Origin of the sequence: Candidatus Kapaibacterium thiocyanatum, from assembly GCA_001899175.1 — a bacterium.
GTDB classification, from domain to species: domain Bacteria; phylum Bacteroidota; class Ignavibacteria; order Kapaibacteriales; family Kapaibacteriaceae; genus Kapaibacterium; species Kapaibacterium thiocyanatum.
The window spans coordinates 57351-115021 of the sequence record MKVH01000021.1 but is presented as its reverse complement, the minus strand read 5'-3'; the positions used below and the strand labels follow the sequence as shown (position 1 = coordinate 115021).

Annotated in this window: 48 protein-coding genes and 1 tRNA gene (2 of these 49 cut by a window edge); 21 read left to right on the top strand and 28 right to left on the bottom strand. The window is 58.4% G+C overall.

Features of this window, described 5'->3' with window-relative positions:
- The 11 genes from BGO89_06815 to BGO89_06765 all read left to right on the top strand — a co-directional run.
- On the top strand, positions 1 to 460 hold the 3' portion of the coding sequence (locus tag BGO89_06815) for a hypothetical protein (protein OJX57677.1). Its footprint begins 2 nt before the window's first position; only the last 460 of its 462 coding nucleotides appear in the window; the start codon is cut by the window's left edge — 1 of its three bases falls inside, at position 1; it ends in the stop codon at positions 458 to 460.
- A gap of 9 nt (positions 461 to 469) precedes the next feature.
- A complete protein-coding gene (locus BGO89_06810; protein OJX57676.1) occupies positions 470 to 988 on the top strand; it encodes a hypothetical protein in 519 nt (172 codons plus the stop codon).
- Positions 985 to 1491, top strand: a complete 507-nt coding sequence (locus BGO89_06805) for a hypothetical protein (protein OJX57675.1) — start codon at positions 985 to 987, stop codon at positions 1489 to 1491. Before BGO89_06810 ends, BGO89_06805 begins: the two co-directional genes overlap by 4 nt.
- Complete coding sequence (locus BGO89_06800; protein ID OJX57674.1) at positions 1488 to 1730, top strand: hypothetical protein; 243 nt, start codon at positions 1488 to 1490, stop codon at positions 1728 to 1730. Before BGO89_06805 ends, BGO89_06800 begins: the two co-directional genes overlap by 4 nt.
- A 65-nt stretch (positions 1731 to 1795) precedes the next feature.
- Positions 1796 to 2686 (top strand): hypothetical protein, encoded by an 891-nt coding sequence (locus tag BGO89_06795; GenBank protein OJX57673.1) that lies wholly within the window; start codon positions 1796 to 1798, stop codon positions 2684 to 2686.
- A 203-nt stretch (positions 2687 to 2889) separates the two neighbouring features.
- Entirely contained in the window at positions 2890 to 3303 is a 414-nt protein-coding gene (locus BGO89_06790; GenBank protein OJX57672.1) for a hypothetical protein, read from the top strand.
- Positions 3304 to 3558: 255 nt separating this feature from the next.
- Positions 3559 to 3867 carry a hypothetical protein gene (locus tag BGO89_06785; GenBank protein OJX57671.1) on the top strand — a complete coding sequence of 103 codons (309 nt, stop codon included), beginning with the start codon at positions 3559 to 3561 and terminating at the stop codon, positions 3865 to 3867.
- A gap of 458 nt (positions 3868 to 4325) precedes the next feature.
- Positions 4326 to 5024, top strand: a complete 699-nt coding sequence (locus tag BGO89_06780) for a hypothetical protein (GenBank protein ID OJX57670.1) — start codon at positions 4326 to 4328, stop codon at positions 5022 to 5024.
- A 36-nt stretch (positions 5025 to 5060) separates the two neighbouring features.
- Positions 5061 to 11273, top strand: coding sequence for a hypothetical protein (locus BGO89_06775; protein OJX57669.1), 6213 nt, complete (start codon positions 5061 to 5063; stop codon positions 11271 to 11273).
- Between the two features lie 17 nt (positions 11274 to 11290).
- A complete protein-coding gene (locus tag BGO89_06770; GenBank protein OJX57668.1) occupies positions 11291 to 12094 on the top strand; it encodes a hypothetical protein in 804 nt (267 codons plus the stop codon).
- Positions 12095 to 12096: 2 nt separating this feature from the next.
- Positions 12097 to 12429, top strand: a complete 333-nt coding sequence (locus BGO89_06765; protein ID OJX57667.1) for a hypothetical protein — start codon at positions 12097 to 12099, stop codon at positions 12427 to 12429.
- Positions 12430 to 12725: 296 nt separating this feature from the next.
- On the opposite strand, the gene BGO89_06760 is transcribed toward BGO89_06765, so the two are convergent.
- The 5 genes from BGO89_06760 to BGO89_06740 all read right to left on the bottom strand — a co-directional run bounded on the left by BGO89_06760 (position 12726) and on the right by BGO89_06740 (position 24065).
- A complete protein-coding gene (locus tag BGO89_06760; GenBank protein ID OJX57666.1) occupies positions 12726 to 13319 on the bottom strand; it encodes a hypothetical protein in 594 nt (197 codons plus the stop codon).
- Between the two features lie 249 nt (positions 13320 to 13568).
- Positions 13569 to 14030: a hypothetical protein gene (locus tag BGO89_06755; protein OJX57665.1), complete on the bottom strand. Its 462-nt coding sequence runs from the start codon at positions 14028 to 14030 to the stop codon at positions 13569 to 13571.
- 433 nt (positions 14031 to 14463) lie between these two features.
- Positions 14464 to 19635 (bottom strand): hypothetical protein, encoded by a 5172-nt coding sequence (locus BGO89_06750; GenBank protein ID OJX57664.1) that lies wholly within the window; start codon positions 19633 to 19635, stop codon positions 14464 to 14466.
- 547 nt (positions 19636 to 20182) lie between these two features.
- Positions 20183 to 22402: a hypothetical protein gene (locus BGO89_06745; GenBank protein ID OJX57663.1), complete on the bottom strand. Its 2220-nt coding sequence runs from the start codon at positions 22400 to 22402 to the stop codon at positions 20183 to 20185.
- A gap of 244 nt (positions 22403 to 22646) precedes the next feature.
- A complete protein-coding gene (locus tag BGO89_06740; protein ID OJX57662.1) occupies positions 22647 to 24065 on the bottom strand; it encodes a hypothetical protein in 1419 nt (472 codons plus the stop codon).
- Positions 24066 to 24515: 450 nt separating this feature from the next.
- Here BGO89_06740 and BGO89_06735 point away from each other — a divergent pair, with 450 nt between their 5' ends.
- On the top strand, positions 24516 to 24722 hold the full coding sequence (locus BGO89_06735; GenBank protein ID OJX57661.1) for a hypothetical protein: 207 nt from the start codon (positions 24516 to 24518) through the stop codon (positions 24720 to 24722).
- Positions 24723 to 24984: 262 nt separating this feature from the next.
- Positions 24985 to 25266, top strand: a complete 282-nt coding sequence (locus tag BGO89_06730) for a hypothetical protein (GenBank protein ID OJX57660.1) — start codon at positions 24985 to 24987, stop codon at positions 25264 to 25266.
- Positions 25267 to 25305: 39 nt separating this feature from the next.
- On the opposite strand, the gene BGO89_06725 is transcribed toward BGO89_06730, so the two are convergent.
- From BGO89_06725 to BGO89_06685, 9 genes are all read right to left on the bottom strand, one after another.
- The gene (locus BGO89_06725) at positions 25306 to 25770 is read right to left on the bottom strand and encodes a hypothetical protein (protein ID OJX57659.1); all 465 of its coding nucleotides are present in this window, start codon (positions 25768 to 25770) and stop codon (positions 25306 to 25308) included.
- Positions 25742 to 26734 carry a hypothetical protein gene (locus BGO89_06720; protein OJX57857.1) on the bottom strand — a complete coding sequence of 331 codons (993 nt, stop codon included), beginning with the start codon at positions 26732 to 26734 and terminating at the stop codon, positions 25742 to 25744. Before BGO89_06720 ends, BGO89_06725 begins: the two co-directional genes overlap by 29 nt.
- A 376-nt stretch (positions 26735 to 27110) precedes the next feature.
- Positions 27111 to 27542, bottom strand: a complete 432-nt coding sequence (locus tag BGO89_06715) for a hypothetical protein (protein OJX57658.1) — start codon at positions 27540 to 27542, stop codon at positions 27111 to 27113.
- A gap of 45 nt (positions 27543 to 27587) precedes the next feature.
- Positions 27588 to 28013 (bottom strand): hypothetical protein, encoded by a 426-nt coding sequence (locus tag BGO89_06710; GenBank protein ID OJX57657.1) that lies wholly within the window; start codon positions 28011 to 28013, stop codon positions 27588 to 27590.
- A 28-nt stretch (positions 28014 to 28041) separates the two neighbouring features.
- Positions 28042 to 29445, bottom strand: coding sequence for a hypothetical protein (locus tag BGO89_06705; protein ID OJX57656.1), 1404 nt, complete (start codon positions 29443 to 29445; stop codon positions 28042 to 28044).
- Positions 29446 to 29615: 170 nt separating this feature from the next.
- Positions 29616 to 29921: a hypothetical protein gene (locus tag BGO89_06700; protein ID OJX57655.1), complete on the bottom strand. Its 306-nt coding sequence runs from the start codon at positions 29919 to 29921 to the stop codon at positions 29616 to 29618.
- A gap of 316 nt (positions 29922 to 30237) precedes the next feature.
- Complete coding sequence (locus BGO89_06695) at positions 30238 to 30813, bottom strand: hypothetical protein (GenBank protein OJX57654.1); 576 nt, start codon at positions 30811 to 30813, stop codon at positions 30238 to 30240.
- A gap of 6 nt (positions 30814 to 30819) precedes the next feature.
- Entirely contained in the window at positions 30820 to 31167 is a 348-nt protein-coding gene (locus BGO89_06690; GenBank protein OJX57653.1) for a hypothetical protein, read from the bottom strand.
- Between the two features lie 22 nt (positions 31168 to 31189).
- Complete coding sequence (locus BGO89_06685) at positions 31190 to 31540, bottom strand: hypothetical protein (GenBank protein ID OJX57652.1); 351 nt, start codon at positions 31538 to 31540, stop codon at positions 31190 to 31192.
- Positions 31541 to 31755: 215 nt separating this feature from the next.
- Between BGO89_06685 and BGO89_06680 the strand changes: the two genes are divergently transcribed.
- A complete protein-coding gene (locus BGO89_06680) occupies positions 31756 to 32160 on the top strand; it encodes a hypothetical protein (protein OJX57651.1) in 405 nt (134 codons plus the stop codon).
- A 437-nt stretch (positions 32161 to 32597) separates the two neighbouring features.
- Positions 32598 to 33986: a hypothetical protein gene (locus BGO89_06675; protein ID OJX57650.1), complete on the top strand. Its 1389-nt coding sequence runs from the start codon at positions 32598 to 32600 to the stop codon at positions 33984 to 33986.
- Positions 33987 to 34345: 359 nt separating this feature from the next.
- Here BGO89_06675 and BGO89_06670 read toward each other — a convergent pair.
- The 7 genes from BGO89_06670 to BGO89_06640 all read right to left on the bottom strand — a co-directional run bounded on the left by BGO89_06670 (position 34346) and on the right by BGO89_06640 (position 40177).
- Positions 34346 to 34421: transfer RNA gene (locus BGO89_06670), tRNA-Thr, on the bottom strand.
- A gap of 39 nt (positions 34422 to 34460) precedes the next feature.
- Complete coding sequence (locus BGO89_06665) at positions 34461 to 35060, bottom strand: phosphoheptose isomerase (GenBank protein ID OJX57649.1); 600 nt, start codon at positions 35058 to 35060, stop codon at positions 34461 to 34463.
- A 23-nt stretch (positions 35061 to 35083) separates the two neighbouring features.
- On the bottom strand, positions 35084 to 35938 hold the full coding sequence (locus BGO89_06660) for a hypothetical protein (GenBank protein OJX57648.1): 855 nt from the start codon (positions 35936 to 35938) through the stop codon (positions 35084 to 35086).
- Positions 35935 to 36816 (bottom strand): hypothetical protein, encoded by an 882-nt coding sequence (locus tag BGO89_06655; GenBank protein OJX57647.1) that lies wholly within the window; start codon positions 36814 to 36816, stop codon positions 35935 to 35937. Before BGO89_06655 ends, BGO89_06660 begins: the two co-directional genes overlap by 4 nt.
- Complete coding sequence (locus BGO89_06650; GenBank protein ID OJX57646.1) at positions 36813 to 38189, bottom strand: deoxyribodipyrimidine photolyase; 1377 nt, start codon at positions 38187 to 38189, stop codon at positions 36813 to 36815. Before BGO89_06650 ends, BGO89_06655 begins: the two co-directional genes overlap by 4 nt.
- Positions 38186 to 38941 carry a hypothetical protein gene (locus BGO89_06645; protein OJX57645.1) on the bottom strand — a complete coding sequence of 252 codons (756 nt, stop codon included), beginning with the start codon at positions 38939 to 38941 and terminating at the stop codon, positions 38186 to 38188. The genes BGO89_06650 and BGO89_06645 overlap by 4 nt, the downstream gene beginning before the upstream one ends.
- A gap of 36 nt (positions 38942 to 38977) precedes the next feature.
- Positions 38978 to 40177: a transcriptional regulator gene (locus tag BGO89_06640; protein ID OJX57644.1), complete on the bottom strand. Its 1200-nt coding sequence runs from the start codon at positions 40175 to 40177 to the stop codon at positions 38978 to 38980.
- Positions 40178 to 40238: 61 nt separating this feature from the next.
- Between BGO89_06640 and BGO89_06635 the strand changes: the two genes are divergently transcribed.
- From BGO89_06635 to BGO89_06625, 3 genes are all read left to right on the top strand, one after another.
- On the top strand, positions 40239 to 40646 hold the full coding sequence (locus BGO89_06635; protein ID OJX57643.1) for a hypothetical protein: 408 nt from the start codon (positions 40239 to 40241) through the stop codon (positions 40644 to 40646).
- Complete coding sequence (locus BGO89_06630; protein OJX57642.1) at positions 40643 to 41569, top strand: hypothetical protein; 927 nt, start codon at positions 40643 to 40645, stop codon at positions 41567 to 41569. Before BGO89_06635 ends, BGO89_06630 begins: the two co-directional genes overlap by 4 nt.
- An 84-nt stretch (positions 41570 to 41653) precedes the next feature.
- Positions 41654 to 42760: an alanine dehydrogenase gene (locus BGO89_06625; GenBank protein ID OJX57641.1), complete on the top strand. Its 1107-nt coding sequence runs from the start codon at positions 41654 to 41656 to the stop codon at positions 42758 to 42760.
- A gap of 63 nt (positions 42761 to 42823) precedes the next feature.
- Here BGO89_06625 and BGO89_06620 read toward each other — a convergent pair whose 3' ends face one another.
- From BGO89_06620 to BGO89_06610, 3 genes are all read right to left on the bottom strand, one after another.
- The gene (locus tag BGO89_06620) at positions 42824 to 43786 is read right to left on the bottom strand and encodes a hypothetical protein (protein ID OJX57640.1); all 963 of its coding nucleotides are present in this window, start codon (positions 43784 to 43786) and stop codon (positions 42824 to 42826) included.
- 10 nt (positions 43787 to 43796) lie between these two features.
- Positions 43797 to 44132, bottom strand: a complete 336-nt coding sequence (locus BGO89_06615) for a hypothetical protein (protein OJX57639.1) — start codon at positions 44130 to 44132, stop codon at positions 43797 to 43799.
- A gap of 81 nt (positions 44133 to 44213) precedes the next feature.
- Positions 44214 to 44630, bottom strand: a complete 417-nt coding sequence (locus tag BGO89_06610; protein ID OJX57638.1) for a hypothetical protein — start codon at positions 44628 to 44630, stop codon at positions 44214 to 44216.
- A 403-nt stretch (positions 44631 to 45033) separates the two neighbouring features.
- On the opposite strand from BGO89_06610, the gene BGO89_06605 reads away from it, so the two are divergent.
- Positions 45034 to 46707 carry a phenylacetic acid degradation protein PaaN gene (locus tag BGO89_06605; GenBank protein ID OJX57637.1) on the top strand — a complete coding sequence of 558 codons (1674 nt, stop codon included), beginning with the start codon at positions 45034 to 45036 and terminating at the stop codon, positions 46705 to 46707.
- Between the two features lie 105 nt (positions 46708 to 46812).
- On the opposite strand, the gene BGO89_06600 is transcribed toward BGO89_06605, so the two are convergent.
- From BGO89_06600 to BGO89_06585, 4 genes are all read right to left on the bottom strand, one after another.
- On the bottom strand, positions 46813 to 47946 hold the full coding sequence (locus BGO89_06600) for a cystathionine gamma-synthase (protein ID OJX57636.1): 1134 nt from the start codon (positions 47944 to 47946) through the stop codon (positions 46813 to 46815).
- Positions 47947 to 48028: 82 nt separating this feature from the next.
- Positions 48029 to 48616 carry a hypothetical protein gene (locus tag BGO89_06595; protein OJX57635.1) on the bottom strand — a complete coding sequence of 196 codons (588 nt, stop codon included), beginning with the start codon at positions 48614 to 48616 and terminating at the stop codon, positions 48029 to 48031.
- 127 nt (positions 48617 to 48743) lie between these two features.
- Entirely contained in the window at positions 48744 to 53147 is a 4404-nt protein-coding gene (locus tag BGO89_06590) for a hypothetical protein (protein ID OJX57634.1), read from the bottom strand.
- A gap of 476 nt (positions 53148 to 53623) precedes the next feature.
- Positions 53624 to 56380 carry a hypothetical protein gene (locus tag BGO89_06585; protein ID OJX57633.1) on the bottom strand — a complete coding sequence of 919 codons (2757 nt, stop codon included), beginning with the start codon at positions 56378 to 56380 and terminating at the stop codon, positions 53624 to 53626.
- Between the two features lie 338 nt (positions 56381 to 56718).
- Between BGO89_06585 and BGO89_06580 the strand changes: the two genes are divergently transcribed.
- Together BGO89_06580 and BGO89_06575 are read left to right on the top strand one after the other, a co-directional pair.
- Entirely contained in the window at positions 56719 to 57501 is a 783-nt protein-coding gene (locus BGO89_06580) for a hypothetical protein (GenBank protein ID OJX57856.1), read from the top strand.
- 63 nt (positions 57502 to 57564) lie between these two features.
- Positions 57565 to 57671: the 5' portion of a transketolase gene (locus tag BGO89_06575; protein OJX57632.1), read on the top strand. The gene runs 880 nt beyond the window's last position; the window shows 107 of its 987 coding nt (coding positions 1-107); the start codon lies at positions 57565 to 57567; its stop codon lies beyond the right edge, outside the window.

Here is a 57671-nt window from a genome sequence, read left to right as displayed (position 1 = left end):
GGCACGCTCGGCACACACCCTCGCAGAACTCACGGCGATCCGTGATGCGCTCACAACGCTCGGTAACATGGTCCTGCCGATCGGCTATCTGATCGCCAAGAATCTGCGCATCGTTCGCACCATCGTTGACGAGGCACATGCGATCGGACGTGAGTTCACGGAACGCCTCATCGAGGGGCGTACGCCCCGGCTGGTCGTCATCTCCGAAGCGACGAAGGAGGTCTTGCGCCCGTATGCCGACGGCGACGTGGTCGCGAGCGGTGAACGCGTCGCCTACAACCTGACGGACGACGACCGTCGTCGTCTCGCTGCCTTCGAGCAGGAAATGAACAGCACGGACCACGACGTCGAGTGGCACGGCATCGCCGAATCGCTCGTGGAGGCGCTCACGCTGCCCGGTAATGCGGTGGAGTGCCTTCTCGGCAACATCATCACGGGAAGCGAGCGGCGCAAGGAATGAGGCCAGAGCATGTATGACTTCGCGACCTACGACGCAAAAGGTCCCGCGCCCGGCACGCTTGCGCTATGGGAACGTGTACGACGCGAATGGCCGGGTGCCAGGTCCCTTGGCATCTACGTTGCAAGAACCATACGCGGCGCGGACCGCCTCTCCCTGCACGCCGAAGGCCGGGCCGTCGATGTCGTACCGCCCCAGGGCGCGCGGGACAGGATGGCCGAGTGGGCGCGAAGTAATGCGGAGGTATTGGGCATTCAGGAAATCATCGTCTACGAAACCAAACGCATCTGGACGTCGCTGCGCCCGCGGGAGGGTTGGCGGGAATACCGTGGACCGTCGGCGGGACTGCATCATGTACATATCGGGCAGCACCGTAAGGGGGCTGGCATCGCCCCCGGCGGGGTCGACGCGGCCGTCCTCACGGCCACGGCCCGCAACATCGCCGAGGAACAAGGATTCGTTTGGTGGCATGTCGGACTCGCCGCCGCACTTGCCGCAGGACTCTACTGGCATGAAAGGAAGCTGACATGAAACGCATCGACGCAGCAGGAATCGCCATGATCACCAAGCATGAGGGCGTGCGCCTGCGCGCCTACCAGGATTCCGGCGGGGTATGGACCATCGGCTATGGCCATACAGGCGGTGTCACCAAGGGCATGAAGATCACGCAGCAACAGGCAATTCGGTTTCTGGAGCAGGACGTCGAACGCTTCGAGACATGCGTAACGAACAACGTACGGTCAGAGTTGACACAGGGCCAGTACAACGCCGTCGTCTCGTATGCGTTCAACCGTGGCTGCGGCGGATTGCAGCGAAGTGACCTGCTCGGCCTCATCAATGCCAGGCGGTTCAATGAGGCAGCGAAAGCGTGGCTCGTGAGCGCCATTACCGCCAAAGGAAAGAAGCTCCGGGGCCTCGTCCGACGACGACGGGCGGAGGTAGCCATGTTCGAGGGCAAGACCGAAAGCAGCAATAAGGCCCTTGCCTCATGGCTCGTCTTCGGCGCGCTCAAGGCCCTATCGGGACGGGTATGACGGGACGGATGTTAGAGGCCAGGACGAATGTGACACACGTGCGAATGGAATGCTATGCGATCGCCGAAGGAATGGCTGCACGCCGCATGACGGATACGGACGCATCGCATGAGCGTCTTGTCATCTGTATGGCATGTCCGGACCTGAATGCTCTCAGCGCACGGTGCCGGAGATGCGGGTGTCCCGTGCGTCTGAAGACGCGCGACCCACAGGAACGATGTCCCGAAGGACATTGGTAGGATGGTGCCCTTTCCGGCGCTTCGTGGGCGTAGGAATACCGTGAACAACGTAAGGATGACTTGTCATGAATCGGTTGCAACAGACGCCACTGGAGACACTCATGGCTATGCGTGCATCGGCGCGTACTGCGCCGGGACAGAGATTTTCTCCGGCGGCCGTGAGAGCGCGGACGCTCAGCGATGATGCGCCCAGGGACTATGCCGCCGACGTCGGCAGGATGATCGAGTCGGCACGCAGCCCCGTCGCCATTGCCAGTGGCATCCTGGGCGGCGCAGGTGCGGCCTACGGCATCACTAGGCTGCGCCGCCAGCGGCCACGCTCCGCACTCGCTCGGTATCTCGTTCCTGCGCTTGGCGGCCTTTTCGCCGGAACGATCACGCATGGTGCGGCATCGTGGTTCCTCTACCAACGTTCACAGAATCCGATTGCCGATACGTCGGGTGCGGCCCAGCCGCCGAATCCCGCAACCGACCGGGAAACGGCCCTCATGACGCGCGCCCTGTATCATCCGCTTTCCATCGGCGTCGGAATCGGTACCACTGCCGCGTCGGGCTATGGTCTGTGGAAGTGGCGTAATCCGCCTGGACAGAAAAAGACCCGTTGGGGCATTCCCGTCTTCGGCGCACTCATCACGGGCGGGATGGCGCAGTCGCTGACGGCATCGATCGTTCGCCAGGCTCAGAACGATGGAGAGATGCAGCAGAGTAGCGGCCCCACACAGCTTGCAGGCATTACCGACTTTTCGTCCGTCGGTTCGACGATCATGACGGCGGCCGTGATCGTTGGCGTCTTCGGCGGCGCGAAGTATCTCATTGACACATGGCCTGCTTCCTGGCGCATGAGACGAAGAAGCGAACGAAGGAGCGCAGGCCGCACGCCGCGCCGCCTCTCGGATCATACAGGATACTCCAGGCAGATACGTACCCATGCACCTCTTCCCGTGGTGACACCATGACGACTACCCAGTCCCAGGACAATGACTCGGCGGCACCTCACCCTGTCTTCGGCATCGTAACCCTCGCATGTCTTCTGCTTGTTGCGGCAGGTACCATCTACGTCGTGCAGGGCGCAGCAACCGCAGGCGATCCGAAATAAGCATGGCGGCACCTAACGCCCTACACGCATTCATCCTTCTCTGACTACGAAAGGTACTCTCTCATGACGACGACATCTCTTGTTCCGACGATGCCCATGTCGCACCCCGACGCCCTGCCCCCGGCAGCGATGGCATCGGCATCACTGGCCGATTGTGCCGATTGCCGCAAGACGAGCTACGATCACCTTATGGACGACGCGTCCCCGTCATTCTGGCAGCGGCACGAGATCGATGGCAAGCCGCCGTATTCCCGCATGGAGAAAATTCTTGCGGGAGGAAGTGTCGCGGCTCTTCTGGTCGCCGCCGTTCTGCTCTCCCGAACGAAGAAGTCCAAAGGTTTGAGCGATGGCCGGTACGCCAAATCCCTGGGTGATGGCAGGTATGCCAGGTCTCTGGACGACGGTAGCTATTCCCAGGCACTGGATGACGGTCCAACAAAGACGCGGCGGTCTGGATCGCGGCGGCGCGCGCGATGAAGACGGCGCGAAGCGCGCGTGGCCGTGACGGACGGATCGACATTTCCACGGCAGCAGCCGTCGTGTCGATGATCGTTGGCCTGGGGAGTCTTGCCCTCTCCTGGTATCAGATGACCATCATCCGGCGGCAGACCATTTCCACGGGCAGCGAGGCTACCAGGAACAAGGCATAGCATGGGCATCGAAGACGTCGGATGAAGGGAACGCCGCAAGAGGACATCAAGCACGTTCCCATCACGACCCGGAGCCGACGACATGGCAACGAAACGCATAAGTGCGAAAGGCCGCACGAAACGCGCACCATCGCGTGCGACAACGCGCACGACGAAGCGTAGCACCACTTCCACAGCAGGGAAGGCGAAGAAGACCACGGCGCAGAAGAGGACAACGAAACGGGGTAAGGCGACGACCTCTGCCAAGCGCACCATAACGAAGAAAGCGTCGAAGCGGGCACGCCATGCCGCCAGGAAGAGGAAGGCGCCCAAGCGCGCACGCCGTGCCGCCAGGAAGAGGAAACCGTCCAAGCGCACGACGAAGCGTGTGCGCGTGTGCATGACTGCCTGATGAACGTTCACCAGGCAGGTCCATACTACCCGTTCCATACGCCGCAGCATTCACGCCGCAGCAAGCATGTTCCTTCCTTTCATATCTGTCACGAGTACACAATGCGTTCTCTTCATACCTCCGGCAGTCGCTATGCCGACGAACACGTCACGATCGGCGTGACATGTCTGGAACCACGATCCTCCGGCTCCTCGGTGCGGCACGCGCGTCGCCACACTACGCCGCCGAAATACACCACACGAACGCGGCGAACGGAGCCAGCAGAAGAGCGTCCACGGCGCAGTAGCGTGACCAGACACAGTAGTGGAACAAGGAAGACCAGGGCTACGCCGCCGCGAGTGCCATGTGAGGAACCACGCACCCCACGCCGCGAGCGGCGTCAGAGCCAAGGGCGTCAGAGCCAGGAGCGTCAGAGCCGCAGTCTCTTCCGCATCTTTCGGTCGCCGTGGCGCGAGCAGTTGGCGCGGCGGCAAGCATTCTCGAAAACGACGGCGAGAGGAAGCGGCCTCGGCGACACATCCCTCGATGGGCTCGAACCCACGCCAGAGCAAATCGCCTTCGTCAAGGCTCTCAACGACAAGTTCCGCCGCCTCATGTCTCCCCTGGGAGCAACGTTCCGCGCCTACTGCGGGGGCAAGGCGGGATACATGGTCCGCCGCTTCGCTCCCGGCTGCGATGAGGACGACATCCTCTCGCAGAACAAACCGATCGGCATGGGACCGAAAGGTCTTGAGACCTACTTCCAGAAGCACTACGGTTTCTCGTGGCCGGACTTTCTCGCGCTGCCGTCCAGTGAACTGACGGTGATGCTCGAAAAGGTCACGGAGAAACAGGCCCCAGGAGTACCGCGACCGACAGCCACGAAACGGCCTGCCGCCGCGCGGCCCAAGACGTCCAGGGCAAAAGCATCCAACGACGCATCCGGCGCATCGTCCGCCGCTGCATCAAAGCAGCGCGCGCCAAGGACGCCCAGGCGCGCGCAATCCAGCGCGCCCGACATGACCACGATGAACGTTGACATGCCGCGCGAAGCGGCAACGGAGCCGCTACCCGGCAACGCCTCGAACGAGAGTGTCGAAGACAAAGGACTGGACGCCATCGCCGAATCCATGCGTGAGCTGAAGGAATTGATTGCACAGTCGATGACAAAGAAGTAGCGATTTGATTCAACCAAAGGACATAGGACGTCAACAATGACTCGCCATGAAACGCTCGTTCGCACATTCCGGGAACTGGCCGCGTTGTATCAGCACGCCCGCATGAGCGGCCATATCGCGCTGAGTCTCTGGAACACGATCGATGCGCAGTTCCATGTGTTGGGTGAGCGCCTGGGCATGTCACGCGCCGACGTGGACGCACTTCTGGATGCGTCGCCGCCCGCCGCTCGTGGGGCAATCATCACGGAAGAATCGTCTTCACCGGCAGAACAAGAAACAGTAGCGAGTGCGCCCGAAGAGACGAGCGGATCTTCGTCAATACCATTCGTGCCGGACATCATTCCGTCAGTTCCAGGCAAGGCATTATCCGTCGCAGACATGAAGCTGGCCCTACGCGGTCATGAGGAACGACACATCTGGCTCCCCGTCGGCACGACGGGATGGGAGATGTTCCAGGAGAACGACCGCGCGGCCACGCTGCACAACACGGAGCATCAACCCAAGTGGGAATTCGGTGGCTATCTCTACAAGCGAACGGTACCTCAACACGTCGTCCACGGCATATTCGGATTGCGGCCAGGTGCGCTGGTCCTGGGAACGAACGGCGACGCACATGGCCGGGTTACGATGATTCCGTCCATTCTTGGCTCGATGACCACCCTCGGTTCTGAAGCCTTGAAGATGAACACCTGGGAGCCGTCCGATGGTCCCCGTCCACGGCAACTCACGACATACGACAGGAACGAGACCTACGCGAGCTATGCAGCCTGTCCACTGCGATATGTCGTAACCCCAGACCAGGACTCTGCATCAGGCTCCGAGTCAGTGCAATACATGGTCGAACATGACACGATCGTGGAGTTGCAGGACGACGACGGAAGTCGCATCGTATGGAAACCCGGGAACGGAGAAGAGCGCGTTGTGGCAGTGCGGGAAGAGATCGTCCGTGCCGCCTATGATCGTCTCGGCCTCGAAGAGGCGTGTGGAAAAAAGCCGAATGTCAGGCTCAGGGACGACGCTTCGTGGGACATGCCGGACCCCGATGACTACATCGCGTTCGTCGTAACACACGCACGGCTTCTACATGTGGCGTGGATTCTGCAAGAGTTGTATTCGGTGTGGTCCGATGCCCAGCGACTTACGTCCGACCTTGCCTTCGTCAAGCGGGGCCGCCAAAGGAAACTGGCCCAGAAACTGGCGCGGGAGCTTGAAGATGCGGAGAAGACCCTCAAACGGGTAACGGTGGACGATCCTTCTGCCTACTCGTTCCCACGCACGTTGCAGACCCCTCGTCTCTACCGGCATCTTCTCTATTGGGTCGTCGCAATGGCGGAACTGCGGTGGCGGCAACCCGCCGTATTCGCGACCGTCTGGAGTGAACTGACGCGTGGCTACCGGACCGATGAGCGTGGGTTTCTCGCTTCTCTCAATCCCATCCATGCCGAAGGTGAGAGTGGTCGGGAGCCGCCGGCTGACCTCAGTACCATCCTGGCACCGATCATCGCCACGGCAACGTCGCATACGCCTCCTTTGCAGCTCACGCAGGAAACGGATACCCGTGATGGATCGCCGCTATGGGTTGCGCGCCTGCCGGACCGCATCAGCCGGGGCGACTACGAACGCCTCCGGGATGCTGTCCGTCCATTCGGCGGATACTGGTCATCCTACAAGAAGGGGTTTGCTTTCAAGACGGACCCAACAGACGACCTGCGCTCGGCGGGTCTTGCCGATGAACTGTCGGCACTTGCCCGCAGCGCACGCCTGGAAGACGGGGCGTCTGCGCTCGGCGATGACACCTCCGGCACAGCGCGCCGCAAGCACATGTTGGGCCTGATGTTCAAAGACCTCGTCGCATTCTTCGCCGCCGCCCTCTGTGCCGGACAGATCAGCGCCCATCTGGAACCGGCGATCGATGCCAGGTTCGAGACGATCGCCAAGGCCATAGAAGAGGACTATCGTCTGCGGAAAGCGCAGGAACTTGATACCTGTCGCCACGAAACCGCAGCAGGTAATGAGGGTGATCACGACAGTGATACGATTGTCGTACCGACACAGATCATCGATGCGCGGCCCATGATCGAGCAGCCGATCGGTGTTTCGGCGTTCATCCGCTATGGCGAACCCACCATTCTGGAGCAACTGGCGAATGAGGCCAGTGCGGAATGGGAAACCAGCAAAGCGGAGATCACCACCGCCGAGCGTGTGCCGGACACATGGCAGGCAGGGCGTGAGGCCTATCTGGAATCGATTCGGGAAACCCTCCTGGGCCTGCGTGAACGCCGCGACCTGGCCTACCGGCGGTATGTCTCACTCCGGAATCGCACGGAGCTATCCGCCGATGTGGATCCCGACATCGTCCAGCGCGTTACCGATCGCGGCACGGAACTGCATCGGCGCTATGGCGGCGTTCTCCCGGCAGAGATGCGGGAGAAGGCTGCCGCAGAGTTCACAAGGCGTGCCTATGAAGGACGGGCCTATGAACACTATCCGACGCCGCTGCCCATCGTCCGGACGATGCTGGACCTTGCGGACATCCAGCCAGGGCAGCGGATACTGGAACCCTCGGCAGGTGAAGGCGCCATTGCCGAACAGATACGCGCCCGTCAGCCGGATGCCGCCGTGCATGTCGTCGAGTACGACACGCTCCTTTCCGACGTTCTCCTCTTGAAGGGATTCAATGTCACGACAGGCGATTTTCTTACCTACAACAGGGACCGAGCCCTTCAGTTCGACCGTATCGTCATGAATCCACCATTCGACCGAGGCATCGACATCAAACATGTCTATCATGCCTACCGAATGCTGAAGGACGGCGGGACGCTCGTGGCCATCGTCTCCGGCAATGCCATCGACGGTAGTGATGAAGCGAACTATCTCTTCCGTGACTTCGTGAAGGAGCGCGGATCCTGGCGGCTCTATACTCCGTCGGAATACATGGGCCCATCCGGCAAACTCGCGAACGGCCGGGTGATCGGCATTGTTATGGCAATGCTCAGCGTGACGAAACCCGCAGGCGACACGTTCGGAGTAGCCGTAGGAGCGGCTGTGGAAGCGGACGTCAAAGCAGGCAACATCGTCTACGATACGCAGGGCGCACAGGCATGGGAGATCGTCAGTGTAGATGTAGACCTTGGAACCGTTGCTCGGAATATCACGACGGGTGCAACACGCACGTTCTCTGGCGTACTCCGCACGGGAGGGCGTTTCGTCCTGCAACCCGACATGGAACAGGCGCGCCGTCTCGTCACAGGCGCGGCAGGCGACGCGCCTCGTAATGCCGACGGCACCATCCAATTGCCGCCACGTACGGATAGGGTGGACACCGAGATGCAGCCCCTTCGCATTGTCACCTCACGTCCTGAACTCATGCCGCCGCCGCCATCGGACGCGCTCTATGACACGGAGATCGCTTCGCGCGTAGCACTCACCCCCGGTCAGCTCGAAGGCATCAACCGCGCACTCGCGGGAATGTATGGCCCGTCCAGGGCCTTTCTCCTGGCCGACGGTACAGGGTTCGGCAAAACGTTCCAGCAATTGGTCGTCGCGGCGTCGGTCGTGCGGCGTGACCGCAAGCCCGTTGTCATCATCACGAAATCGCCGTCGATCATCACGACGTCGTTCTATGATGATGCAAAGAAGCTCGGTATCGTTGTGCCGGAGGATCGCGGCAAGAAAGAAGCAGCCAACGGAACGAAGCCCGGCATCACCCTCAGACGCTTCACGCGGATCGAAGAATTGTCGGAAGATCTTGATGCCGACAGTATCTATATCTGTTCCTACCATATGTTCGGCCTCTGGAAGGGCGACCAGCAGGAAGCGCGTATGCTGCGGGAGCATGTGCAGAATGTCGTGCGAAGGATCGAGGCCGACTTCAGTGAACGCCGCAAGACGATACAGGTCAACGTAAAGAATGAAGCGGAGAAGGCGCGGATACTGGAAGCTCTACGCGCCGAGGAAGCATCCCATCCTGACATCATCCTCAAGCACACCCTTGAGGATCGTGTGCGGGAGAAGAACGAAGCCACCTTCGGTATCGTAGGACGGAAGCTCGGCGCCGTCGTCTGCGACGAAGCGCACGCCTTCAAAAACTACGATCCTTATGACTTCGAGGACGGCTCGAAGCAGGCATACCGTGGCATGGTTCTCTTAGTGAATGCGGCGCGTACCATGCTCTCGACGGCCACACCCGCCGACAAGGTGGAGCATATCCGGTACCTGCGTGGCCTCAATGTCTACAAGACCGAAGGTCAGTATTTGAGGATCATGGGACGCCTCGGCTTCTACTGGAAGGCACCCATCTATCACAACGGCGAGCTGGTCGAGCGTGGTCGGTTCAACCGTGATTCGAGGATGCCGCCGGAAATGGTTCTGAACAACATTTCCAGGCTGTTCGAGAACCTGACGATCGCCGGTACGATGGTGAAACGCGAGCTGTCACTGGATAATTTCTCGGCCTACAATGTCATGATCGGTGGTCAGGGTGCGCATCCTGCCGAGCTACTCGCCGTCCAGCAGGCAACGAATATCCTCTCGACGATCGAAACGCGGCTCGGAACGGAGAAGAAGTGCAAGGCCAGCATCATCAACGAAAAGAAGTTTGCGCTCGAACCCTACAAGATTCAGAAAACGATCGAGCTGACGACGAAGGAGCTTCTGGAAGGTCGCCAGGTCGTCATCTTCTGTTCGCTCGTCAATGATTCGGATTCGTCGTCTACGGGAAGCCCCTGTTCCGTCGTACGGAAAATCTCGACTGTCAACGTCCTGGCCCGTGAACTCGGCAATCTCTTCGGTCAAGACACGATAGGGTTCGTCACGGGCACGCGCACGAGTACGCAGGAAGTTCTTGGCGACGCTGTGGACTGCGCCGCGTGCCAGGACCCGGTGCCGGAGCGGTGGTCCTGGCTGGACGAAGAGCATGAACGCAAGACGTTCGCCGCGCTCACAGGCGAGGCGCCCGCAGCACTCGGTGATGCGGCGCAGAACCGCCGCGCCGATGACATCAGAGCGTTTCAGGCCGGAACGAAACGGATCCTCATCGCCACACCCGAAGCGGGCGGCACAGGCATTTCCCTGGATGATACTGTGGGGAATGCTCCCCGAAGCGTCATCATCATGACGGCCCCCTATTCATCCGTGGAAGCCGTGCAGATCATGGGGCGGATCAATCGGGCGAAGACCAGATCGCGGCAGCGGGTATTCTTCCTGTGGGTCAACGTGCCGGTCGATAAGCGTCTCAGGGACATCATCGCCGCCAAACTCCGGGTCCTGGGTGCTGCCGTCCAGGGCGAAGTCAAGAACGTCAGTGTCGAAGAAGCCGAATTCGCCAGCGCGGAAAATGTCCAGGAGAACTACGACCGGCACAATATCGACAAGGATGGTAAAATCCGGGAGCATTCACTCTTCCATGCGCAGATCATCCGTGGCCTGGAACTGCCGTCGCACGTGCCGTTCATGTTGACGCACAAGGAGACGCTGACCGACGAGCTGGATGACGAGCACACGAGTCGGCGGCGGTACGCTCCCATACGGCTAAGATCTGAACTGGCCGCAGGAGGACGCCGTCTGCTCCTGGACTGGATGGAGCAGCACAAGGACCTCGTTGAACAATACAGAATCGTACTCAACACCGACCGTTATATCGGCCCGTATCTGGAGGCGACGTACAACGAAGAACTGTGGCAGGTACTCCTCAACTTCATGAAGCCGGAGAACACACGGCTCATTCGCACGGAGGCGCAGCGTTTTTCCGTCGGTGACCGTGTTATGGCTGCAACCGACGTCATCGAGGCCGACGTACCCGTTGGCGGGCTGGGCACTGTCACGCGCGTATGGGAACGCAAGGTCCGGCGTCTGGATCGCGAGTCCGGCAAGGTCCTGACGGATGAAACGGGGCAGATTCTATGGGCCATGCAGTACGACTACATGGTGGAATTCGACAACGGCGAGCGGGCCAACAATCTGGAGACGTGGGAGATCACGCCAGCGGTTGCATCTCTCCCTGACGGCAACGAGCCCACAGCCCTCGGCGATCGCCTGCAGGTCGCCGAAGGCCGAAGCCCCCATGCCGCGACATGGCCTGACGGGCCCCCGGCGACAGGCGCCGATACTCTCTCCACTTCTGCCGAAGATCTGCGTGAGGAAGAGCCGGAGCCGCCGAAACCCCTGTCGCTGGGCGACAGGATGCGGACGCTCAGAACAGGTATCCATGAACGCGTGAGGCAGCAGAACAGAAGGCCACGGAGATCATGAGAAGTGCCACGGAGATCATGCCAGCGGGCCGCACGGCACTCCTCATGACCTTGAGGGACCTGCATGGTCTGCCCTACGAATGCCTGCGCCTCGCGGAGAAGTGGAAGGGGTTTCTTGGCTCGGTCCCTGCCGATGAACAGTTCACGATTCTCCTGTCAGGACCATCGGGGACTGGGAAATCGACGCTGTGCCTGGAGCTTGCGCGCGAGTTGTCGCGATTCTGTGAACTTCTCTACGTCTGTGCCGAGGAACGCATCGCTTCGGGTACGATCCGGCAGCGGGCGCGCCTTCTGAAGGCCCACCGGGGCAGATCGAGCAGGCATATCTGGATGTTCGACACCAATGCCATCGAGGACGTGCGGCGGGAACTGTCGAAGGGCATCCACGGCGTCGCCATCATCGATTCGGTCCAGGAAATGGACGTGCCGGATGCCGAGGTATGGCAACTACGAAGCGAGTTTCCGAACGTCGTCTTCATCTTCGTCGCCCAGGTGGACGCCACGGAGAAACGTTCTCGTGGTTCGGGGATGTGGCCCCACCGCGTCGACATCCGCCTCTGGACCGAGCGCGACAAGGACGGCAGCCGCTGGGCAACGAACGTCAAGAACAGGTACGCGCCGACGGTGCAACGCCTGTTCCTCTTCCGTCCTGCCGCCGCCATGCCAAGCGTCCGGAAAACCAGGCCGACGTACGCACAGATCATCGCCGAGCGAAGCAAGAATGGAGGACGGATATGGAGCAGCACCGTACAGAAGAAACGCGCATCTTCTTCGGAGACATCGAAACCAAGGAGGACGCAGCGGAGCGTTACCGCACTCTAGCCATGCAATGGCACCCGGACCGGACGTCCGATCCGGACGCGACGATCATGATGACGATGATCAACACCGAATACCGCGAATGCCTGCGGTGCCTGGCAGCCGGGACATGGGTCCAGCCCGTGAAGAAGCCGCCCCCGAAGCGCGCGGCGCGACAACCCGCTCCGCGCGTGGCAGCAAAGCGCAAACGGTCATCGAGTAGAGAGGCCGCCAACGCGCCCAAGCGCGACGTGAGCCGCCTTATCGACAAGGCGGCGGACCTGACCCTGGATGCCGCCAGGGTCGTCATCTCGGCAGCGACGCGGTCCATGAAACGGAAATTCGGTGATTCGCCATGATACCTGGTGAGCCATATCGCTTCTGTCAAACCGCCATTCCGCCAAACCGCCACGTGGCGGTTTGGCGGAAATGAATCGCTCGCAGAGAAACAGAACCCCACACGTGACCAACATGCAGGGCTCTTTCATGGACCGCTTCCATCCGCTGATGTGCGGTTCGCGGGAAAGGTGACGGGAAGCGGCTGGTACCTATTCGTTGGTGAGAACCGCCGTGAGTTTCAGTAGCCCGTGGGCCATCTTCGGCCGTCCATCGCCGTCAGTTGGCTACACAGCCAGCGACTATTCTAATGGAACATTCAGCGGGACCGATGGACAGGTGCTTTGTCATACACCCGGACATCGAGCGGGCTTGTGGTTGTAATCGTCGTACTGGCAAAGAGACTTGTCAGGACAGCGGCGATAGAAGCCGCAAGGCTCAGTATGGCGAGACCAATAGTAATCTGGTGTGCTTCCTTTGCATGACGCTCGGCACCGATGGCGCGTTGCGCCATGCTGTCGTATTCCACCTGATGGCGGGTCCTGAACCCGTCGTCGATGTATTGGTCAAGCGACGGAAGGGCAATGTATAGTTCATAGCGGATGACTTCACCTGATGGTAGTATCCGACTTTGTTGCCTTAGATATACGCAGGCATCAAAGAACCGGCGGGGCGCTCCGTGTATCGGGTGCGGTGTATATGCCTCGATGCGAATATCTGGCACAAGAATATCGGTACTCACAAGGATAAGATCGTGGTCCATGAGATACCGGACGAGCCCATGAAACTCATGTACGATACTCAGAAAGTCCGTGCTCGACGAGAGATGCTCGTCATTGAATCGATACCACTGCTGCCTATCCATATTGTCGTCCACAACCACACTAAAATGTGGACTGTCATCCTGGCGCACATTCGTCGCGTAGCTCCGAAGAAGGTCGACAAAGCCGCGAATTCTTCCATCCTTGATCGCCCTTACTCATCCTTCCTGTGTATCGGTAAGCATAGAATCTGTCTTGGTTGTTGATAGGAATCCGGCTACGGTAGACGCTAGGAACGGTTCTCGAATCCTGATTGTGAATAGACCCGGGATTCAACAGGCTTGCATAGACGAGCATGAACATACGGATTCTGAGCGGCCGAGGTTCTCCCACACGCCTGCCTAGTAGATGCTCAACTGGTAGGATTCCGGCCCCATGTGGATGACGACATCCGGATAGCCACGACCCACTCCAACAGTTCCTATGCGATTCTCTTGGATAAGCCACGCAAGATGGTCATTCCAGCGTTGAACCACTGTCATGGGCATCGTGCCACTCCGGAATCCATAGATACGGGCAAGCATGACATAAACCCGGTCCGGAATACTGGTCCGAAGCACACTGTCCATACCGTACCGTACACGTATTCCCATTTGGACGATCCGTTCACCCGACGTGCGCCACGCGACGTCGAAGGTGTCACATCTGACGATCAGGTTACCGTCACGGGTAGTATCGATCCGGTCCATGCTCACAATACCATTCAGAACATGCTCAATGGTCACGTTCTCAAAGGTCCTGGTCTGCGAGGTGACCGTGAATGCCGCGCAGCACGTGATGACAATGGCAATTAGGTAGCGCATGGGACGTTCCTGTGACTATGACAAGGACTTACAACGAACGTAGGGTCCTGAAACCTACAACATAATACTTTAAGGAAAGTTATTCCTTCTGTCATCGCTCGTCGTTTCTATGACGAGCCACCCGCATGACATGGATATCAGCCATACAGCGATGTGGTTGTAGAATGGGTTTGCGGGGGATCACCCGTGTAGTGATCGATTACGGTATCTTGTCTCTGTCCAGGTGTGAGACATATGGGAGAACTTCGGGGGCGAACTCACGCAGGACAGAAGACCCGCATGGCGCAGGCCATGCGGGTCTCGTCCGGATTCCGCTGGGCCGCTAATGTGCTGAAGCGGCTGCGAAATAGGTGTGCGGGGGCTCACCCATGTAGTAGCTTTTCAGTAGCATAAGCCTGGCGCAGGTTCACCCGCGCCAGGCTTATGTCGGTCGTCAGTGCACGACGGTCAGCCTGCCGGTCATGACGATACCGTCCTGGACGACGCGCACGGTATAGACACCACTGGCGAGTCCCGTCGTCGTGATCGACGCGTATCCGCTTCCTGTCACGACGGGCACGTCTACAACACTGCCGCTTGGGGAAATCACCTGTACGGTCATGGGTTCGGTCGCCGTGAGGTGTTCCATGATGCTGGCAGGCAGGATGACGTTGGCTTCCGCCGTTGCCGGATTGGGTGCGATGACCAGGCCATCGTTCTCGGCAAGGTTGACCGTGACGGCCCCGTTCCCCCCGGAGACGAGAGCATTGGCCCCGCCCTTGACCGGGTCGTCGCTTCTGCCGCCGCCCTGGTCCGACGACTGCCGGTTTGCGCCAATGAGCGTATTGCGTTCGTAGGTCACAGGACCCGCGATATCCGCCACGACACGGTAGCGCCCACCCGTGGTCAGAAGCGAGAACAGTGCCTCGCGGCCATCGTCACTGGTCGCCATCTCGCTCCCCTGAAGAGGCACCCGCTTGCCATGCTCGTCTTCGAGCATGAAGGTCGTCGTGCCCGGATGCGATTGCCGGAGCGTTATGGCAAGGTTCGTACGGCCGCGGGCCGTGAACCAGCCGCTGACGAGAGACGTGACGGTATTGGATGCCACCGTGTCCATGTGCCGTTCATAGCCCACGGCGACGTCCTCGCCATTGACACGGACGCCCTCGATGCCGACGAATGCGCCTTGGCCGTTCGTCACACCGCCATAGGAGACGGCTTCGCTGCCGCTGCCCATGCGCATGTAGTAGAAGAGGCGCGACAGGCCAAGGTGTGCCGTTCCATTGAGCCCGTACTCCGCGATCATGCGCGTCTGGTTATAGTCCTCATAGACCAAGGGTCTGCGCGACACCGATTGATGTGGCAACGCCCCCATCCAGTCGGCAGTACGTACCTTGGGTACGAGCGTCGTGTCCATGTGACGCCAGTAGAGGTTGACGTCGCCGACGTCGATCACGAAGGGAGCAACGTGATCATGCAGCCACCAGATCGACGAAAGACGGAAGTAACTCGGCGGCGACATCGGAGGAAGGAGTGCCGTATTTCCGTTCATCGAGACAGCGACACGGTCCGAGTATGTTGCGTCGGTCGACTCGGCTCGTCCGTGCGTCAGATTGGGTGAGTACAATCGCTCAAACTTATGACTGATGGTATGACGCTGCGGAAGTGCGACCTGGTCGTCGAAACGGTTGGCATTAGCGTCTTCCGTGAGAATGGACGTCGACTTGATGAACGAACCGCTGGGCTTACCGTCCTCTCCACTGCATACGGATTCCCGGTGATTCTGCCAGTAGACAATGTCGTTGACTCTGTTTGCGGTCTGCTTCGGCGACCGCAGGACGCTCGGCAGGAGATGGTCGCCGCACCCTTGGCTGAGGTGGAAGGCTTGACCGGCTGCAACGACCGGGAACGGTTCCGGGTACGGCGGATAGTCCGGCACATAGAGCATGAGCCCCATAGGAGAGTGATACGCACGGGTATAGAAGACCTGCGTGGCATCGCCCTCCATCCGTCCCCCTTGCCAGACAAGAGGCACTTCCAGTTCGTTCTGATGCAGGCGGCCATACGACCACAGAGAAGGATGATTGTCGCCGTACGCGGCAAGATTCCCCGCACGGATATACCGCAGTGACCCGGCCGCGAACTGCGTCGCTCCCGGCCCCTTCCATCCGGCGTGGATGCCTTCGATAGCGTCCGAATAAGCATAGATGTTGCCATCACCAACGGCAGCAACAACGGGGAATCCGATGTCGTGGATCGTCATGCCGTTCGTCATACTGATGACCTGGCCCGGCGGGATCACAGGAATGTCCGGGTTGGCAAGAAACACGTTCTCCACGATCCGGATGTTCCCCGTAAGTCCCGTAATGGGATGCTCGGCATAGGCGCTGCCGTTGAACTCACAGGCATAGGTCACATAGACGCGGGCACGGAATAGGGCCGGGTCGTAGCGTACGACAAGCGACGGGTAGGCGCACGTCCCCGTACCTGTCGTTCCCAGCGCCGGATCGGCGATGAGGCACGATACGCAGTGTTCTTCCGGACGCCAGCGGATGATGTCGATGGGTTCGGTCCGGTGCATGGGGTACGACTTGCGGTAGTAGACACGTTGGCCCTGCATGTTCACAGGACATGTTTCGCAATCGGCGCGGTGGTAGACGGCATGGTAGACAACCGAGTCGCGCGTTTCGTTATCGAGATGGGGGCCGACACCGACACCCGCTTCATGGGCATAGACGACCATCTTGCGCTGATTCACCCACGAGAGTTCGCCGTCGACCGGAATCGGAACGCCGGGGGCCACGGGAGCGAATGTCGAGAGGGCATAGATCCGTACTTCATATGCGCGCATGGGCGTCGAGAACGAGAGGATACCGTCGTTCATCGTGGACGTGTTGATCCGCTCGCTCTGGCCGTTCTGCCAGAACTCGCGGCCCACCAGATAGGGGATGCTGCCACCGGAAAGACCCGATATGGCAAGGTCGACAAGCGGTACGCCGTTCTCGCCGTACACCCGTGCGCTGTTGTTGACGACGAAGAGCCAGTAGACACCCGACGCCGTGTCCAAGTGCAGGGCCGTCGTGATGATCGGGATATTCGCTCCCTGCATATGCCAGGCTGCCGACGTCGACACTCTGCCCTGTAGACGTTCGTTCAGGAAGATCTTCGCATAGTGCGAGAACTCCGCCGAGGCATTGTCGATGGTCACCCGCTGGGCTCTGGCGAGCGTCATGTTGTTGGCCGCGTGTTGCCGCGGCTGACCACTCATGGGGTCCGTGCCGCCGTCTGTCGTCGTGAAACGTGCGTCGGTACTGGCTCCTTGCATCCATGAGGTCGCTTCCCACCACAGTGCGCCACGTGCACCGAGAACAGCGGGGCCGAAGAGGTTGAACCGGGCTTCTTCCGGCGTCAGGTTCCGCATTTCCTGATAGCTCCGAAGAAACTCGTCGTTGCGGGGGTCAGTATCACGGCCGACGTAGTCGTCCCCACGTCCCTGCACGATGACCATTGCGGCTGTTTTGTCGCACCGCTGTGTCGCCTTCACCTGATTCCAGAGCGTCGTCAGAAAGCCATACAAGACTGCCGCCTCATTCAGGCTCTGCGCCGGGTCCTGCGTCCGGCTACTGATGACCGGGCGTCCATTGGCGATGACCGGCACGCCACCGGCCCGAAGCGTATCGAGCGTGAACGTGTGTCCATAGACATAGTTGTCGAACAAATTCACATCATGAGCATTTCTGTAATACTCAAAATCGTTCGCCCAATTGTAGTTCATGTAGATGGGCTTGCCCGGTGTGCGCCAGCGCATCGTCCGGTAGTAGCTTCGCATCATGGGCGGCACGGTCAGCGGTGTGCGCTTCGTCGCCACCGTATCGTCGAACCGGACATGCCACTTCCATGTGGGACCAAGCAGATTGGACGGCTCGTCGGACGCATACCAGCCGAGGAACGCGGGATGATTTTCCACGGTTCCGTTCATCATGAGACCGAAATAGTTCGGCAGCGTCCCCGCCGCCGGTCCGCCTTCTGTGGTCGTGAAGTCGAAACTCACAAACTTCTGGTCCCCGGCAGGTGCGCTCATGCGGTTGTAGGCGTCATGCTCGGTGCAGGAGAGATGTGGCAGCACGCGCAGCCTCCGAGACCAGGCCCTGTTCATGTAGGCCGTCAGCCCCGTGACGTTCTCCGCCGAATTGTAGAAGTAGGCCGCGCTTCTCGTATCCGCCGCCGGGACAGGATCGCCCATATACGTCCGGTCATCCGTGAAATGCAGACGTTCGGCACTGATGGTGTTGTAGATACGCGCGTAGTCGTCGAGCTGACGGTCATCGATCATGCCGGAATCGGCGGTGAAGTTGATTCCCATGACATTGGCGTAGTCGCCCGGCGAACGCCATGTTTCTGTACGCCACTGATCACGGAAGTAGAGCGTATCGAGAGTGCCGCCCGTGCGGTTCGGGATGCCTGTGTGAAGTCTCACGCCATACCATCCGAGCGGCAGGAAGGGCTTCGTCACGCCCAACGCCGACGTCGTGTCGACGGCGAAGTCGTTCTCCAGATGTGTCGGCAAGGAGTTCATGACGATGAGTTGGTCCGCTTCCGCTGCCGCACCCGACGACATATACATGATCCCGACGTCCTCGCGGCGGCGCACGTCATAGTCAAGGTTGCCACTGAACATGTACTTGACCCTGCTGGCATTGAAGGCCGCCGGTGACCATGTCGTGACGGTTTTCTTCTGCCAGACACCGCCTGCAATCGAGCAGGACAGCAGATGCGATGCCGTGATGGTACCCGATACCTGACGCTGGGCCATGATAAGAACCTCGTCGGCTCCGGCATTGTCGGTATTTCCTGCTGTAAGGCCGAATACCCGCGTTGGAGAAGCATCCGCCGTCGGGAAGGTGTACGTGAGGGGATGAAGCCCCCATCCGCCCATCGATTCCATCGCCATGAGCATGACGGCGGCACCGCTCTTCATGAGAATAGCGATTTCATCGTTGCCGTCGCCGTCGATGTCGGCGCGGGTGACGTGCATGACATTGGCGAAGTCGATACTCCCGACGCTCGGTGTCGCTACCTGCGTTACCGTCCACGGCGTCCCCGCCTGAAGAAGATAGACGCGCTGGTCCGTGCCGTCCTTCCAATAGGCGACGACTTCGTCCGTGCCATTGCCGTCGAAGTCGCCTGCAACGGTATGCGTGACCTTGCGGACGTCGAACGTTGCGTAGGCCCATGTTGCCGCCGTCGTCCGGGTAAGGATATAGTCCAGCGGATTGACATGATTGAGCAAGGAGTCGTTCGAGAGTTGGTAGACGACGGTTTGCGCACCGTCATCATACAAGAGCACGATTTCATCGCGGACATCACCCCTGACGTTGCCGCTCACGGCTCCCATGATCCACTGCGGATCGATGGTGGCATCGTCGTACCGGAGGATCGTCGGATGAGTCGTGTTGCTCCCTTCCAGCATGATGTCGTATTTGCTGACGATGGCACTGTCGAGTGCGTCGCGGCGAACACCAAGACCCTCGATATCGTTGTCGCGGTACGACCCCCCGTCGCGTGGTCGGCTGTCCGTCGGATTCGTCACCCGGTAGCCACGTGATTCGACGGAGAAGATCTGCATCCTCTGTATGCCTGGTGGCCCAACTCGTGGTATCGATTGCAGGAGCATGATCGACGGTATTGGCGTGACATACTGCGTCTCGCCATTGATCGTCGTATCCTGCGCGCCATAGTACCGGCCAACCATGAGAGAGCGGACGTTCTCATAGTTCAACGAGTAGTCCGGTCTTCCGCTGGCGGGTACTCTATTAGGCCGAAGGTTATAGAGTCCGAATGTATCGGCTACTACCCATCTAATCCCATTCCATTCTGTAACGTCAGGAGCAACCCACTTCCGTGCATAGGCCTCTGAAGTCCACACATCGAACTCCCGTAGCCGCTGCGCTTGCATGGTGGTTTGCCCTGCCACCACGAGAACAACGATGACGAATAGTCTCATGTACATTACGACCTCCGATTGAATAGATAGAATGGCCCGCCCCTATGCCGCTACGATGCAGCATAGAAAACGGACTCTTGTGAACGATCAGGATGAGCCCCCGCTTTCCCTGACCACACACGTCTACTGCACCCCAAACGTCAAGACCTGCCGTGTCTTGACAGGGTCTCTATCGTTTGACGACCATGCTTTGCCGCACGCCGGATTGTGCAACGCACCGTACGAGATAAGTACCCGATGCAACGCCGCTCATGTTGATCTGAAGTATCCCGCTCTCTGCTCCAGGCAGGTCCATGACCACTCGTCCGAGCATATCGATGAGTTCGGCAGTTGTTACCGGACTCTCGGCGTTGACCGTCAGAATATCGTTCGCCGGATTCGGGAAGACCTGCAATGGTGGTTGTGCGCCGGGCTGTGGCTCCGGTTCTACACTCGTTGTCCAGAACGGTTTCAAGAGGACCATATATGGCATTTCGTCGCCATCATTCTTATACCCCGCACCCCATAGTGTATCGGTCAAGCAGGCACCCCGTGAGAAGGACCATCCGCCAAGAAGCAGATACCCTTGGTATCCTGTGGCCCACTTTACTTGATCGTAGGTAAGGCCTAGAAGTGAAGAGATGAAGACTGGCTGATACTCGCGGTCGATGATCGCAAAACTGGCTTCCAGATGTGCGCCGCGTACACCCCGATAGTAGGCTGGCATGTACGGGAAACTATCCGGTGTCGAGCTTTCCTTAATTCTGTTGTTGTATGCCCAACGATAGTAGTGCCCATCTCCTGTCGGAACGAAGTTTGGGTAGAGAGGCCGGGTTTCCCACGGGGCCCATAGATAGCGCGGTCTCCCATCCAATCCGAACCGGAGAACGAAGGAGTGATTTCCCTTGGTCGTCGAGTCGTATCCGGGCACTCCGATCGCCGCCATGCGTGGGAATTGCGAGAATAGCCGACGGTAGTCCTGCTCGAACTGCATGAAGATTGTGCTGTCGTTTTCTTTTCTTAGCTGGAACATGTAGTCATCGCCTGTCGTCGAGATGAGCGTACTCCAGAGAAGAGTCCCCTCGGTCGAAAACCGGGTGAGCAGTGCTTCCCTGGCACCTTTCTGCTCCGTCATCCATGCGCCGGGTGTGACCGGAAGTAGGTACGGATCGACTTCGCTCATACCGACAATGACGCCGCCCTGTCCGTCGCAGGCAATCCCTCCCGGGTGGGAACCGACATAGACCGTGTCCATCGGATCCCGTCTATCGAGGCTCGACCAGTACGTTCCCCAGCGGAAGTGCTTCCCGTCGGTAGTAATGGAGGTGATCCCGATGTCATAGCGGCGCGGGAAATTGGGCTTTCTGTTCAGCAGGGAATCCGTGACGTCGAGATCATCGCTCGTTGTCGCATAGACGACGTAGATATTCCCATGCTCGTCAGTGGATACGAACGGATGTAGTTCGTCACCTGAACCACCAACCAAGGTACACCACTGCAAGCGACCATCTGGTCCCATCTTCATGACCAAGATGTCATTCAATCCTCGTGGAAATTCCTGATACGTTCCAGAGGAACGTGGGGGCCTTGTGATTGCAGTAATCACGGCTACCAAGTTGTTATCCCGGTCGAAGGTAATCTTTCCTTCTCCTTGCAACTCGTAGGTTCCACCGTACGTTGACCAGAGGATACGCCGATCCCGCGTCATTTTCGTCGTTCTGGCCACTCGCTGCGGGATCGAATCGTCGACCAGTTCCGGCGTAATGGGGATCGCGGGGAAGAACGGGGCGTAGCCCCATAGCCAGATGTTCCCTTCGTTGTCGAAATTCGCTCTGGCGTTTTCTTCCGCGTAGGTCGCGAACATGATCCGGGGATCGGAGATCATGACGGGGTCCAGAACCTGCACTTCCGTTTCCAGTCCAAGTAGCTGCTCACCATCCGTCGTCATACCCTGAAGACGCGGTGCGGCCACAGCGTCCCGCACACCGAGCGCACGACTGAGATCAAGCCCCTTCGTCGGTCCAATCGGCATTTCCTTCACCATACCACGAAGACCAAGCGACATGTGGCCATAGTTCGCACTGGCGACCAATGCGCCGCCGCCCGACGTGCCACGAATCACGAGACGGCGGTATGCCTTTACCTCGATACCATCAGGCCACTCGTCATTGTAGATGCGCACAGGGTAGTCGACCGCTTCTTCCGGTTCGATGCGCGTACCTGCTCTGTTCGTGAACGTCGTGAAGGTGGTTGCGGCACGGGTCGTATCCCACCTGCCACGGACACGGGCCCCGATACCGGACGTCGTCACCTGATACGTGGCGTCTGCCGTGCCCGTCACATACCGGACGCCCCCACCCTTCGACGGGTAGGCGATGAACACATCGCCCGGTTGTGCTACTGCGGACATGCCGCTGAACAAGAGCAGGCACGTCACTATGTATGGACAAACGGTATTTCGTATTCCTGACGCTATCATGGCGGTATTCCTTGTGACTATACGGTAGTTCATAACCCTCGCCTCCAACCTACGACATCAGGCAGTTCATCCCACCTTAGCAAAACCTTTACTGAAAACCTGCCTGTTCCCTCCATTCCGGCCCTGAACAAGAGAATGAGGCTGGTAACCAGCGACTTGTTACCACAGCCGGCCTTTACCGGATGAGCTTGACCGTATGAAAGGCGTCGCCAATACGAACGCGCACGACGTAGACCCCACGGGGATAGGCCCAGAGGTAGGAAGCCAGGTCGATACGGGTCGTACCAGCCGGGTGCTGCCGTGAGACCAGAAGTGATGATTCTCCTGTCACCCCAACGATATACGCAGAAACCAGCGCGGGTTCGGCGAGGGTGAGTTCCAGGGCGTCGCCCATCAGTCTGGCTGAGGACGTCGTCAGCGCAGGGGTATCGTCCTCATGAACAGATACTGCCGGATCGATGCTATAAAGGATAATGGCGCAACTATCCCACCCTCCGGTGGTACTGGTCCAGACACTGGACGTACCAAGAAGATCAGGCCAGCCGTCACCCGTTTGATCGTCGATGACGGTCGGATATCCATAGCCTGAATACTTGGGATCGTCCTCCGACACCTTCCATCTCGCAAACGGTTTATGGAGATTGTCGGCATAGCAGAGATACCTGTTCATGAAGATGACGGGCCGGTCCGTACCAAGACTGTAGCCCAGATTCTGAGTTGGGCCGACACCCATCACATACACGTCCTCCGGTAGCTGTTCGGCCAAGACGAAACGGCCCTTGGTAATGTCGAAGCGTTTGATGATGTATGGGGCCGAAGGAGCCTCCCGGTGGCTCATAATGAGCCATTCGCGTCTGGCCGCCGTATCCGTGATGCAGAACGCCTCTCCAAAATCCCCGTGGTCGGTAGACGAGAGAACCGAGCTATGGAGAGAATCGCGGGCCACCGCGTGGACCCACAGCCAGTTGTCGTACCTGACGATATTCAGGTCATAGATGATGAGCCATGAAATGTAGTCGTAGGAATCCTTTTCATACTGGATGAGACGCCACGTCCCTGCCATTGAGCGGAAGAAGGCCCTCACGTGCCGGTAGGTCCGGTACCCTACTTTCTCGATGTTGGCGACGCGCGCACAGCCTTTTCCAGCCTTCGGGCCGCCCATAACAATGCTCATCATTCTGCCGTTGTCGTACCGATGATCAAGGGTAACGGCGTCGAGGAAACCGTCGCCGTCAATATCGGCTGAAGGGCCGAGACGTTGGATACAACTGTCATACGCGATGGTATCGATGGGAACGAAGGACAAGGGCTGGTCCTTGCCACACTGCCAGACGACGCCGCGCTCGTTGATGTATTCGAGTGGCGGAATACCATCATAATCCAGTTCACGGATCGTGGTTGCGCCGTCGATGCCACGCCAGTCGAACAGATCCGTCGTGTCGAAGGGCCGGGTATTCCACAACACGTTGCCGCGCCCGTTCCGAATGGTCGTCGAGACGACGTTGATACCTTCTCGTCCGCCAACGTTCTTCAGGTATGTTATGCCTTCAGGTGGCTTTCCTTTGAGTAGCCACGTCTTGACCGGTCTGAGCATTCGTACCTGGGATGTATCGAATGGCTCTTGCCCGAAGAGTGGCGACAAGGTCGTAGCCAGGAGCCCAACACAGAATAACGTAGCCAACGTTCGCATAGACGCCTTCACAATGATAGAGGGTATTCACACCGTCCGCATTTGCCTTGAGTCAGTAGGATGCCGGTCAGGTGTAGAGACAGGCTCCTCGTGCGACAACCTGTGCAAGAGTACGCTTGAATATACCTTAGCAAAACCTTAACTACTCATTGTTCCTCGGCGGCAGTACCCGTCGTGTACTGCGGGCGTCCTTGCAGTCCAACATTCATACCCGTCGGCCCACACGGGCGAGGTTCCGATGTCATAGGTCCCTTGATGGGGTCCCGTGTGGGGCGACCGGGATGGGGTAGTGTTGTCAAACCCTGGGGGTACTGAAGCCATTCCATGATGACGAAGGCTGTCTCATCGAAGTCAATGCCCATGACCGTGATCCTTGTTCCGGAAGGTGTCCGCGTTGTGTTCGGTCGTACTGCCGGTATCGTGCAGGACCATCTGCAATGCTGCTTCGAGTGTGTCGGCACGCAGTTGTGCCGCTTCCAGTGTCTCATCCTCTCGGTGCCGCAATCGCCAGTCGACGGCACTGACCGTGACGCCGAAACGCTCGGCCAGACGTTTCCGTAGTCCTCGCGGCAGATAGGGGCGCCGGGTTGTTCGGCTGGATACCGGGTCAAGGTCTGATGGCTGTGACATTCTGTGATACCCTCTCTGCTATACGCCCGTGAATACAAGGCAGTACGCGAACGGCCGCACCACTATATTGTAGTACGACTGCTTACGTCGCATTCAAAGAGACACAAATGAGGACATCTATACTCATCTGTGGCTGTTTGTATACAATCGAGGACAATATAGTACGCTGTACTCTTCAGCGCAAGAAAAAAGTATGTCGAATCAGATACCCGAAAAGCTCAGAAAGTTCATCAACATGGCTTTCGATGGGAAGGCGGCAAGCTTGGCTACCGCACTCCATATCGATCGTACATTGGTATATCGGTGGCTGGATGGGAGAGAGATTCGGTCATCCGTGCTGGGGGCACTTCTGAAGCTGGGACTCAGTATCGACTGGCTTCTTGACGACGATAGCGTGGGTACCGCAGGGATGTTTGCCGATAATGAACAGGGACGGAAGCTTCGTGTGCAGTATTTTGAGACGGATGGGCAGTAGTAGCCATTGGGGGCTGTACAATGTCATCACAAATGGAGATTAGAGAATATGGACCATATCGACCGTGATTATCGCATTGTTTGTGGAGAAAAAGTTTTGCTCATTCGTGGCGCATCGGGCAACGTCACCCTGAGCCTTCCAGCGAAAATGACGGCTAACGATATGGTAAAAGCCTGGCTCAAAAAAGGAACGGCATCGGCATATTAAATCACGCTTACTTCGCGCCACCAGGCACAATCTTATGTGGTTGAGGGGATCGTCCGAACTGGGACGAAGGGTTTGTTTCCAGCCGATAATCCAGCCGATAATTATACTATTGAGATACACATTATTGGCCCTTGCGATGACAGCCGATGGCATGACCTTATCAATATTCTTACGGCCCAATAGCTCGATCTGGAGCGTTGCCCAATCCGGTATGATATGCTGCTGGAGAATCGAGCGCAGCATCCCATTGCAACTCGCATCCGCAATTCTAGCTATTAGGAAATAGATCCGGACCATGCTTTGAGTCAGGCATTCTATCAAGAAGCAGCTTGGTGTGATTCGTGATATAGATATCGTCATCCCACGTAGACAGCCCCGAATACGCACGCAGGATACCCATGTTCACCAATGCGTTGATATCACGAGCTGCAAGGCGCTGGGTCTGAAGATACTCTCTTGCCATTTCAGGATTCAGCATAACAATCTCTTCGCGTGTATACGGCACCCCAATCTTCAGGCTCAATGCGAGTTTACGACGTCGTTTCGTAGCCTCCGAAGTGGTCTTCTTATCGAACTGCTCATAGATGTAATGCGACCATGTGATGGTCGTCACGCAAACCTGTGCAACGGCCAACGTTTCTTTAATCTTGTCACAGAGCCCGCGCACAGCATACTTGATGAACGAACTAAGATCGTTGTTACGTCGAGCGACGTCGAATTGACGATAGTATTCGCTCCTCGTATCATTGTAGAAATTCGACAACAGCGTACAGGTAATGACCGGCATTCCTGCTCGAACAAGGATATAGAATTCCAATAGCCGCCCTGTCCTCCCATTACCATCGCCGAACGGGTGAATCCATTCAAGATACACGTGTGCTACGATTGCTTGGACAATGGCATCGTACCAATCGTTCTTGTATTCCGGGTAATGGAATTCGAGCCGCATCCAGTCACATAGGCGTTCGACAAGGTTGGCTACCTTACTATAGTCAGGCGCTCTATAGCTGCCTACATAGCGATTATCTTGTCTGAAACGACCCGGAATGCAATCGATGTGATCGCCAAGGTTCTTTGAAACCAATTGATGGAAAGTACAGATAAGATTAGGCGTGACAGGCAGTTCCTTCCCCGCGAGAATATCATCTATGATCGTATTCATCGCGTCGAGAATGTTGCGGACCTCGACACCTAGATACTCCTTGCTCACTGGTAAGGATATCTGTTGATCATACATTCTGTCAACATCTTCCTGTGTCAGAGTATTTCCTTCAATGGCGGTCGTTGCTAACGCCCCCTTTCGCAGGAATACAGATAGCAGGTGTTGATGTTCCTGTGGTAGCAGTGGCAGTTGAGTAAGAACACGGGCATAGGCTTCGCACTGACCAAGGAAACGTGCGGTTTCCTTGTCAATATCCCACCGTTTCGTGAATGAAAGATGGGGGAAGTCTTCGAGCGATACGGACATGATTGCGATCCCAATGGTAGCCGCAAATCTAGCATGTTGAGTGCCAATGTGCTAGTCGCTATTCTCTCGATAACTAACGTGTGATCACCGCAACCACTTGACTTCAATATTGGTTGCCATCATTGCTACTTTTCAGAATACTGGACATTCAACCGCCATTATTCACACCCTAGTTGTTCACAAGGGCCGTCTGCGCTGCCAGATGATGCCGCAGAAGGACGTGATCGATAGCCAGGAGTTCCGCAGCCGGTGGCATCTCATGCAGGAAGCGCAGCACGTGATCTTCCAGCGTATCATGAACGGAATCCGGCACGTCTACCGGCACCCATCCTGCATCAGGCACGTATGATTCAAGGTGGCCGAATTCTATCGTACGGCCATGACGACAGATGTTGACGCCAAAGAGTATCCGATGGGGCACCGGATCTCCATCGGAGTCGTAGGCCGTCGTCCCGACGGCATCACAGATACCGGATGCCTGGTCATCCGTGAGCGTGAGTGAATACTCCGTCCATTCATTCCAACGCCGGGTGGTATGGATGTTGGGATTCTCTTCCAGGATGCAAGCATGTCGTTCGGCAAGGACGGTGAGAATAAGCACGGTCGTTCCTCAAGGTTGGTTGTGTGTGGTGAAGTAGTTCGCAGGCTATGCGCGCCGCTGCAATTCTCGGATGACCGCGCGCAGGCGGGTGATCTCCCGCTGCGCCTCATCAAGTTCTTCATCACGCCTGTGTGACGCTCGAAGCGCATCAAGGAGGTCTTGTCTGGCTTTATCGTCACGGCGACGCTCGTCGGGCGTACGATCGCTTCGTCCATTCCGGTACCCGTCCGAGTACCCGAGCTCGTAGGCCCTTTGTGCGTTCTCTCTCACGATCGATTGATGCCGTGGTACGGGAATCGTGGGAGTCGTGTCGGCTGAGATGCCACCGCCGTACATGTCGGGAAGCGTCATGATCTTCGGGCTCTTGAATGACCAGTCCTCGAAGAGTAATCGCCGCTCGGCCTTGGGGAGCCAGTAGTCTTGCTCGCGGTGATACCCAGCGCTCACAAGCTCTTGTAGTATGGCGATCATGCCTGTCCATGATGCGGCGGACGCCGGACTACGCACGTGCATGACCCGTGTCCGGAGTGAGACGAGGCGCGTAGCCAATGACCGTATCAGTGACACATCCCCCGCGTCGTGCTGCGCTGCGAGCGCGTCTGCTTGCTCGTAGAACCGTTCCGCTTCGTGTATATCGTCCACTACCTAAGTCCTCACGAAGTGGGAAGATGCCCTTGAAGCTGCCAGCGACGCTTTGCCGGACACACGCAATGGGGTCGAACCATTCGGCCAGTTGCAGCCATTGCGCCGTCTGCGTGACCCGGTCGGGCCACTCATGCCACGTCAGCCACCGCCAGCGCAGATACCTGGCCCATTCACTGAGGAACGGGATCGTCGAGAGCGAGCGTGGGAGCATGTCGCCGTTCGGTGTCCAGTCGTCGGCTCCATCGCCATCGAGGGGCCGGAACGGGATGGTCACGGCTGGCGGCGGAGTATCCGATGGCAGGTGGGCCTCCGGCCAGGTGCGCGGCACGAGAACCAGCGTCAGGAGCCCGGAGCTGACCCAGCGCCGCAGCTCCCCGGCCGTCGCCATAGCCTGCAGGGCGGTCTGGACGGCCACCCTCCACCGCTTCGACGCAGATGCGTTGTCGCCAGGGTGCGGATCCTGTGCCGGTGGCGGAGATACCCCGCCGCCGGGCACCTGCCCCGCGATTCCCCCGCACCCCCTGGATTCAATCGGACGGTCTTCCTCTGGAGGAGGTAGAGACAGAGATAGATATAGAGTAGTGGGCAGGGGGGTGAGGCCCCCGGAATTGGAGGGGGCAGGGGGATGGGAGGTACCTTCCTGGTAGGTCCCTACCCCATACTGGGTAGGTAGAGAAGGGGTTTCATCTGAAGATAGGGTCATAGGCAGGGCGGTGCCTGGTTCATCATCGGACGAGTCCGGTGTTTCTGCCGCACGTTCCCACGGCGGAATGACGTCGGCGGCTGTTCGCGCCGAAGTAGGTGCCGGAGACTTCTCCCCCGGCCCCGTGGTCTGCTGGTCTCGTGGGGCAAGGTGCTGTGCGTGGGCTTCGCGCCACGCACGGTAGGCGCCGTTCTCGCACCCTGGAATGATCGACGGGTAGGCCGCATACTCTTCTTCGTCGCGCTGAAGTAATCGCTGCCAGTAGGTGAGTTTTGTGGCCGTATTGTCTCGCGGGATCCGGGGTATCCATAACAGGCTCTGGTCATAGACGATAAGCCCCGCATTCGTCAGATTCCGGAGGCAGTCCAGGACGCGGTCCTGGCCGATCCCGGTATGGAAGGTGATTTCCCTCTCGTCGATGCGATACAGGCCCGTCAAACTGACGCGCGGATTGTTGAGAAGAAAGAGGTAGAGAAGGCTTGCGTCAGGGAGAAGTCCGGCGCGGTACATCTCGTCATAGACATCGTGCCGTATTCTATATGCCTTATCAGCCATTGGTTGCAATCCGAGATGTTGGTGTGGCAGTAGCCGGAATCGAACCGGCGACGAGACGTTGTAGTACTCGTCGTGCGACCAGCAACTACTGCCAGGAGCCGCCCCCGCGCATTGCCCTGCGGCGGCGGCTCTGACATGGGACCACATAGCCCCGCATACACGGAGCTATACTACTGCGCTCCGCTGCCCATACCCGTTGGTCTGTTCGTCTGAGGACCGTCACGCTGTGCGAGTAGACCGATCAGAATCGGTGAATATCCCTTTTCATGTTCTCGCTTCATGGCGACCGTCACGGCGTGAATGAGGTCAGTAGCCTCGATGTTGTACTCGCCGCTTTCTCCGTTCTCACGCGTAATGCTGATGATGAAACGGAGAAGTGGCGCTCGGCCTGTGCGTTCGTAGTGCTTCCGGAACTCGCACGGCGATTCCTCTCGTCGTGGTGATTCCGAGGAATGGGGGTCATCATCCTGGATCATGGTCATGCTCCTTGTCCTTTACGCCATCCCGGCGCATCGTGTGAGAGTAGGCATTCCAAAAGGGATCGTGTCCCACCAGCGTGTACAGGGCTTCTGAGGCCCTGAGTGGAAGACGCTGTTTAGGGAACCAGACTTTGCTGACATATCCGCATGACCGTTCGACGTAACGTGAAAGGTCATAAGCCGATATACCAATGTGCGCTAGCATCTTGCGCAGTTGCCAGCCAGCGAGAACCGGAATGTCGACGTAGTCCGGCAGTAAGGCATCATCTCTTGGTTTCGTCACGGTACGCCTCATGTCTATTCGCGGGTGTTGTCACGATAATTCGTGATTGTTCAAGTCTATTCCGGATTGTTCCTGCGTATTCGCGGGGTCTGCACCCATTCCCATCGCAGGTGTGGCCTCATGATGCGGGAAGAGAGGCGAAGAAGTACCGATAGGAGGCACTTCAATGCCGTCATTCTGCATCGTTGCCATACTGTCGCCTGGGAAAGGGCTCTCCCCTGTCATCGAGGAGACATCCACCAGGACGCCGGCACCGATACCGAAGAGCGTTCTCTTCGCTTCCTGTGTCATGAGAATGAGTCCGGCATCCTCATGATGGACGACACTGTCAACCGGAACGAGCATGACCTGGCTGAGCTGTGTCAGTACGCTCCGTTGCTGATGTTCCGGCATGTACTCGAACCCCGGCGGAGTATGGTACTCCGGAAACACCACCTGGACGTGGAAGAAGCCAAGGCGTGGGACGTCTCTGGCAATCGCCGGATCGACGACGAGGAACAGATAGACGAAATAGCCAGGAGCGGATCGAGGAAGAACGAAGTCGCCATAGTGGATCGGGCGGGCTTCATGGCGTTCTTGTTCTGTGTGCTTGGCAATGTCGCTCATGGTCAATCACGGAAATGTGGTGAGAGATTGTTTGATACGCCGGGCATGTTCGGCAATGGAATTGGGCGTGCTCCGCATACCCGCGTTCTGCTGTTGCAGCGACGCGAGTGTGGTTGCCTGACCGAGCATGTATGCGCGGTGGGCAATGACGTCTTCACGGAACAGCCGGGCATCCCGTTCGTTGCCTGGGAATGGATAGGTGTATCGCAAGGTGCCGTCGTCCATGAGACGCGCGATGATCTCGACACTGACGCCGAGATACCTGGCAGCGAATGGACGGCTCCAGAGGGGTTCCTCTTCCGTGCATTGCCGTCTCATGGGCGTGACTCGTACGAGGGTGGTATAGGGTGACATCTCACCTGCCGATTACCATGTCTCATGCCATCTCCTTGTCATCGTCCGGAAGAGTGACGGCAACGCCGGATTGTGCGAGGGCAAGCCCGGCAGGGGCCGACATGTCGTACATCGGGCCTTCTCCCTTGAACAGCCAGTTCAGGTTGAACCCGAACGCCGTCAGAGTATAGAGAAGCTTGCAGGCCGGAAGCTGCTGGCCAGACCAATAGCGCCGTATCTGGAGCTGACTACGGCAACCCAATTCCACACAGGCGATCATTTCCGTTCCGAAATGGGCCAGACAGACCGCCTTCAAACGCCGTCCGAATGCCACCGGGTCAAACACAGGGTGATTGTGCCTGTATTTGTCCGGTGCGACAGGGAAAGAATCCATACGCAGTACGTTGAGCAAAAGTGATCAACAAGAAAAGTCGACAAATGCTGTTGCAAAATTTGGTTGCAGATTATGCGTGCAAATTTTGTAATCTTGTTTTGTCAGCAAAAATTACAAGCAATTTCTTGCTGCAAAACTTTAGGTCAAAACTAGTGCGCTTGCGTGACATCTGCAAATGCTCACGAAAAAGAAATTATTGAAGGAGGCGATACGGCATGGAGGGATTTGTTGAACGGCTACAGTTTGTTGTCGATCTCGGCTTCGATACTCAGCTTGAAGCCTGCTACCTACTCGGAATATCAGGTCCTGGTCAACTGAGACGGTACTTCCGGGGACTCGGAAGCCCTTCCTATGAAGTCCTGGCCAGCATACTGCGAAAGGGGTTTTCTGTTGACTGGCTGATGGAGGGACTGGGATCGATCTTCACACCCAACGAGAACGGCGAAACGATGCGGCGACGGTTTGCCGTACAGTATGTGCGTCAGAAGCGAAGCCTGAAGGAATGCCCTGAAGAGTTGCTGGGTCTTGTTCGTGCGGAAGAGAAGCGGGTACGTGAAGAAGAGGAAGGAAGCACTGCGTCGAAACCAACGACACGGTCCAGGTCCCGCAGTAAAGAATAATCCAAGAATAGAAGCAGGAACACCCGTATGGCAAAACAGCGGCGTACCCGGCGTATTGAAAGACTGCGAACGGACGGCGTTCATATTCGGACGGAGGAAGGTCCGGGGGACACCCGCCGATTGATTTGTCGCAAATGCTTGAGAATCGCTTTTCTGACACGACCGCAATGGTGCAGCCTTCCCGTCTGGAGAAAGGAATGTACGCGAAGCAACCGCCGTTACCTGATTTCCAAAGGCTTTAGAGTTGCCTTCGATCCCAAGGACGAGACGCTGCGGACAAGGGCAGAACGGCGAATGCTAGAGGAACTTGACCGTCGAAGGTTCGGAACGAAGGATCAGTCGTAGCAAGCGGCACAACGCACAGCACAATGGCAAAACGTACTCCAAAATCACATCCTGGTTCGATCTATGCGCCGAGAGGCACGCAGCGCCTGTACTTGAAGTACAAGGGCTTGCGTGTGGCGACCGGCCTCATAGACACGAAGCAGAATCGGAAGTTTGCCGAGCAATGGATATGGGATCTGTATCGCATTCACCACGGCATGAAGCCGGTCATGCTGCAACCGGACGGAACGATGCCACAGTTGGCAGACGTACATCAACCGGCGCAGATCGTCATCGTATCAGGGCAGGTACCGGGAGCGATACAAGGGCGACCGTTAAACCTGCAAGCAGGAGTATCAGCAGATGGACAGCTTGTCTACACCACCGTGCAGCACAGCGAGTCACAGAGCAATGTTGTAGCAGAACAGAATATTCTGCCTGCTGTACCTCCAAATGAGAACAAGGAGGTCACGACGCTTCAGTACACAGATGTTTGGACAGAGTATGAGTTGCATTTAGCGGCAAGAGACCTTGATGATAACACGCGAGACGACTATAAGTGGATCGTACCGAAAGTTATTGCGGACGATAAACGTACTATCTCTCGTATTGACATTGAACGACAGCTAGCAGCATGGAAACGGCGGGAATCACATCTCGGCAGTACATCCGTGAATCTCTACCTCAGGAACTTTGCGTCCTACTGTAATTTCTTGTGTGACAGGGAGCTACTTGATAGGGAGGTAAATCTTAAGCAGTTCCGCAAGAAGGGCAATAAACCCAAGAATGAAATATACCAAGACTATGAGTTTTCACGGGTCATCGAATACTTCAACACCCACGTACCAAAGAATGGCAAAGTGGGACCATATCGCCAGGTTTCACGCTTGCTCAGGTGGTTCCTTGCGTCAGGATTCCGCATTAAGGAGACACTACATCTCTATCGCAGTAATTTCAACCTACGCGATCGTCGCATTGAGGTTTATAACAAGAGAACAAAGGACACAGAGTATTTCCCTATTACTGATGAGATACTTACCATCCTGAATGAATTACCGAAGAATCAGCAAAAGTTGTTCACCTGGAAGTACTCGTCTACATCGGCCATCATGAGGATGATCAAGGCAGGATTTGAAGCCGTGGGATTGAAAGCTCGTCGGGGCTTCCACACGTTCCGGAAGACCTTTGCAGACCAGTTATATCAACACGAGGTCGATCTATTTGATCGTCAAAAACTATTGCGTCATCGCGACATCCGAACTACCGTGAACTCATACTCGTATACCGAGAATGGTCGGTTGGGAACGGTAATGGAGAAAGCAAATAAGAAAAAGAACCAGGCTGCCGTCAGGGCGGCTACAAAAGTTGATGCAGGAAAGAATCCAGCGCGTGGTAGCACACAGAGCAGGCGTACTACTGCCAGATCAACAGCACCACAGAGCAGACGCGCCCGTACAAGTACAGGTAGTAGCCGTAAGACGTCCAAAAGTAAGATAGACTGAGTACCAATGGCCATATGTGGCGGACTGGCTCATGGTATCTGATGCCTAACGAAGGTAGCAGCGCGATCACATCGTAGTAACACACATGCCAGGCGACGTATATGTCGCCACACATTACCTAGGTGTGATACCTCGTATTCGGAGAACGACGAAAGGTCAGGACCGTTCTCCATATCTCCATACTCACATTTTTTGTGTCAAAACACGGAGTAGCGCCCACATAACACTTGACCTGTTTTTGACCTAGATTTGACCAAAACAATGATGAACTATCCGGGACTATGACGATTATCGTGTTGTGAGTAGAACCAAGCCTACAACGCAAAAGCCGCATCCCATCAGGAATGCGGCTTGCAGACTGGAGCCGATTGCCAGACTTGAACTGGCGGCCTGCTGATTACAAATCAGCTGCTCTACCAGCTGAGCTAAATCGGCGTCTGATTCTGAAGCACGAAAATACGAAGCCCGCCGAATTTAGAACAGCTCCGGGAACATGGTTTCCTCGATCATCTCGCACCAGATGTGACCGATGAGGATGTGGGACTCCTGGATGCGGGCCGTGACCGGACTGGGAACGACGACCGATGCCGTGCACTGGCCGGCCAGTTTGCCCCCGGTTCCGCCGAGGAGGCCGATCGTGACGATGCCGCGCTTCGTGGCTTCGGCCGCCGCGTTCATGACGTTGGGCGAGTTGCCGCTGGTGCTGATGGCCACCAGGACGTCGCCTTCGTTGCCGTAGGCTTCCACACCGCGTGCGAAGACGTTCTCGAAGCCGATATCGTTGCCGCCGGCCGTCATGATGGAAGGGTCCACGGTCAATGCCAGAGCGGGAATGGCGGCCCTGTTGATGCTGCTGCGCAGGCGTACGACGAGTTCGGCGGCGAGATGTTGACTGTCCGCAGCGCTGCCACCGTTGCCGCAGAACATGATGAGCTTGCGATTCTTCGCGGCCGCGCCAAGGAGTTCGCCGCAACGGCGGATGTCGTCAGCGCACCCAGCCGCAAGCCGCTCCTTCGTTTCGATGGATTCGCGGATGGTGGCCGAGATGCGCGTGTTGTCGAATGGGATGGGCATGGGACAAAGATACGGTACGTCCGCTAGCTGGCATATCCCGGTGGCCTACGCCGGGCCTGGAGGATGTTCCGCGTCAGGACGCCACCGATGACGATGATGCCGCCTGCGATGGCTATGGGTGAAGGAGCTTCATGCAGCATGACGGCGACCCAGATAGGGTTGAGCAGGGGTTCGAGAACGGTGACGAGGACGGCTTCGAGGGCCGACACGTGGGCCATGGCCCAGGCATAGAGCAGATAGGAAATGCCGAGTTGTACGACGCCGAGCAGGAGCAGGTTGACGACGACGTCCGTATGCAGCGGAAACGGTTCGGCGAACGGCAGGCAGACGAGGGCGGAGAGGACGTTGCCGAAGAGGATGCTCTCGGTCGTGCTCACGCCGCGTTGTGCCCGCATGCAGAGGGCCACGAGGGCGAAGGCCACGCCACTCGCCACAGCGATGACGTTGCCGAGCATGTGACCGGGCGACACCCTGTCGAGAAAGAAGACGCCCATACCGACGACGACGGTCGCAACTGCCGCGACGTCGATCCGGGTGAGCCGCTCGCGTGTGATGGCGACGCTGAGAAGGGCGACCCAGATGGGAGCCGTATACTGGAGAAGGATGGCATTGGCTGCCGTCGTGAGCTTGGTGGCCGTCACGAAGAGGATGACGGTAGCCGTGTACGCGGCGATGCTGCCGATCTGCGCCGGTGTCCAGATCGGCTTCGGACGGCGGATCCAGAGCAGCATGACGACGGCGGCGATGGCGCTTCTCGTACCTGCAATCGTCATCGGTGTAAGTGGCAGGGACTTGATCAGCAGGCCTCCGGTGCTCCACAGTACGGCGGTGACGACGAGGGCGAGCAGGCCCCTGACGTGATCCTTGTCGTAACTCACCGCTGGAACTTCGCCCGGAGGGAACGCTTCGTCTGCATGTCGAGATCGACGGCCGGGCCGCCTGCATCCTGGATGATGCCCTTGGTGTCGATGATGATCTCCGATGCCGACTCCGTAGGAGGATATCGCTCGTCGAGCGGTACCGCATAGGATACGGTGATCGTGGCCGATGCCTTCTTCGGTTTGAAGATGCCCTGGTTGACGAAACGGATGCCGGATGCCGTGATACGGCTGGAGAACACGGCTGCCGGCTTTTGACCGGGTGTGGAGTCGATGCGGTCGTAGCGGACCGTACCCTTCAGGCCCTTGCGGGACAACTGGACCTCGGTATCGTCGAACGTACCGGCGATGGCCTTCGTATTGACCGACCATGTATCGCCCGGACGGATGGGCCTGGCCGTGCCGATGATACGTGCCGTACGCTCGCCGCCAGCACTGATGACGACGCTGGCGAGAATCGAGCTGATGGAGTCGTTGACCGGTCGTTTCTCCATGAAGAAGACATTGCCCGAATCGGAGAACCGCACGCGCAGTCTGGCACCGGTATGGAGAATGTCCTGGAAAGCACCGCCACGCTCCATGGTGAGGGAGCGGATGGTGATGAGTTTCTCTTTTTCCTGCCCGTCATCCGTGATGGCGGTGACTTCCATGTCGGCTGCGATCGCCACGGTGATCTTCTCCGTGGTCGTGTTGAGCTTCACGCCGTTCATCGATGCCTGGGAACGTACTTCCTGTACGTATGATGCCGTGTAGAGATAGGCATCCATCACCTTGATCTTGCGGGCAAGGTTGATGACGTCCGCTCGTGGTGTCTGGGCCAGGATTGGCAGTGTACCGAGGAAGACGAGGAGTGCGACGACGTGGCGCGACATGATCATCCGAAGAGTGTCGTTGGAGAATGGGCTGCAATGTAGGCCTTGGTGTCGAACTTCCGGGCGCAGCCCGCCGCATTCATGTACCTGACCGTTCCGAAGACAGGACGTTCGGGCCATGGTCTGTCGTGTACACCGCCGATGCTCCATGCGATACCGGCATAGCCATTGGGGTCTCTGCCGTCGAGTTCATACCTGTCATTGAGGGCGATGGCGATGTCCATCGCGGCTTCCGGCGAGGATGTCCATTCCAGGATCTTCTTGGCCCAGTACATGCGCATGTAGCCATGCATCTTTCCCGTCGTCACCATCTCCCTTTGAGCGGCATTCCATAGTTGGTCATGTGTGGCCGCATTGTCCCATGTTTCATAATCGTAGATGTGATCCCGTACATCATTCCGATGTGCGTCGAGCGTCGCCCGTGCCCACGGGTGGAAGGCATCGGTCGTATCGTAACGTGGTTCGTGGAACGTGAAGTTGTCCGCGAGCTCGCGGCGGACGATGAGTTCCTCGATAAACGATGCGCACGATTCCGACAATGACGGATCGGCTGCTGCCGCGGTTGCAGCGAGTGCCGCACGCTGCGGGGCGAGCTGTCCGAAGTGGAAATAGGAAGACAGCCCGGACTGTGCGGCCTTCGTCGGATCGTTGCGGTGAAGGGCATAGGATCCGAGACGTTCGATGAATCCGCCGAGCATCGCGTGGGCGGCCTTCTCGCCGGGTTGGATCCATACGACTTCGGTCACGGTTTCATCGACATGCAGCCGTTTCCGAAGCGAAGGCATGTCGAATTGCGCATGCGGACGGTTGCTCGTGAACGGATGTCGTACGATATCGGGGATATCGTGCAGGAATTCCGGAAGCAGCCTGTGGATCTTCGGACGCAGCGTAGCTGCCGCATACTCGCGTTTCTGCGAAACGTGCCAGCATGGTACGACGTTATGGGCGTCGACCTGATGGAAGGGTATGCCGAGACGTTCATTGACGTCGTTCAGCCACCGCTCCTTGATACGCAGCGGCTCGAAGTCCGTAACGATCAGACTCGGACCGATCTCGTCGATCCATGGGATCAGGGTTTCCTTCGGCGTTCCCGGAAGAACGTGGAATGGGATGTCGTAACGACCAAGATCGGCGGCCAGCTCTTCCAGGCCTCGCAGCATGAAGCCGTACTGTCTGATCGTCGCCTGGAGGAACGTCGGAACCAGACAGAAGACGACCAGCAAGGGAACCCTGCGCTCGATGGCTTCGGCCTGGGCGTGCAGCAGTGCCCAGTTGTCACGGCGACGGCGATCCCGGTTCATCCAATAGACGACGGGCCCTCCGTTCGGAGAGTCCCGTATGGTATTGAGCTGACGTATGCGGGCTGGATGGACCGTCAATGGTGGATGTCGATACCACCGCAGATGACGGTGCCCGTGATATAAAGTGTCGGGGCGACGATGTTCGGATCGAAGACCTGATTCGTGCGGTTATCGATACCACCGAGGAGGACCTTGCCCTGATTTATCACGTGCCAGCTCGGCGGCACCTTCAGGTCAATGCCACCACAGAAGCACGTGCAGTGGATCGTCGCTTCCTTCGTGATGGCGGCGCTGCGCAGGTCGACGTCGAGCCCACCACACATCGCCGACAGTGATCCACCCTTGAAATCATGAGAAACGTTCCGGATCGTATTGCCACTGAAGAAGGCCTCGCTGCTGACGGTATCCTCCGACGTCGCGTCGCCGTTCACGAAATCGAACATGCGCTCACGGACTTTTTTTTTTCGGCCGAGGAGCATGGATGTCCCTACGAGAATGAGGATGAGAGGCCAGAAGGCGCTCCAGAAGCCGCCCGGAAGGATTCCGAGCTTGCTCGCCTGCATCAGTGCGCCGACGACGAACAGGATGCCCGCGCCGAAGATCGATGCCGAACGTGTCGCTATCTGGATGATGGCGATGAGCATCAGGGCCGAGGGCCACCACGTGCCGAGAATCGAGCTGAAGTCGAAGATATCGAAGGCATCGAGCAACAGGCCTCCACCTAGGATGAGGAGAGTCAGTCCCATCCAGAACCGGAAGGGGAGTCCACCCTGCTGCCTGCCGAATTCGAAGCTCATGTTCGAATGAATGGTGGAGCGATCCTGTTCCATGAGAAGTCCTCGGACATAGTGGGGGATTGTGCGGGACTACGCTTCCGCGTATTCCGGTCTTGTCGACGAGTGCGTACGCACGAATTCGGCAATGGTTGCGACGACTTCGCGAAGCTGCTCTTCACGCAGTTCGGGGAAGATGGGCAGGGAGAGCACCGTCGCCGCAAGGCGATTGGATACGGGATAGGCCGCATCGTCCAGGCCGAGTCCGGCGAAGCATTCCTGACGATGGAAGGGGACGGGGTAGTAGACCTCCGTACCGATGCCGCGTTCCTGAAGGAAGGCGCGCAGTGCGTCACGGTCTTCGACGCGGATCGTATACTGGTTGTAGATATGATGATCCGGCGCGCCACCGTCGGCATTGAGGGCCTTGGGCAGCAGCACACGATTCCGTTCGTCGAATCGTGTATGGCCCGTTCCATCGCTCAGGCCGGCTTCGACGAAGAGTCTGTCGTAGATGGCTGCATTGCGTCTGCGACCTTCGTGCCATGAGGCCAGGTGGGGCAGTTTGACGTTCAGTACGGCGGACTGGATCGCATCGATGCGGAAGTTACCGCCTACGAAGGCATGGTAGTACCGTGGTTCCATCCCATGATTCCTGATCTGGCGCAGCTTGACGGCAAGGGCATCGTCGTTGGTCGTGATGAGGCCTGCGTCGCCGAAGGCGCCGAGGTTCTTCGTAGGATAGAAGGAGAAACATCCGATGAGGCCGATCGATCCCACGCGGCGTCCGTGCCTGTCCTGCGTACCGATCGCCTGGGCCGCATCCTCAACGATGGGAATGCCCGCTTCGGTGGCGATGGCCACGAGCGCGTCCATATCGGCACTCTGGCCGAACAGATGGACGGGGACGATGGCCCTGGTACGCGGCGTGATGGCCGCGCGTACGAGTACAGGATCGATATTGAAGGAGACCTCGTCAACGTCGACCATGACCGGTGTGGCGCCGAGGCGCGAGACGCAGCCCGCCGTGGCGAAGAACGAAAAGGTGGGGACGATCACTTCGTCGCCTGGACCGATGTTCAGGGCCATGAAGGCCATGAGGAGGGCGTCGGTACCGCTCGACACGCCGATGGCGTGGCGCACGCCCAGATAGTCCGCCGTGGCGCGTTCCAGTGCTTCCACCTCGGGTCCGAGAATCAGGGCCTGCGTCGATGCCACACGCAGCAGGGCGGCGTCGAGTTCAGACTTGAGGGATTGGTACTGTAATTTGAGGTCGAGCAAGGGAACCGGCATTGTGAACTCGGATGATGGAATGGAACGAACAAACTTACCAAAACGGTCACGACGAGAAGTATTGATCGGCATTGCCGGTGTGGCGGGTTTCGGGGCCATCGCGGCGATTCTCGCACATTACGTCCGGCCCGTCGTGGAGCGACATGCGAGGACCATCGATCTCGGTACGATCGACGAGGTCTTCGGTACCTCCCGTCGCCGCGCGTTGACGCTGTCGGGAGAACCCATCATCATCGTACGTGACGAAGGAGTGGACCTGCGGGCCTATTCGATGCGATGCACGCATGCCGGATGCCCGCTCGAACTCCGCGATAACGGTATACGGTGTTCGTGTCATGGCGGTGCATTCGATCTGCACGGCAAACCGGTGGCAGGGCCCCCCAAGCGCCCGCTGCCCTCCATTCCCGTCATGGTAAGTCAGCAGGGACGTGTACTCGTCCATCTCTCCCCACCCGGAGAGCGGTCATGAGCGACGGTATCGTACGTATCCTCGTGCCGGTCGTCGTTCTGCTCGTCGCCGTACAGATCGTGACCGGTATCCTGCTCGCGATGCACTATGTGCCGTCGGAACAGCCTGTGCTCACGTCGTCGGGTCTTCCGGGTACCATCGTGCATGCGGACCATGTGCTGATATGGCGGGCTTCGCCCGAAGCCTGGCCGGATACGCTCGCCATGCCGGGCGACCATGCCCTGGTGCCTGCGGGACGCACGGCCATCGTGCCCAGCGAGGCCGGTGCTTCCGTCGCATTGACCATACACCATCAGGTACCCGGCGGTGCCGTTCTGCGTACCATCCATCACGTCGTGACGCCCATTCTCGTCGTAGCGGCATTTCTGCTCGTCATCGTATGGATGTTCGGTAGGAGGGCCTTCCAGGGCGCATGGCGATGGTATGCCGTACTGGCGAGTCTGGTGCTGACCATGGCCGCGGCCTATAGTGGCCGGCTCCTTCCCGACGACGTCTATGCTGCTACGTCACGCGCGGTGGTCGGACATGCCATGGAGGAAGCCCCGTTCGGCGCCATCCTTTCCGTCGGTCTCGGTCTCGCGGGCACATTGGCCACATCCTATGCCATGCATGCCCTGGTGATACCGCTGTTCCTTTCCGCGATCGTCTGCCTGCTTCTGCGGTCTACCGTACGGTCATGGCGTCCTGCCTTCGTCATCGTGGTGGTGGTGACGCTGGCGGTGGCCCTGACGCCCGTGTCGTGGATGGCTCCCCGCGACGTCCTGCACGGAGCCAATGCCGGATACGAAGGGGGGCCGTGGTGGATCTTCGTCCCGTTCGAGGTTCTCGAAGACGTCGCAGGGGCCGAACTCGGAGGGTATCTCGTCATCATCGTGGCCGCCTTGCTCCTGTCCCTGCCGTTCCGGAAAAGAGCCGGGGCATGACGTACGGCGAGGGACCTTTTTGCATTTTTGCAAACTTGACCATTCGTTATTTCGTTTTCCAACTCACTCACAACCGAGGATACCATGCTCATCGGAGTGCCGAAAGAGATCAAGAACAATGAAAAGCGCGTGGCGCTGACGCCGGGTGGCGCCGAAGCGCTCATCGGCCATGGTCATAGCGTCGTCGTGGAAACGAATGCCGGTGTCGGCAGCGGCTTCTCCAACGACCAGTACATCGCCGCAGGCGCAACGATCATCGATACGGCCGCCGAAGTGTTCGCCAAGGCCGACATGATCATGAAGGTCAAGGAACCGATCGCACAGGAATACGGACTGATCAAGTCCGGGCAGACGCTGTTCACGTACTTCCACTTCGCCGCTTCGCGCGAGCTGACCGAAGCGATGGTCAAGAGTGGCGCTACGTGTATCGCCTATGAAACGGTACAGAAGATTGACGGTTCGCTGCCCCTCCTGATTCCGATGTCGGAAGTCGCCGGCCGTATGGCTCCGCAGGAAGGTGCCAAGTACCTCGAGCATCCGATGGGCGGCCGCGGTGTGCTGCTCGGCGGTGTGCCGGGGACGAAGCCTGCGAACGTCCTCGTACTCGGCGGTGGTATCGTCGGTATCAACGCTGCGAAGATCGCAGCCGGCTTTGGCGCGAACGTCACCATCTTCGATACGAACCTCTATCGTCTCCGCTACCTCGATGACGTGATGCCGAAGAACGTGCAGACGCAGATGAGCACGAAGGGCAACATCCGTGCGGCACTGCCCGATGCCGATCTCGTGATCGGTGGCGTTCTGATTCCGGGTGCCAAGGCTCCGTCTCTCATCACGCGCGACATGCTGAAGTTCATGAAGGAAGGGTCCGTCATCGTCGACGTCGCCGTCGACCAGGGTGGCTGCGTCGAGACGACCAAGCCGACGACGCACCAGGAGCCCACGTATGTGGTCGATGGTGTCGTGCACTACTGCGTGGCCAACATGCCTGGCGCCGTACCGTATACGTCGACCGTCGCTCTGACCAACGCTACGCTTCCCTACGCCATCCAACTGGCCAATCAGGGTTGGAAGGAAGCTTGCAAGGCCAATCACGAACTCGCTCTCGGCGTCAACGTCGTCGATGGCAAGATCGTCTACGACGCCGTTGCGGAAGCCTTCGGCATGGAATTCACGCCGCTCTTCCTGTAAGATCACCCGACGACGATATCAGGGGCCTGTTCCGCGAGGAGCAGGCCCTTTCCGTTGTCGGGTTCAGGTCGTGGCCGTGATCGTTGCCGTACGGTCAATCCGCATCATGACGATGGTGCCGATGGTGGCCACGATGCCGCAGAAGACGAGGTTTGCCGTCGTGAAGCCGAGTACATACAGGGCGCCGACGAATTGGGCCGCGATGATGGCGTAGAGGATCCTGGCGATCTGCAGACGATGGAGATACGTGATGGCCCATGCGCCGAGAGGGGCGAATACGGCCGCAACCGGAATGGCGGCCATCCAGTACGACCATTCGAGCGGACCGAAGTCCTGCTTCACGACGGAGTGCAGGAGGAAGCCCGCTACCGTGAGGATGGACATGAGTACGACGGATGTGGGGGTCGCGACCTTTTCGTTCATGCCATACCACAGTGTCAGCACGCAGAAGGTGAAGATATCGATACCGTTGCCGAAGATGGCGGTGATGATGCCGCCGCCGAAGCCAACGAGTATCAGTATGACCCGGCCTCGCCGGGCGATACCGGATAAATGATCGCGGACGTGTCGCGAAGCCTGTCTGTTGGCCAGCCACAGTCCGATTCCGAAGGCCAGCCATAGCGATACGAAGAACAACTTCGTTTGCACCGCGTTCAACAGCGGTACGACGAAATAGGTGCCCAGAACGAGGCCAACGATGCCGCCGATGGACGGATAGACGATGGCCTTCCATTCGATCCGGATCTTCCTGCCGATGATCAGCATGGAGGCGGATACCATACCGACGCTCTGTATCGCGAACGAGAAGTTGCGCGCTGAATCGGGTGGAATCTTCAGCAGAAGGGTGAAGACCGGATAGGCAATGGCCCCACCTCCCTCGGCGCTCGCTCCGGCGATGAAGGAACCGAACATCATCGTCAGTGCCGACGGCCAGTAGTTCAGAAGGACATGCCATGAGTCCAGCAATGTCAGGGTCAATGCCCATGCCGCGAACACGCAGCAGGCATAGATCAGATAGAGGCGCATCGTGATTCCGTTATTCGCCGTGGAGGATCTGCTTGAGGAAATTCACGATCGTGTTCTGATTGGTGATGATCGTATGCTGGTTGCTGATGATCTCGTCCTGTTTGTCCGTCACTCCGACTACGTGGGTCGTGGTCAGCCGATGGCTTTCGATGATGATACGCTGATTTTCCGAAAGAATCTGCTGCGCAACTTCCGCACGTTCGGTGCTCGACAGCAGCTTCAACTGGACGTCGGCCAGCATGCGTTGCGTATCGGTAAGCATGGACAAGCATTGCGAGATGGTCATGTCCGGATCGGCCGCCGTGCCCTGCGGTGCGATCTTCCTGGTCGATTTCGATGTCGCCATACCTTAACTCTCCACTGTATCTGACCGAATACAATACAGGTGTGCCCCCAGGCCATCGCCGTGGAGCAATGATCCCATAAATTACTTCTTCGTCTTCATCCGCTGGCGTGCCATCGCGATGTCCGTCATATTGATGAGCTCTTCGAGTTCCATACGTATCGTCTGGGGAACCTTACTTCTCGTCGTACTCGTCGTTTTCATCAGGCGTCCGACATGCTGAAGACTATAGCTAATACCGAACAGGCGCTTGATCATCATCTGCATCAGTTGTCGGGTCCAGCAGTCGCCCTGTAGTCCGAACACCGTCGGTGAATCCAGTTGCATCGCACCGATGAGTTTCTTGTGGCGTTCCGTGAGTTGCGAGGTAGCACCCGGTGCCTTGCGTGAAGCGAGCGCATTCCTGCCGCCATCCCGTATCACCTTCGTCCACTGGCTCACGGCCGCCTTGCTCACCCCGAGTGCTGCCGCGATGTCGGTTGCCCGCCAACCTCGCTGCATCAGCTCGTATGCTCGCAGTCTGCGATGTTCCAGGATCGTTCGTGAAATAGGCATCGCACTAAGTTAAGGAATCAACGTGCTTCGTCCGTTCGATTTGTTTGTAAACAGTGCGGGTGTGCGATATCGTTGTAGCATTGTCAACAACGGTATTATTGCAAAGTGGGCTTGGAGCGGGGTCGAGAGACTTGGGACGAAGTCCTTTACTATGGCCATCGAGGCCAATTCCTGGAGCCATTCCCGATGCACCGTCGTCCGCGAATGCGGAAACCAGCCGAATAGACGTTAGCCGACGTCTACAACCACCAATGCGGCGTGTGGCGCGCGAGAACCGTATCTTTGCGGTTCGCGGTGTCGGACGCCGTGTTGTTTTTCGGGACTCTCCATCATTTCATCGCCCTCATCTATGAGCACGATCCAGGAACTGGTACAACAACATTCGGCAACCCTGCACGAGGCCGTCAAGGCGAATACCGACCGTACCTTCTATGCACACTGGCCCGAAGCCCCGAGCGGAAAGATCTACGGTGAAACGGCGAATGCCGATGGCGAGGCCGCGTTCAAACAGCAACTGAACGCACCGTTCGGCCGACTCGTGCAGACGGGTCCGTCCGTAGGTGATGAAGTCTCTCCCTACGGATTCCCGCTGGGCATCACGTATCCGACGCCGGACGTTCCCACGCTTCTCGCACGCGCCGAGGCCGCACAGGCCCAGTGGCAGGATCTGTCACCCGAAGAGCGCGCGGCAGTCCTCATCGAAGCGCTCGAGCGGGGAAGCCGGAGTTTCTTCGAGATCGGTTATGCGACCATGCACACGACGGGACAGGGTTTCGTGATGGCGTTCCAGGCTTCCGGACCCCATGCCTTCGACCGCGCACTGGAAGCGGTCGCCATGGGCTATGCCGCACAGGCCAGTATGCCGGATCACGTGATGTGGACGAAGCCGATGGGCAAGATCAATGTCTCGATCGACAAGACCTACCGGAACGTTCCCAAAGGGCTCAACCTCGTCATCGGGTGCTCGACGTTCCCGGTATGGAATACCGTCCCGGGTATGTTCGCAGGCCTCGTCACGGGCAATGCCGTCATCGTCAAGCCCCATCCGGGTGCCATCTATCCCATCGCCATCGTCGTAGCGGCTGTACAGCAGACGCTCAAGGACGCAGGGCTCGATGCGGACCTCGTACAACTGGCTGCCGATACCACGGCCGCCCCGATCACAAAGGAATTACTGCAGGCGGCCCGTATCATCGACTATACCGGCGGTTCGGCCTTCGGCGATGTCGTGGAAACGGCTGCCGCGAACAACCGGGCCGTGATGTACAGTGAAAAGGCCGGACTGAACAGCGTCATCCTCGACAGCACGAACGATCTCGATGCGGCGCTCGACAACCTTGCCTTCGCACTCAGTCTTTACAGCGGACAGATGTGCACGGCACCGCAGAATATCTATATCGCGAAGGACGGCATGATCGTCAATGGCGAGCGCATCAGCGTGGATGCCGTTGCGGCGAAGTTGCGCGAGAAGATCGATGCCCTCGTGAACAATCCGAAGATGGGCCCGTCGACACTCGGTGCCATCCAGAATCCGATGACGCTCGAACGTATCGCCAAGGTCAAGGAACTCGGTGGCGTTATCCTTTGTGACAGCGTTCCCGTCGCTCAGCCGGGCTTCGATCAGGCCCGCAGCGTATCGCCCCTCCTTGTCCGCACGCAGGCGAACGGTCCCTTGGCCGAACATCTGCATACGGAGTGGTTCGGCCCCATCGCCTTCCTGATCGAAACGGAAGACTGGCAGCAGGCGCTCGATATGGTCATCGCAGGCATCCATGAGACCGGAGCGTTGACTACGCTGGTCCACACGACGGATGAAGAGAAGATGCAGCAGGCGGAAGACAGTATCGTCGATGCCGGTGCTCCCGTTGCCTTCAACTTCACCTCCTTCGTCTGGGTCAACCAGAGCGCGGCCTTCAGCGATTTCCATGGCACGGGTGCGAATCCGGCGGGCACGGCGGCGTTCGCGGACTGGTCCTTCGTCACCGGGCGATACAATGTGATAGGAGTAAGGAAGCAGGCCTGAGACCTGGTCGCCTGGGTGCCCGAACGATCGTAGTGTAAAAGAGCAGTGCCTGATATCCATTCGAGGATATCAGGCACTTGTCGTTCAGGGCTGGATCGAAGCTCGTCAGGCGAGCGCCTGTTTGAGATCTTCCAGAAGGTCGTGGGCATCTTCGATACCGACGCTGAGGCGAATCAGACCAGGAGTGATGCCAAGTTTCTCGCGTTGTGCCACGGGGACGCTGCCGTGCGTCATCGACACCGGGTGGCATACGAGCGATTCCACGCCGCCGAGGGATTCGGCCAGGGTGAAGAGACGAAGGGCCTTGGTCACGGCCACGGCCTTCTCGAGCGATCCCAGTTCGATGCTGATCATTCCGCCGAAGCCGCTCATCTGGGCCTTGGCGAGCTCGTGCTGCGGGTGGGAAGGAAGCCCCGGGTAGTGAATGGCCTTGACGGCAGGATGATGTTCGAGATACTCGGCTACGCGCTGTGCGTTGCGGGCATGCTGTTCCATGCGGATGGCGAGCGTCTTTACCGAACGGAGGCAGAGCCAGCATTCCATCGGTCCCGGAACGGCGCCTACGGCATTCTGCAGGAACTTGAGCTGCTCGGCGATGGCGGAGTCGTTCGTGGCGACGATGCCATGGACGAGATCGCTATGTCCGCCGAGATATTTCGTCGCCGAATGCACGACGACGTCGGCACCCAGGGTGAGGGGGCGCTGGAAGTACGGGCTGGCGAAGGTGTTGTCCACGACCATCATCGCTCCGCACTTCTTCGCGATGGCGCTCACGCCACGAAGGTCCGTGATCGTCATCATCGGATTCGTCGGCGTCTCGGTATAGATCATCTTCGTGTTCGGGCGTATGGCCGCTTCGATATTCGCCAGCGTGCGCATGTCGACGTACGTGAAGGTGATGCCGAAGCGTTCCAGGATCCTGCTCGCGAGTCGATACGTTCCGCCGTACATGTCTTCGGCCATGATGACGTGGTCGCCGCTGCTGAGCATGCGCATCACCGTATCCACGGCGGCGGTGCCGCTACCGAAGGCGAAGGCGGCGATACCATCCTCCAGTGCTGCAAGGCATGTTTCCCAGCGGCTGCGGGTCAGGTTATGCGTCCGTGCGTATTCGTATCCCTTGTGGCGTCCGATCTCTTCCTGTGCATAGGTCGAGGTCTGATACAGGGGAACGGTGACTGCTCCGGTGAGTTCATCGGGTTCCTGGCCGATGTGGATTGCCTTGGTGCTGAAGTTCATGCCCGGGTTTCAGGAGGATGCAACAAAAAAAGCCGGTCGATTGACCGGCTTCAAATTTACCATTTCAGGTTGAAGGTCTCGCTCAGCGCGAGAGATAGAACTTCTCCGCACGGCGGAAGTCGCTGCCCTGCATGATGCAGATATAGACGCCTTCGGGGAGATCGGAGATAGGCTGCGAATAATCGTGCTGGCCGCGCGATGCGGCGCCACGGTAGACGTCCTGCACCTTCTTGCCGAGCATGTTGTAGATGCCGACTTCGATCTGGTTTTCGTCCGTCGCCAGTTCCACACGCGTCGAGAAGACATCGGCGGTGGCACGCGCGAAGACGATCCTGCTCTCCTTGCGGCTGGAATCCGCACCGATCGTCAGGCGAGCCGTGGATGGTGCCGTCGTGGCAGGGCGGGCCGGAGCCGTGACGCTCTTCTGCTGGATACCGTTGTCCAGGGCCATCAGCGTGGCATCCAGAGCACCGTAGAGCGGTGTACCGAGCGTCAGCAGATCCAGGACCTTGCGATCCTTCGCCTGCATGCGTTTCTCCATGGACGTCGGCACACCCTTCTTCGCCGATCGATCGGCGCGCAGGGTTGCGGGCGCACACAACACGACGACGGCGGCCATTGCTGCCAGGGATGTCGTGAAGCGTATGGTATGGAGGAAACGTGTCATCATGCTCAGTGTAAAGCTAGTCCAACAAGTGCGAATCTACGGAAGGACGAGACAATATCAATGCCAAAAAAATGGGCAGCCGTTTGGCTGCCCATGAGACACGTCGATGGAAGGTCGGGTTACACGGACATCAGTCCGCGATGACGACCTGCCTGGTTGCGCTGAACGGACCGGAATGCATCCGCAGGTAGTAGACTCCGTTGCCGAGGCCGGTTGTCGGGAACTGCAGCGTGTATTCACCCTTTTCGATGATCGTGCTGACGAACGTCTTCACGACCTGGCCCTGGATATTGACGAGATCGATCGACGTTGCCGTCGTCAGGCCGACGCCGATGTCGATGGTGACCTGGCCGCTGGACGACGGATTGGGCGTTGGATTCGCCATTGCGAACTGCGTCTTGGAGATGTCCACGACGCGGCGGGAGAGTGCGCAGTTGAAGATACCGGTGCTGTCACCCGACGTCGTCGGAATGAGGCAGACGCGCGGCAGTTCCACCGTGAGGTCCTGCTTCGAGGTGAACTCGTTCGCCAGCAGCAGGGTGCTCGTGAAGGTGAAGATCGATCCATTGGCCGTGATCGGGGATGCACCCGTGAGGGTGAACTGCATCTGCGACTGCGTGGCGTTGATGGCCGTGATGACCGGACCGCTGACTGTCCAGCCACTGTAGCCGCCAACGGCTTGTACCGAACCCGGGTCGAACGACAGCGCCCGTGTGTCGTAGATCACGTTCGCGACGAAGGACGACAGGGAGGCGGCACCCCAGTTGCTGGACGAAGCGCTGACGGTGAAGGTGACCTTCTTGCCGGGTTCGCGCGTCTGGGTGCCCGTCATGTCGTTGGAGAGATCGACATTGACAGGGATGACGTAGCCTACGCCACGGATCGACGAGTAGACATCGGGCTTCAGTTCCGTCGTTTCACCTTCGATATAGTTCTCGATGTGATAACGGAATTGATAGGTACGGTTGGCCCACGGAGCGGCATTGGGTTCCGTCGGATTGAACCGTACGGCGACCCTGTAGACGGCACCTGCAGGAATCGTGAACGGGGTCGATACGGTCTGTCCGTTCGGAGCGAAGATGCCCGTGATCGTGAAGTTGGCCGCATCGGCACCGACCGGTGTGATGGCGCGGATTTCGAGCGGACGCAGACCGCCACCCGTGTTCGCGATGGTGAACTCGAGTTCTGGCGTATCGCAGCCGGTCAGATTGTCGCCGAAGTCGATGTCCGTGACGGCGATGTCGGGACCCGTGCAGGGGCCGGCCATGATGCTGTCCATGGCAACGGGCAACTGGACATTGACGAGGCCGGTATCGACACCGTTACCGACGACAGCGTCGTTCTCGATTTCCACGACGACCTTGTAGGATCCCGTGCCGCCTACCGGACGCGTGAAGCGTACGTCGAACGACTGCGAGCCACCGTTACCTGCGATGAAGATCGGCGTGCCCGGCGTCGGCGGTGTCACCCACTGCCAAGCCGGATTCGTACCTGCCGCGAAGGCGAGGCGCGAAATCGTGAGCGGCATGGTACCGTTGTTCGTGATCACGATCTGCTGGACGATGCCTTGTCCTTCGGGGGATTCCTGACAGGACATGGAAGCACCGCTCGTGCGGATCGTCGGCAGGATACCTTCACCGTCGAGGCGATCGGGCGTAGCCTGATCCTGCGGTGCGGTAGACGTGAACACGGGCTTGATGTCGGCCCGGAACGTCGTCTGCGCATCAGGACGGAAGAAGATTTCGGCATAGGCAGTATCGTTCGTGCTCGAGCCGTCGCCGGTCAGGGCCATCGAAGGAATGGGGTTACCATTGACGTCGACGAGGCGGCCGACCTTGAAGACGAAATTGCCGTCGTTGCTGCCTGCGGGATAATACTTGCTGCCATCGGTGAACGTGACGTCCGTGACGGTCAGGGTCTGGTTACCCGAATTCCATACGCGTGCCAGGTAGCGGTGAGCCGTGTTGACCCGGCGCTTGCGCCAGTCGTAGCCACGGATAGCCGGACCAGGTGTCTGCGTACGGCCGATCCAGTTCGAGATGCTGTCACCGGTGGCGGCGTTCGAGTTGATGATGACGTCGATGTTGTCGCTGCCTACCGTACCGCGCTTGTAGCAGACGTTCGTGAACATCTGCGAGGACTTGGGCGCGATCGTATGGGGCAGGGGAGGATTGAGCGGCGTCGACGTCGTGAAGTTGCTTCCTACGTTGCTGAAGCCGGTGATGACGAGCGGTTCCGTTCCGAGGTTCTTGATCTCGAGGCCACCGGACTTGCAGAACTCTTCGTCGAGGGAGCGGACACCGGCGTCGAAGTCCTCGACGGCGATGACGGGCTGGACGCCCATACCGCGGGCACCGATCTTGAACTCGGAGCACTGCGTCTTCACCAGAACGGTATCGATGTCCCAATCGGCATTGGGCTCATCGTACTTCGTCGTTTCCGTGTTGGCCGTATAGGTCACCGTAAGCGTGTGTTCCTCTCCGGCCTGGAGAACGACGGGAGCACCCGTGATGGCACCGGCCGTGATCACGAAGTCCGTGGCCGACTTCAGGATGGCACTGGTCAGCGTAACCGGACCGCTGCTGGTGTTCTTGATCACGATGTTCTGTTGCTGCGAGGTACCGACGCGGATACGACCCATATCGACGGGATTGGGCGTGATCGAAATCTTGTCCGCATAGTAGTAGACGGTGTCGTAGGACAGGTTGTCGGCATAGTCCCGGAAGTAGAGATATGCGACGGCATCCTTGCTCTTGTCGATGACTTCCAGGCGAAAGCGGAAGCGCTTGTAGGAAGGGGAGCGCGGGAACTGCGTATCCGTTTCGAGAACGATACGATAGTTCGTGCTGACGGCTGCAGGATCGGGGTTGAAGTCGATTTCGGAAATACCGGTTTCGACCTGGTCCGAGTCATGCGACGGCGTGCGGGGCGGATCGGGGATGTTGCGGAGTTCCGTGACTTCGTAGCTGTAATCGCCGCAGACCGACGTTCGTGTGAACTGGGGCGGCAGTGTATCCAGGATACTCGTCGGGCGGAATCCCGTTGCGGCCGGCCAGCCGTATGCATCGGCATCGCCGTAGCCGTAGATGTAGCCACCGAACTTCACCTTGCCGTTCGACGTGATCCTGTGCGCCGTTGCTTCGGTCTTGAACCGGATACGGGCGAAGAAGAGGTCGGTACCGGGCAGACGGCTCAGCAACAGCAGCGGTGCCACTGCCTGGGGATGTTCGAAGACGGGAATACCGTCGATCTCCAATGTCTTCAGATCCGGATAGTTGGGATCGGTCGTGTCGGCCTGAACGACCAGGTTCAGCAGGTTGTCCAGGAAGTCGGGATTCGTCGGCGTCTGGAAGATCGTGTTCGGGATGAACTGTTCCGTCGGGACGACGTTGATCATGAACGGGTCGAGGATTCTGTACTCGTCCCAGAGCCACGAGCAGGAATACTGCATGACGAAGATCGGCTTGTCTGCTGTCCATACGGAAATGCCGTTAGGCAGGACGGTCGGCGCAGATGCCTGGTAGATGTCCGTGAAATCGCTGGCCTGGGCGAGTACCGCGCCGCCTCCACCGAGCTTGGCGAAGGAGGTGTTGTCGAAGTACTCCCACTTCACCTGCGTGTTAGGCTGCGAGGCGAATACGCGGAAGAAATCGCCCTTCCCCTTGCCGTTACTGGTACGCGAATAGCCTATCGTGACGTATTTCTTCCCCCATGTCGAGACGGGGGGAGTCATCTCCATCAGACAGTTCCGGCCATCGTAGAGCTGGCCGTTGACGTTGGTGACGCTATTCGGCATCGTCGTTCGTTCATGGAACGAGATCATACCGATGGGTTTGTTCGAGCGGACCCGGGAGCCCGAGAGGTCGAAGGTGTTTCTCGTCAACCCGTCGCCCTGGACCATGTAGACTGCGCCTTCGTCGAGCGTGACACGAACGGGGACGCCGGTGTTGATCTGCCGTCCACCCTTCGTTCGCCCCGCACCGGCACCCGACCCACGGAGGTCGATATCGATCTCCGTACCGTTTTCACGGGAAATCACGATGAAGCCACCGCCCCAGTTCCTGATTTCACTGAAGTCGTAGTAGGTGGTGGCGATGTAGTCCGTACCCCACACGGATGTGGGAAGTGCGAGATAGCCGTCCGATGTGAATTGCTTCGACGACAGGACGTAGACGGAGATCGGTTGCGTTCCCGTGATCCGGATGGCCTTGGTAACGGGAACTTCGGGATCGCGGACTTCCCAACCCCAGTTCGTACTGCCATTCTTGTCGCTCAACGTACGGATGCCGTTGGCCTGGATGGTCCTGCGGTAACGCGTTCCGTCCCCGGGAGAATACACTTCGATCTCGGTGTCGTATGCGGAAGCGACATAGATTTCGAGGTACTTCGTCGGATACGCTTGAATTTCGTTAGGCGGAATCGCAATCCAGAACTCCTTCCCTTGCGCACCGTTCACACTCAGCATTTCCGCAGTCGTCGGGATTTTCTTCTGCGCGCTGACGGGAAGCGTGGCCAGTAACGATACCAGGCACACCAGGAGGGAGAAAATTCGTACAGGTCTAACCATAAAGGCCTCCAAGTCTAGAAACGTCCGCATGTGACACCATTAACAACCCGATTCGGGGTGATACGTTACCTGGCGAATCCGAGTATCCCTCCGCATATTTAAGAAAAAGTAACGCAATATCTTACCGTACATCCATGGAGTGGATACGGGTCGATTTCACGCTACGATCCGGACTGCGGGTCGGGGGGCAGGGAACATGGTCCGCTTACCTCGTACGGTGTTCCACGATCGACATTTCATCCGGGAAAATGTGACATTCTTCAACCTCGGAGCGCAGGAGAATGCTTGATGTCATTCTCTCTGTCCGCCACGATATGTGGATACGCCGGATTCATTCCAACCGTCGCGATGCGGAATGCACGTTCAAGGCATGTTCCCGAGAGCACCGGCTGACCCGACCGTGTCGGTTGCCTGACAGTCCCGGCATGTTCGGGCGGATGGCATTATCGAGCGATGACGAGTCTTCCCGAAAGGACCGCCGACGTACTCCCGACACGAACGGTATAACTGCCCGATGCAAAGGCTGAAAGATCCAACTCGATGGTCGTCGTTCCTGCAGGCAGTGCGAACGTACCCACACGCATTCCCTTACCGTCGATGATTTCGATAGGTTCCGCCGTCGGGAATGCCGTCTGAGTCGTCACCGTGACACGGTCCATCGACGGAGTAGGATGAAGCATCAGTCGCGTAGCCGGTTCACGGTCGTCATGGACGGACAGAACGGAATCGCGGACGACGCTCCACACGGCCAGACTGTCTCCTCGTACGGCATTGGAACGTACCGTGATATCGATGGAATGCATATCGGTATCGGTACCCTGGTAGCATATCTCGCCGATGAGGACATGAGCGCCCGGCAGTATGCGGACCGGCAACGTGAACTGATCTCCGGGCTTGTACGAGAAGCCGCCGGATACACCGTTGATAGAATGGACGACGAGTGTGTCGGTACCGGTATTCACGATGCGGCCACCATTCGCCATACATACCTCGTTCGGGGCATCGGACGTACGGACGAGACGTACTTCGTCGACCGCGATCTCGGGTTCGCCAGCCGTCGCCATGAGGACGTGAGGAATGCGATAGCAGCCGACCGTAACGGTCATGGTGTCGATGCTGATGCCCGGTCCGTCCTCCGTCTTCGGTGCGAAGGCGATGGTGCAGACGATACTGTCGTTCGCCGCAATGGTGATGGGCAGCATCGGTGCCCTCAGGGAGAACGGGCTGCCCTTTCTGAGCGACGTGGACGTGAAGGCGAGAGGCTGTGGGCTGCCGTTACGGATCGTGATCGTCGATGTCCGCACGCTGCCCGGCCTCGTGATGCCGAACGGCGTGGTGCGCTGCGTCAGGGGAAGCCCCTTCCATACGAGCGTATCGCGGACCTGGTTTCCGGCGAAATCCCGCACGACGACGATGCCCGCCGCCGTCTGCGCCGGGTCGACGACACGTACGGTGAAGGAACGTTCCTTCAGCGCCGAATCACGGGAGAACTGGCCGGAGCCGACGTTGAGGAGGGCGAGATTGGTGCCGCCGTTATCGTCCCACATGACGCTGGCGATACCCGACTCCACTTGGTCCGTCGCCTTCGGTCGAGGGGCACGAGGGCTGGGGTGATCGCGCAGTTCCGTTGCCGTGAAGTCCCACGAGGCGCAGCCCGGCGTCTTGACGAGAACGGGCGGCATCGTGTCGATGCCGATGAGGGAGTAAGGGCGACCGCCGATGGGCCACCCATAGGCGTCGGACTCGCCATGTCCGTAGATGTGTCCGCCAAGCGCCACCTTGCCATTGCTGGCAAGACGATATGACCTGCCGATACTGTCCAGGTTGACCGCTACCGTATAGTACCGCGTACCCGGCACCTTGCCGTCGAGTAGGCCAGGGGCCTGGACCCCGGTATGCTTATGGAGAGGAACGCCGTCAAGCGTAATGGACTTCAGGTCTTCGACGGCGATACTATCCGTTCCGAGCGGGCCGACGACGATATTGACGAAGTGTCTGGTGAAGTCGAGAATGGGCGCCGTCTGGAACATGGCCAGCGGGGCATGCTTCGACGGAGAGATGAGAACGATCGAAAATGGATCGAGATAACGGGATAGATCCCAGCGCCATGAGCACGAATGCAGCAAGACGAGGATCGGTTTGTCCGAGGTCCACACCACCTGACCGGAGGGTAGATCCCTCGGGTCCGCGACCTGTTCCACATCGATGAAGCCACCCGCTCTGTCGATGGTTCGCGTATAGGTGCCACGTTGTCGTTTGGTGACGGGATCGTAGTAACGGCATACGACGTTCGTATTCGCTTCGGAAGCGACGACACGATAGAAGTCGCCCGAACCATAGAGCGTGCTGGAGCTATCGCGGTCTTCGAAGGGGATACGCAATAAGCTTTGAGTCACGTAGATCGTGTCCCAGTCGGACAACGGAGGAAGCATCTCCGAGAGATGGTTCCGTCCATCGTACCAGTAGCCGTCGACGTAACGTACGCTGTTCGGCATCGTGGTACGTTCGTGGAACCCGATGACGCCGATGGCCTTCGTACTTCTGATCAACGAGCCGGTGAGATCGAACTCACCTCGTGTGGAGGCATCCCCTTTGACCGCGTATACATCGCCTGCATTCAGCGTTACGGTGTATGATTCACCGGTATTAATATGGCGTCCACCCGCAGTTCTCATGGTGTCGGAGCCGGTTCCACGCAACATGATCGTGACGCGTGTGTCGTCTTCGCCGGCGAGGACCATGAAGCCTCCCGCCCATCTCCTGATCTCGTTGAAATCGTAGTAGGACGCGGCAATGTATTCGTTGTCCCAAGAGACCGTCGGAATCGCCGTAAAGCCATCCGATGTGAACTGCTTCGACGATAGAACCGACACGGTGACAGGTTTCTCCGAGGTGATATGGATGCCCTTGTTCTCGACGATCTCCATTCCTCGTATTTCCCAGCTCCAAGAAACCGGGCTGTTCTTGTCGTCGAGCGTCAACGTGGTTCCTGCCTTGATCTGCCGCCTGATCGGTTCCGCCATTCCGGGACCGATCAGACTGATTTCCGTATCGAATGCCGAAGAAATGAAGATCGCGAGGGTCTTGGCGGGATACTCCTCGATTTCATTGGGTGGAATCGCTATGCGGAAATCGGTTCCGACGGAACCGGTGTTGGCATCCTGTGCGTTAATCGAACAGGTGAGAGCGAAGAGAGCCACACAAAAGTGGAGGACGTGCTTCATGATCCTTCGATGGACAGGTTGGAGTAGTTCCGGCGGATCGTGCTGCCTGGGCAATGGTCCACCGGGCTCACGCTCATGATTCGAGCGGGGAAAGTACCACGGCGTGACACACGCCTCCCGAAAGGCCATAAAGTTACGGCAAGCTTCGTAACTTTGCAGTTCTACCTAGTCACCGTCGATATCACGCACGAGGCATCATGGACGTCTCTGTCAAGCAGTCGTTGGAATTCAATACAACCACGTTCCCGAATGTGCGCCGTGCACCGGAGGAATTCGCACCGATCTCGAACGAGATCCGTCGCGATATCATCCGCATGCTGGTACGCGCAGGATCGGGACATAGCGGCGGTCCGCTGGGATCGGCCGACATCTTCGCCATGCTGTACTTCGGGGGCTACATGCGCTACAAGCCCGAAGACATGCAGTGGAGTGGTCGCGACCGTTTCGTGCTGAGTGCCGGTCACATGGCTCCCGTCATGTATGCCGCACTGGCCAATGCCGGCTGCTTCCCGAAGGACGAGCAGGCGACGCTGCGGAAGTTCGGTACGCGCCTCCAGGGGCACCCCGGACGCGACATGCACCTTCCCGGTGTCGAGACGTCGAGCGGTTCGCTCGGTCAGGGGATTTCCATCGCCGTCGGTATGGCCATGAGCGACAAGCTCGTGGACAAGAACGACCGCCGCGTGTTCTCCCTTACCGGTGACGGCGAGTTGCAGGAAGGTTCCGTATGGGAAGCCGCCATGTCCGCCTCGCACTTCAAGCTCGACAACTTCTGCTGGATCATCGACAACAATGACTGCCAGATCGATGGCCGCGTCCCGGACGTCATGAACGTCTATCCCATCGTCGACAAGTGCCGTGCCTTCGGCTTCGATACCGTCGTCGTCGACGGTCATAACCACGCCGACCTCATGCGCGGTTTCGACGTCTTCCTGGAGAACCAGAGCAAGGGCACGGGCCTTCCCACGGCAATCATCGCACGTACCTACATGGGCCACGGCGTCTCCTTCATGAACGACAAGTTCGAATGGCACGGCAAGCCGCCGTCCAAGGAACAGGCTGCAACCGCATTGGAAGAACTGGCCACGATGCCGTAATTCCGGTTCCCGTCCGGATTCACCGTTTACCGTCCTTCGTCCATCGCTCATTCTAACATCGCCATGTCAATTCAGCTTCTCGGATCAAAACCCACGCGCTTCGGTTTCGGCGACGGCCTCGTCAGCCTCGGTGAACGTCACAGCAACGTCATCGTGCTCGGTGGCGACAT

What these genes read in the sequence shown, in the direction of transcription:
- BGO89_06600 (OJX57636.1), bottom strand. Translation starts at nt 47,946, where the DNA reads ATGAACTTCAGCACCAAGGCAATCCACATCGGCCAGGAACCCGATGAA.
- BGO89_06630 (OJX57642.1), top strand. Translation starts at nt 40,643, where the DNA reads ATGAGCGACGGTATCGTACGTATCCTCGTGCCGGTCGTCGTTCTGCTC.
- BGO89_06595 (OJX57635.1), bottom strand. Translation starts at nt 48,616, where the DNA reads ATGATGACACGTTTCCTCCATACCATACGCTTCACGACATCCCTGGCA.
- BGO89_06580 (OJX57856.1), top strand. Translation starts at nt 56,719, where the DNA reads ATGCTGGTACGCGCAGGATCGGGACATAGCGGCGGTCCGCTGGGATCG.
- BGO89_06725 (OJX57659.1), bottom strand. Translation starts at nt 25,770, where the DNA reads ATGGTCCGGATCTATTTCCTAATAGCTAGAATTGCGGATGCGAGTTGC.
- BGO89_06800 (OJX57674.1), top strand. Translation starts at nt 1,488, where the DNA reads ATGACGGGACGGATGTTAGAGGCCAGGACGAATGTGACACACGTGCGA.
- BGO89_06620 (OJX57640.1), bottom strand. Translation starts at nt 43,786, where the DNA reads ATGCGCCTCTATCTGATCTATGCCTGCTGCGTGTTCGCGGCATGGGCA.
- BGO89_06705 (OJX57656.1), bottom strand. Translation starts at nt 29,445, where the DNA reads ATGGCTGATAAGGCATATAGAATACGGCACGATGTCTATGACGAGATG.
- BGO89_06730 (OJX57660.1), top strand. Translation starts at nt 24,985, where the DNA reads ATGTCGAATCAGATACCCGAAAAGCTCAGAAAGTTCATCAACATGGCT.
- BGO89_06665 (OJX57649.1), bottom strand. Translation starts at nt 35,060, where the DNA reads ATGCCCATCCCATTCGACAACACGCGCATCTCGGCCACCATCCGCGAA.
- BGO89_06605 (OJX57637.1), top strand. Translation starts at nt 45,034, where the DNA reads ATGAGCACGATCCAGGAACTGGTACAACAACATTCGGCAACCCTGCAC.
- BGO89_06785 (OJX57671.1), top strand. Translation starts at nt 3,559, where the DNA reads ATGGCAACGAAACGCATAAGTGCGAAAGGCCGCACGAAACGCGCACCA.
- BGO89_06610 (OJX57638.1), bottom strand. Translation starts at nt 44,630, where the DNA reads ATGCAGCGAGGTTGGCGGGCAACCGACATCGCGGCAGCACTCGGGGTG.
- BGO89_06685 (OJX57652.1), bottom strand. Translation starts at nt 31,540, where the DNA reads ATGGATTCTTTCCCTGTCGCACCGGACAAATACAGGCACAATCACCCT.
- BGO89_06735 (OJX57661.1), top strand. Translation starts at nt 24,516, where the DNA reads ATGCCCATGACCGTGATCCTTGTTCCGGAAGGTGTCCGCGTTGTGTTC.
- BGO89_06640 (OJX57644.1), bottom strand. Translation starts at nt 40,177, where the DNA reads ATGCCGGTTCCCTTGCTCGACCTCAAATTACAGTACCAATCCCTCAAG.
- BGO89_06765 (OJX57667.1), top strand. Translation starts at nt 12,097, where the DNA reads ATGCAATGGCACCCGGACCGGACGTCCGATCCGGACGCGACGATCATG.
- BGO89_06755 (OJX57665.1), bottom strand. Translation starts at nt 14,030, where the DNA reads ATGCGCTACCTAATTGCCATTGTCATCACGTGCTGCGCGGCATTCACG.
- BGO89_06710 (OJX57657.1), bottom strand. Translation starts at nt 28,013, where the DNA reads ATGATCGCCATACTACAAGAGCTTGTGAGCGCTGGGTATCACCGCGAG.
- BGO89_06745 (OJX57663.1), bottom strand. Translation starts at nt 22,402, where the DNA reads ATGTCCGCAGTAGCACAACCGGGCGATGTGTTCATCGCCTACCCGTCG.
- BGO89_06615 (OJX57639.1), bottom strand. Translation starts at nt 44,132, where the DNA reads ATGGCGACATCGAAATCGACCAGGAAGATCGCACCGCAGGGCACGGCG.
- BGO89_06645 (OJX57645.1), bottom strand. Translation starts at nt 38,941, where the DNA reads ATGGAACAGGATCGCTCCACCATTCATTCGAACATGAGCTTCGAATTC.
- BGO89_06750 (OJX57664.1), bottom strand. Translation starts at nt 19,635, where the DNA reads ATGCAGATCTTCTCCGTCGAATCACGTGGCTACCGGGTGACGAATCCG.
- BGO89_06700 (OJX57655.1), bottom strand. Translation starts at nt 29,921, where the DNA reads ATGATCCAGGATGATGACCCCCATTCCTCGGAATCACCACGACGAGAG.
- BGO89_06790 (OJX57672.1), top strand. Translation starts at nt 2,890, where the DNA reads ATGACGACGACATCTCTTGTTCCGACGATGCCCATGTCGCACCCCGAC.
- BGO89_06740 (OJX57662.1), bottom strand. Translation starts at nt 24,065, where the DNA reads ATGCTCAGACCGGTCAAGACGTGGCTACTCAAAGGAAAGCCACCTGAA.
- BGO89_06625 (OJX57641.1), top strand. Translation starts at nt 41,654, where the DNA reads ATGCTCATCGGAGTGCCGAAAGAGATCAAGAACAATGAAAAGCGCGTG.
- BGO89_06655 (OJX57647.1), bottom strand. Translation starts at nt 36,816, where the DNA reads ATGATCATGTCGCGCCACGTCGTCGCACTCCTCGTCTTCCTCGGTACA.
- BGO89_06770 (OJX57668.1), top strand. Translation starts at nt 11,291, where the DNA reads ATGCCAGCGGGCCGCACGGCACTCCTCATGACCTTGAGGGACCTGCAT.
- BGO89_06695 (OJX57654.1), bottom strand. Translation starts at nt 30,813, where the DNA reads ATGAGCGACATTGCCAAGCACACAGAACAAGAACGCCATGAAGCCCGC.
- BGO89_06810 (OJX57676.1), top strand. Translation starts at nt 470, where the DNA reads ATGTATGACTTCGCGACCTACGACGCAAAAGGTCCCGCGCCCGGCACG.
- BGO89_06775 (OJX57669.1), top strand. Translation starts at nt 5,061, where the DNA reads ATGACTCGCCATGAAACGCTCGTTCGCACATTCCGGGAACTGGCCGCG.
- BGO89_06680 (OJX57651.1), top strand. Translation starts at nt 31,756, where the DNA reads ATGGAGGGATTTGTTGAACGGCTACAGTTTGTTGTCGATCTCGGCTTC.
- BGO89_06690 (OJX57653.1), bottom strand. Translation starts at nt 31,167, where the DNA reads ATGTCACCCTATACCACCCTCGTACGAGTCACGCCCATGAGACGGCAA.
- BGO89_06795 (OJX57673.1), top strand. Translation starts at nt 1,796, where the DNA reads ATGAATCGGTTGCAACAGACGCCACTGGAGACACTCATGGCTATGCGT.
- BGO89_06805 (OJX57675.1), top strand. Translation starts at nt 985, where the DNA reads ATGAAACGCATCGACGCAGCAGGAATCGCCATGATCACCAAGCATGAG.